The organism is Actibacterium sp. 188UL27-1 (assembly GCF_016901225.1).
Taxonomy (GTDB): Bacteria; Pseudomonadota; Alphaproteobacteria; order Rhodobacterales; family Rhodobacteraceae; genus 188UL27-1.
Genome location: NZ_JAFEUL010000002.1, coordinates 342,289 through 399,349, shown reverse-complemented (window position 1 = coordinate 399,349; position 57,061 = coordinate 342,289). Strand labels below are relative to the sequence as shown.

General features: G+C 60.8%; 57 protein-coding genes (2 of these 57 running past the window's edge). 27 read left to right on the top strand and 30 right to left on the bottom strand.

From position 1 onward, the window contains the following. Positions 1-203 carry the beginning of an amidohydrolase family protein gene (locus IU397_RS05040; protein WP_204411366.1) on the bottom strand. The gene continues 976 nt to the left of window position 1, outside the view, so 203 of the gene's 1,179 nt are visible here — the first part of the coding sequence; its start codon is at positions 201-203; its stop codon lies off the left edge, out of view. A gap of 139 nt (positions 204-342) precedes the next feature. Between IU397_RS05040 and IU397_RS05035 the strand changes: the two genes are divergently transcribed. From IU397_RS05035 to IU397_RS05005, 7 genes are all read left to right on the top strand, one after another. Further along, positions 343-1,167: a xanthine dehydrogenase family protein subunit M gene (locus IU397_RS05035; RefSeq protein WP_204411364.1), complete on the top strand. Its 825-nt coding sequence runs from the start codon at positions 343-345 to the stop codon at positions 1,165-1,167. Continuing rightward, positions 1,167-3,902 (top strand): molybdopterin cofactor-binding domain-containing protein, encoded by a 2,736-nt coding sequence (locus IU397_RS05030; protein ID WP_204411490.1) that lies wholly within the window; start codon positions 1,167-1,169, stop codon positions 3,900-3,902. The genes IU397_RS05035 and IU397_RS05030 overlap by 1 nt, the downstream gene beginning before the upstream one ends. Continuing rightward, a complete protein-coding gene (locus tag IU397_RS05025) occupies positions 3,895-5,370 on the top strand; it encodes a 6-hydroxynicotinate reductase (RefSeq protein ID WP_204411361.1) in 1,476 nt (491 codons plus the stop codon). Before IU397_RS05030 ends, IU397_RS05025 begins: the two co-directional genes overlap by 8 nt. Next, positions 5,370-6,224, top strand: a complete 855-nt coding sequence (locus IU397_RS05020; protein WP_204411359.1) for a UPF0280 family protein — start codon at positions 5,370-5,372, stop codon at positions 6,222-6,224. Before IU397_RS05025 ends, IU397_RS05020 begins: the two co-directional genes overlap by 1 nt. Continuing rightward, positions 6,217-6,801: an amino acid synthesis family protein gene (locus IU397_RS05015; protein WP_204411356.1), complete on the top strand. Its 585-nt coding sequence runs from the start codon at positions 6,217-6,219 to the stop codon at positions 6,799-6,801. The genes IU397_RS05020 and IU397_RS05015 overlap by 8 nt, the downstream gene beginning before the upstream one ends. After that, positions 6,798-7,382: an amino acid synthesis family protein gene (locus IU397_RS05010; protein ID WP_204411355.1), complete on the top strand. Its 585-nt coding sequence runs from the start codon at positions 6,798-6,800 to the stop codon at positions 7,380-7,382. Before IU397_RS05015 ends, IU397_RS05010 begins: the two co-directional genes overlap by 4 nt. A gap of 148 nt (positions 7,383-7,530) precedes the next feature. Then, a complete protein-coding gene (locus IU397_RS05005) occupies positions 7,531-8,043 on the top strand; it encodes a hypothetical protein (RefSeq protein WP_204411353.1) in 513 nt (170 codons plus the stop codon). 21 nt (positions 8,044-8,064) lie between these two features. On the opposite strand, the gene IU397_RS05000 is transcribed toward IU397_RS05005, so the two are convergent. Further along, positions 8,065-8,523, bottom strand: a complete 459-nt coding sequence (locus IU397_RS05000; RefSeq protein WP_204411351.1) for a MarR family winged helix-turn-helix transcriptional regulator — start codon at positions 8,521-8,523, stop codon at positions 8,065-8,067. Positions 8,524-8,666: 143 nt separating this feature from the next. On the opposite strand from IU397_RS05000, the gene IU397_RS04995 reads away from it, so the two are divergent. The 6 genes from IU397_RS04995 to IU397_RS04970 are packed head-to-tail and all read left to right on the top strand — an operon-like array spanning position 8,667 to position 14,982. Continuing rightward, positions 8,667-9,734, top strand: a complete 1,068-nt coding sequence (locus IU397_RS04995; RefSeq protein WP_204411349.1) for an aromatic ring-hydroxylating dioxygenase subunit alpha — start codon at positions 8,667-8,669, stop codon at positions 9,732-9,734. Between the two features lie 49 nt (positions 9,735-9,783). After that, entirely contained in the window at positions 9,784-10,989 is a 1,206-nt protein-coding gene (locus IU397_RS04990; RefSeq protein WP_204411347.1) for an ABC transporter substrate-binding protein, read from the top strand. Positions 10,990-11,040: 51 nt separating this feature from the next. Beyond that, the gene (locus tag IU397_RS04985) at positions 11,041-11,604 is read left to right on the top strand and encodes a pyridoxamine 5'-phosphate oxidase family protein (protein ID WP_204411345.1); all 564 of its coding nucleotides are present in this window, start codon (positions 11,041-11,043) and stop codon (positions 11,602-11,604) included. A gap of 37 nt (positions 11,605-11,641) precedes the next feature. Then, positions 11,642-13,504, top strand: coding sequence for an ABC transporter permease (locus tag IU397_RS04980; protein ID WP_204411342.1), 1,863 nt, complete (start codon positions 11,642-11,644; stop codon positions 13,502-13,504). A 22-nt stretch (positions 13,505-13,526) separates the two neighbouring features. After that, complete coding sequence (locus tag IU397_RS04975) at positions 13,527-14,288, top strand: ABC transporter ATP-binding protein (RefSeq protein WP_204411341.1); 762 nt, start codon at positions 13,527-13,529, stop codon at positions 14,286-14,288. Next, a complete protein-coding gene (locus IU397_RS04970) occupies positions 14,281-14,982 on the top strand; it encodes an ABC transporter ATP-binding protein (RefSeq protein WP_204411339.1) in 702 nt (233 codons plus the stop codon). The genes IU397_RS04975 and IU397_RS04970 overlap by 8 nt, the downstream gene beginning before the upstream one ends. Before the next feature lie 117 nt (positions 14,983-15,099). On the opposite strand, the gene IU397_RS04965 is transcribed toward IU397_RS04970, so the two are convergent. The 11 genes from IU397_RS04965 to IU397_RS04915 form a co-directional block, all read right to left on the bottom strand. Then, positions 15,100-16,533: a type IV pili methyl-accepting chemotaxis transducer N-terminal domain-containing protein gene (locus IU397_RS04965; protein WP_204411337.1), complete on the bottom strand. Its 1,434-nt coding sequence runs from the start codon at positions 16,531-16,533 to the stop codon at positions 15,100-15,102. Between the two features lie 149 nt (positions 16,534-16,682). After that, positions 16,683-18,272, bottom strand: coding sequence for a phosphate ABC transporter substrate-binding/OmpA family protein (locus IU397_RS04960; protein ID WP_204411334.1), 1,590 nt, complete (start codon positions 18,270-18,272; stop codon positions 16,683-16,685). Between the two features lie 342 nt (positions 18,273-18,614). Then, the gene (locus IU397_RS04955; RefSeq protein WP_239479594.1) at positions 18,615-18,941 is read right to left on the bottom strand and encodes a VOC family protein; all 327 of its coding nucleotides are present in this window, start codon (positions 18,939-18,941) and stop codon (positions 18,615-18,617) included. Positions 18,942-18,973: 32 nt separating this feature from the next. Further along, on the bottom strand, positions 18,974-19,714 hold the full coding sequence (locus tag IU397_RS04950; protein ID WP_204411330.1) for an ABC transporter ATP-binding protein: 741 nt from the start codon (positions 19,712-19,714) through the stop codon (positions 18,974-18,976). Then, positions 19,714-20,568, bottom strand: a complete 855-nt coding sequence (locus IU397_RS04945; protein ID WP_204411328.1) for an ABC transporter ATP-binding protein — start codon at positions 20,566-20,568, stop codon at positions 19,714-19,716. The genes IU397_RS04950 and IU397_RS04945 overlap by 1 nt, the downstream gene beginning before the upstream one ends. Then, positions 20,565-21,467 carry an ABC transporter permease gene (locus tag IU397_RS04940; protein ID WP_204411489.1) on the bottom strand — a complete coding sequence of 301 codons (903 nt, stop codon included), beginning with the start codon at positions 21,465-21,467 and terminating at the stop codon, positions 20,565-20,567. Before IU397_RS04940 ends, IU397_RS04945 begins: the two co-directional genes overlap by 4 nt. Positions 21,468-21,472: 5 nt before the next feature. Continuing rightward, positions 21,473-21,904, bottom strand: coding sequence for an L-alanine exporter AlaE (gene alaE, locus IU397_RS04935; protein WP_204411326.1), 432 nt, complete (start codon positions 21,902-21,904; stop codon positions 21,473-21,475). Continuing rightward, positions 21,901-22,914: an ABC transporter permease gene (locus tag IU397_RS04930; RefSeq protein ID WP_370541613.1), complete on the bottom strand. Its 1,014-nt coding sequence runs from the start codon at positions 22,912-22,914 to the stop codon at positions 21,901-21,903. Before IU397_RS04930 ends, alaE begins: the two co-directional genes overlap by 4 nt. Before the next feature lie 32 nt (positions 22,915-22,946). Next, positions 22,947-23,423, bottom strand: coding sequence for a hypothetical protein (locus IU397_RS04925; protein ID WP_204411324.1), 477 nt, complete (start codon positions 23,421-23,423; stop codon positions 22,947-22,949). Positions 23,424-23,484: 61 nt separating this feature from the next. Further along, a complete protein-coding gene (locus tag IU397_RS04920) occupies positions 23,485-25,083 on the bottom strand; it encodes an ABC transporter substrate-binding protein (RefSeq protein WP_204411322.1) in 1,599 nt (532 codons plus the stop codon). A 39-nt stretch (positions 25,084-25,122) separates the two neighbouring features. After that, complete coding sequence (locus IU397_RS04915) at positions 25,123-26,184, bottom strand: dipeptidase (protein ID WP_204411319.1); 1,062 nt, start codon at positions 26,182-26,184, stop codon at positions 25,123-25,125. A gap of 108 nt (positions 26,185-26,292) precedes the next feature. Here IU397_RS04915 and IU397_RS04910 point away from each other — a divergent pair, with 108 nt between their 5' ends. Then, positions 26,293-27,204, top strand: coding sequence for a LysR substrate-binding domain-containing protein (locus tag IU397_RS04910; RefSeq protein ID WP_204411317.1), 912 nt, complete (start codon positions 26,293-26,295; stop codon positions 27,202-27,204). A 302-nt stretch (positions 27,205-27,506) separates the two neighbouring features. Here IU397_RS04910 and IU397_RS04905 read toward each other — a convergent pair whose 3' ends face one another. The 11 genes from IU397_RS04905 to coxB all read right to left on the bottom strand — a co-directional run bounded on the left by IU397_RS04905 (position 27,507) and on the right by coxB (position 37,328). Further along, a complete protein-coding gene (locus IU397_RS04905) occupies positions 27,507-28,919 on the bottom strand; it encodes an FAD-binding oxidoreductase (protein WP_204411314.1) in 1,413 nt (470 codons plus the stop codon). Positions 28,920-28,963: 44 nt separating this feature from the next. Beyond that, complete coding sequence (locus IU397_RS04900) at positions 28,964-29,794, bottom strand: MBL fold metallo-hydrolase (RefSeq protein WP_204411312.1); 831 nt, start codon at positions 29,792-29,794, stop codon at positions 28,964-28,966. Between the two features lie 212 nt (positions 29,795-30,006). After that, entirely contained in the window at positions 30,007-30,591 is a 585-nt protein-coding gene (locus IU397_RS04895; RefSeq protein ID WP_204411310.1) for a GNAT family N-acetyltransferase, read from the bottom strand. After that, positions 30,591-31,853: a pitrilysin family protein gene (locus IU397_RS04890; RefSeq protein ID WP_204411308.1), complete on the bottom strand. Its 1,263-nt coding sequence runs from the start codon at positions 31,851-31,853 to the stop codon at positions 30,591-30,593. Before IU397_RS04890 ends, IU397_RS04895 begins: the two co-directional genes overlap by 1 nt. After that, entirely contained in the window at positions 31,850-33,238 is a 1,389-nt protein-coding gene (gene thrC, locus IU397_RS04885; RefSeq protein ID WP_204411305.1) for a threonine synthase, read from the bottom strand. The genes IU397_RS04890 and thrC overlap by 4 nt, the downstream gene beginning before the upstream one ends. Before the next feature lie 11 nt (positions 33,239-33,249). Next, positions 33,250-33,921 carry an SURF1 family protein gene (locus tag IU397_RS04880; protein ID WP_204411303.1) on the bottom strand — a complete coding sequence of 224 codons (672 nt, stop codon included), beginning with the start codon at positions 33,919-33,921 and terminating at the stop codon, positions 33,250-33,252. 68 nt (positions 33,922-33,989) lie between these two features. Further along, complete coding sequence (locus IU397_RS04875; RefSeq protein ID WP_204411301.1) at positions 33,990-34,793, bottom strand: cytochrome c oxidase subunit 3; 804 nt, start codon at positions 34,791-34,793, stop codon at positions 33,990-33,992. Positions 34,794-34,809: 16 nt separating this feature from the next. Then, positions 34,810-35,391, bottom strand: a complete 582-nt coding sequence (locus IU397_RS04870; protein WP_204411485.1) for a cytochrome c oxidase assembly protein — start codon at positions 35,389-35,391, stop codon at positions 34,810-34,812. Continuing rightward, positions 35,391-35,570: a hypothetical protein gene (locus IU397_RS04865; protein WP_204411299.1), complete on the bottom strand. Its 180-nt coding sequence runs from the start codon at positions 35,568-35,570 to the stop codon at positions 35,391-35,393. Before IU397_RS04865 ends, IU397_RS04870 begins: the two co-directional genes overlap by 1 nt. After that, on the bottom strand, positions 35,567-36,508 hold the full coding sequence (gene cyoE, locus IU397_RS04860; protein ID WP_204411297.1) for a heme o synthase: 942 nt from the start codon (positions 36,506-36,508) through the stop codon (positions 35,567-35,569). The genes IU397_RS04865 and cyoE overlap by 4 nt, the downstream gene beginning before the upstream one ends. Before the next feature lie 19 nt (positions 36,509-36,527). Then, positions 36,528-37,328: a cytochrome c oxidase subunit II gene (gene coxB, locus IU397_RS04855; RefSeq protein WP_239479620.1), complete on the bottom strand. Its 801-nt coding sequence runs from the start codon at positions 37,326-37,328 to the stop codon at positions 36,528-36,530. A gap of 227 nt (positions 37,329-37,555) precedes the next feature. On the opposite strand from coxB, the gene tldD reads away from it, so the two are divergent. The 3 genes from tldD (at position 37,556) to topA (ending at position 43,077) form a co-directional block, all read left to right on the top strand. Further along, a complete protein-coding gene (gene tldD / locus IU397_RS04850) occupies positions 37,556-38,974 on the top strand; it encodes a metalloprotease TldD (RefSeq protein WP_204411294.1) in 1,419 nt (472 codons plus the stop codon). Between the two features lie 116 nt (positions 38,975-39,090). Further along, positions 39,091-40,218, top strand: coding sequence for a DNA-processing protein DprA (gene dprA / locus IU397_RS04845; RefSeq protein ID WP_370541609.1), 1,128 nt, complete (start codon positions 39,091-39,093; stop codon positions 40,216-40,218). Between the two features lie 141 nt (positions 40,219-40,359). Further along, entirely contained in the window at positions 40,360-43,077 is a 2,718-nt protein-coding gene (gene topA / locus IU397_RS04840; RefSeq protein ID WP_204411289.1) for a type I DNA topoisomerase, read from the top strand. Positions 43,078-43,081: 4 nt separating this feature from the next. Here topA and IU397_RS04835 read toward each other — a convergent pair whose 3' ends face one another. Continuing rightward, positions 43,082-43,606, bottom strand: a complete 525-nt coding sequence (locus tag IU397_RS04835) for a hypothetical protein (protein WP_204411287.1) — start codon at positions 43,604-43,606, stop codon at positions 43,082-43,084. Next, positions 43,603-44,670, bottom strand: coding sequence for a DoxX family membrane protein (locus IU397_RS04830; protein WP_204411284.1), 1,068 nt, complete (start codon positions 44,668-44,670; stop codon positions 43,603-43,605). Before IU397_RS04830 ends, IU397_RS04835 begins: the two co-directional genes overlap by 4 nt. Before the next feature lie 304 nt (positions 44,671-44,974). Between IU397_RS04830 and IU397_RS04825 the strand changes: the two genes are divergently transcribed. Beyond that, positions 44,975-45,670: a CoA transferase subunit A gene (locus tag IU397_RS04825; RefSeq protein ID WP_204411282.1), complete on the top strand. Its 696-nt coding sequence runs from the start codon at positions 44,975-44,977 to the stop codon at positions 45,668-45,670. On the opposite strand, the gene IU397_RS04820 is transcribed toward IU397_RS04825, so the two are convergent. Continuing rightward, positions 45,667-46,401: a DUF2125 domain-containing protein gene (locus IU397_RS04820; protein ID WP_204411280.1), complete on the bottom strand. Its 735-nt coding sequence runs from the start codon at positions 46,399-46,401 to the stop codon at positions 45,667-45,669. The two genes, IU397_RS04825 and IU397_RS04820, sit on opposite strands and share 4 nt — an antisense overlap. Before the next feature lie 314 nt (positions 46,402-46,715). Here IU397_RS04820 and IU397_RS04815 point away from each other — a divergent pair, with 314 nt between their 5' ends. The 5 genes from IU397_RS04815 to IU397_RS04795 all read left to right on the top strand — a co-directional run bounded on the left by IU397_RS04815 (position 46,716) and on the right by IU397_RS04795 (position 51,986). Beyond that, entirely contained in the window at positions 46,716-49,574 is a 2,859-nt protein-coding gene (locus IU397_RS04815) for a glycoside hydrolase family 9 protein (RefSeq protein WP_204411277.1), read from the top strand. 140 nt (positions 49,575-49,714) lie between these two features. Next, positions 49,715-50,260: an RNA 2'-phosphotransferase gene (locus tag IU397_RS04810; protein ID WP_204411275.1), complete on the top strand. Its 546-nt coding sequence runs from the start codon at positions 49,715-49,717 to the stop codon at positions 50,258-50,260. Further along, positions 50,260-50,886: a 3-oxoacid CoA-transferase subunit B gene (locus tag IU397_RS04805; protein ID WP_204411273.1), complete on the top strand. Its 627-nt coding sequence runs from the start codon at positions 50,260-50,262 to the stop codon at positions 50,884-50,886. Before IU397_RS04810 ends, IU397_RS04805 begins: the two co-directional genes overlap by 1 nt. Next, a complete protein-coding gene (locus tag IU397_RS04800) occupies positions 50,883-51,173 on the top strand; it encodes a GNAT family N-acetyltransferase (protein ID WP_204411271.1) in 291 nt (96 codons plus the stop codon). The genes IU397_RS04805 and IU397_RS04800 overlap by 4 nt, the downstream gene beginning before the upstream one ends. A gap of 498 nt (positions 51,174-51,671) precedes the next feature. Then, a complete protein-coding gene (locus tag IU397_RS04795) occupies positions 51,672-51,986 on the top strand; it encodes a hypothetical protein (RefSeq protein ID WP_204411269.1) in 315 nt (104 codons plus the stop codon). A 67-nt stretch (positions 51,987-52,053) separates the two neighbouring features. On the opposite strand, the gene IU397_RS04790 is transcribed toward IU397_RS04795, so the two are convergent. Then, entirely contained in the window at positions 52,054-53,181 is a 1,128-nt protein-coding gene (locus IU397_RS04790) for an acetoin utilization protein AcuC (protein ID WP_239479593.1), read from the bottom strand. 168 nt (positions 53,182-53,349) lie between these two features. On the opposite strand from IU397_RS04790, the gene IU397_RS04785 reads away from it, so the two are divergent. The 3 genes from IU397_RS04785 to IU397_RS04775 all read left to right on the top strand — a co-directional run bounded on the left by IU397_RS04785 (position 53,350) and on the right by IU397_RS04775 (position 54,994). Then, entirely contained in the window at positions 53,350-53,841 is a 492-nt protein-coding gene (locus tag IU397_RS04785) for an NUDIX hydrolase (protein WP_204411268.1), read from the top strand. Between the two features lie 74 nt (positions 53,842-53,915). Beyond that, positions 53,916-54,329 carry a DUF1178 family protein gene (locus IU397_RS04780; RefSeq protein ID WP_204411266.1) on the top strand — a complete coding sequence of 138 codons (414 nt, stop codon included), beginning with the start codon at positions 53,916-53,918 and terminating at the stop codon, positions 54,327-54,329. Continuing rightward, a complete protein-coding gene (locus IU397_RS04775; protein WP_204411264.1) occupies positions 54,329-54,994 on the top strand; it encodes an SDR family NAD(P)-dependent oxidoreductase in 666 nt (221 codons plus the stop codon). Before IU397_RS04780 ends, IU397_RS04775 begins: the two co-directional genes overlap by 1 nt. Before the next feature lie 66 nt (positions 54,995-55,060). Here the strand turns inward: IU397_RS04775 and IU397_RS04770 are convergent, their stop codons facing one another. Next, the gene (locus IU397_RS04770) at positions 55,061-55,966 is read right to left on the bottom strand and encodes a DMT family transporter (protein WP_239479592.1); all 906 of its coding nucleotides are present in this window, start codon (positions 55,964-55,966) and stop codon (positions 55,061-55,063) included. A 42-nt stretch (positions 55,967-56,008) separates the two neighbouring features. Continuing rightward, on the bottom strand, positions 56,009-56,626 hold the full coding sequence (locus IU397_RS04765; protein ID WP_204411262.1) for a LysE/ArgO family amino acid transporter: 618 nt from the start codon (positions 56,624-56,626) through the stop codon (positions 56,009-56,011). A gap of 158 nt (positions 56,627-56,784) precedes the next feature. Here IU397_RS04765 and IU397_RS04760 point away from each other — a divergent pair, with 158 nt between their 5' ends. Continuing rightward, positions 56,785-57,061, top strand: partial view of a VPLPA-CTERM sorting domain-containing protein gene (locus IU397_RS04760; protein WP_204411259.1) — the 5' portion only. Its footprint extends 446 nt past the window's final position; 277 of the gene's 723 nt are visible here — the first part of the coding sequence; it begins with the start codon at positions 56,785-56,787; its stop codon lies beyond the right edge, outside the window.

The following is a 57,061-nucleotide window of genomic DNA, read 5'->3' as shown; positions in this document are numbered from 1 at the left end:
ATCAGACCGGGAGCGAGCGTCACGCCATGGGCATCAACCACCGTGGTCGCGCCTTCCGTGTCTAGATCGCGTTCCTTGCCAAAGGCCGCGATCTTGCCATCGACCGCAATCAGACAATCCGCGTCCAAAATCGGCGCCTCGATCTTGCCCGACAGCATCAGGCCAATATTGCGGATCACCAGTTTGGCGGACGGTTCTGACATGGGGCACCTCGTTTTCTTGTTTGCACGCTAACAGATCCGCGCCGTCAATCAAGAAACCCGCATTTACCGTTTGACAGAGCGGGGCTTGGTGATTTCTTATTTGTGTGCATATGAATTTCTTGCGCCACGGGGCCATTTGATGACCTATCACCGACCAACCTGCTTGGATGACGCCGTGGCCCTGCTGCAATGCGCACCGGTTGAGGTGATCGCCGGAGGCACGGATTGGTATCCCGCACGCGGGGACCGCCCGGTGACAAGCGACATTCTGGACATCACCCGGGTGGACGGGTTGCGCGGCATCCGGGCCGCGCCGGATGGCTGGTGGATCGGTGCTGCCACAACCTGGACCGATATCCTGCGCGCGCCCCTGCCCCCGGATTTCGACGCGTTGAAGGCTGCCGCATGCGAGGTCGGATCGATCCAGATCCAGAATGCGGGAACGGTCGCCGGGAACCTGTGCAATGCCTCCCCCGCCGCTGATGGTGTCCCGCCTTTGCTGGTGCTGGAGGCAGAGGTCGAACTGGCATCCGCCACGGGACAGCGGCGATTGCCGTTGGCCGCCTTCCTGACCGGCGTGCGACAGACCGCGCTGCAGCCGGGGGAGATGATGGCGGGGCTATGGATCCGGAAACCGGCCCCCGGACGCGCCGCCTTTGTCAAGTTGGGCGCGCGGCGATATCTCGTGATCTCCATCGCGATGGTCGCGGTCTGGCTGCGCCTGGACGGCAGCCTGATTGCCGAGATACGGATTGCCGTCGGGGCCTGTTCCCCCACATCCGTGCGGCTGACGGCCCTTGAAGCCGCATTGACCGGATGCCGTGTGGCAGACTGCGCCACACGGTTCCATGCGGATCACTTCGTACCACTGGCGCCCATCACCGATATGCGGGCCGACGCACCCTATCGAGCCGATGCGGTGCAGGCCTTGATCGCCCGTGCAATCACGGAGGCCGCACTATGATGGACAAAAACAGCCGCCTGTCGCTGACGGCCTTTACCCTGAACGGCCAAATGGTTGAAGTGGATGCCCCGCCCGGCGAACGGTTGTCCCACAGCCTACGGGAGCGATTGGGCGCCCGGGATGTCAAGATCGGCTGCAACGCCGGGGATTGCGGGGCCTGCACGGTTCTGGTCGATGGCGCACCGCTTTGCGCCTGTCTGATGGCGACGCAACAAGCCATGGGGAAGGTGGTTGAAACGGTATCGGGATTGGCCGCGGATGACCCCGATGCAAAGGCCCTGGCAGACAGCTTTCAGGCCCATCAAGCGGCCCAATGCGGGATTTGTACGCCGGGCATGATGGTGTCGGCCGTGGCCTTGCTGCGGGATAGCCCTCAGCCCGATGCCACCCAGGTTGCCGATGCGCTCAGTGGGGTTCTGTGCCGCTGTACCGGCTACCGCAAGATCATCGATGCGGTCGTCGCGGCCCACATTCCTGGCTTAGAGGCCCCGGCAGATGGATCCGTCGGCAGCCCCATCCCCCGCATCGACGGCGCGGCCAAGATCGCGGGGGCGGAGCGGTTTGGCGATGACATCGCCCCGCCCGATGCGCTGGTCTTGCGGGTCATTCGCGCCCCCCACGACCATGCCGATTTCACCTTTGGCGATCTGTCGGGCTTTGCCAGGAGCCACGGTTTGGCCACTATCTTGACGGCGCAGGACGTGCCCGGGCGCAACCGGTTCGGCGTGATCCCGGGCTTTGAGGATCAGCCCGTCTTTGCCGAAGGCCGCGCCCGGTTCCGGGGGGAGGCTGTCGCGGCGCTGATCGGCCCGGCAGAGGCTGTGACTGCGTTGGATATGACCGTGCTGCCGATCACCTGGGCCGCGCTTCCTGCCGCGATGACCTGCGATGCGGCAATGGCGGCCCTGCCACTCCATCCGGACCGGGGCGAGACAAATGAGATGTGTCGGGGATTCGTCCAATGCGGCCATGCCGAAAGCGCGCTGGCCGAGGCGGATGTTGTCGCAAAAGGCCTGTTCGAGACCGGATTTGTCGAACACGCCTATATCGAACCCGAGGCCGGTTTTGCCGAAGTCCACGACAGGCAAGTCGTGGTCCATGCCTGCACCCAAGCCCCCGGAATGGACCGGGAAGCATTGGCCGCTATTCTAGCCCAGCCTTTGGACCAGATCCGCATAGTGCCTACCGCGGTGGGCGGCGGGTTCGGGTCAAAGTTGGATCTGTCGGTGCAGCCTTTCCTGGCACTTGCCGCGCTTAAAACCAGGCGGGCGGTGCGGATAGCCTATGGCCGGGTCGAATCCATGCAATCCTCGACCAAACGTCATCCGGCGCGGATGCAGGTAAAAATTGGCGCGCGTAAAGATGGGCGGTTGTCGGGGATGGCGTTCGACGGGGATTTCAACACCGGCGCCTATGCCTCCTGGGGACCAACTGTGTCGAACCGGGTGCCGATCCACGCTTCCGGCCCCTACCGCATCAGCGATTACCGGGCCAAGGCACGCGGGATCTACACCAACGGCCCGCCTGCCGGGGCATTTCGGGGCTTTGGCGTGCCCCAGGCCGCCATCGCACAGGAAAGCCTGTTTGACGACCTGGCCGCCCAGCTGGGGATGGACCCCTTGGAATTCCGGATCCTCAATGCGTTGGACAACGACACACCGACCGTCACAGGCCAAGTTTTTGAAGGGGGTGTCGGGATCAAGGTCTGCCTGGAAGCGCTGCGCCCGGCCTGGCAAGCAGCCCATGCGGAAAGCGGCAGGACCGGTGATCCTGCGATCCGCCGGGGCGTCGGTGTTGCAGCGGGCTGGTATGGCTGTGGCAACACCTCCCTCCCCAACCCCTCAACCATCAAGGCGGGCATCCGGCCCGACGGGACAATCGTGCTGCATCAAGGGGCCATGGATATCGGCCAGGGGGCCAATACGGTCATCGCCCAGATCTTTGCCCAGGCGATGGGGGTCACGATGGCAGATCTGACGCTGATCGGCGGCGATACACAGGTGACACCGGATGCGGGCAAAACCTCGGCCTCCCGCCAGACCTTCGTGTCAGGCAACGCGGCGAAACTTTCCGGCGAAACTTTACGCGCGCAACTTTTGGCGCTGGTAAATGCCGGACCGGAGGCGCAGATCGTGGTGAGTGATGGCCAGATCTCGATCACCGATGGCGGACAGATGCACATGCCGGACCTGCGCGCGCTGCCGGTCGATGGGGAGGGCTACAGCCTTGCCGCCAGCGAGACCTACGATCCCCCCACCCTGCCCCTGGACGAAAACGGCCAAGGCAGCCCCTATGCCCAGTTTGGCTATGCTGCGCATCTGGCTGTGGTCGATGTCGATACGCGCCTTGGGACTGTGACGCCGGTGCGACTGGTGGCGGCCCATGATGTGGGTCGGGCCATCAACCCGCTGCTGGTCGAGGGGCAGGTCCATGGCGGTGTGGCCCAGGGTCTGGGCATGGCGCTGATGGAGGAATATATCCCGGGACGGACCGAAAACTTGCATGACTACCTGATCCCCACCATCGGGGATGTGCCGCCTATTGAGACGCTGATCATCGAAGAGCCCGACCCCCATGGCCCGTTTGGCGCGAAGGGGCTGGGGGAACATGCCCTGATCCCGACGGCCCCTGCCATCCTGAATGCGATCAGTCGAGCCACTGGGGTGCGGATCCGGCAGGTCCCGGCTACCCCCGCGCGGGTCCGCGCGGCATTGAAGGAGGCCGGATATGCCTGACGACCAGGCCGCCAAAGCCGAGAAGATCCGCTGCGATGCTTGCCCCGTGATGTGCTACATCGCGGATGGCAAATCCGGCGCCTGTGACCGCTATGCCAACCATGGCGGCGATTTGGTGCGGCTGGACCCGCTGACGGTGATCCAATCGGGCGCGCAGGCCGTTGCGTTTCTGGACCATGACCCGGCGGATTGGGACGGCGATCTGATCCAGGGGAACCGGACGTTTGTGACCGCCGTGGGCGCGGGCACGACCTATCCCGACTACAAACCGGCGCCGTTCATCGTGAGCCAGCAGATCGAAGACGTGGATATGGTCACGGTCGTGACCGAAGGCATCTTTAGCTATTGCGGCGTGAAGGTGAAGATCGACACGGACCGCTTTATCGGCCATGAGCGCGCCGTCGTCCGCGCGGGCGATGAGCCGGTGGGCCATGTGATGACCAGCGAATATGGCTCAAAAATGCTGTCGCTGGGCGGGGTGGAGCATCTGACCGGCGGGACCAAGGCAGAGGGCCGGGTCACCTGCGATGCGCTGCTGCGGCTATGCAATCGGGAGGCCGTGGAGCTGACCATTGATGATGGCGCAACGGTGGTCGTTCAGGCCGGACAGGCGCCCATCATCGACGGACAGCCCGAACGGCTGATGCGAGTTGGGTGCGGCTCTGCCGCCATCGGGATGTTCGCCAAACAGTGGCAGCCCCATGTGGATGAGGTCGTCGTCGTCGACGATCACATCACCGGCGTTTTGACCGAACACGAGGCGGGCAAGGGGCTGGATATGCGCCCCTCTGGCATCCGTGTGAACGGGCGGCGGTCGACGCCGGGCCGCTATTTCCAGGTGGCCGAACCGGGCACCGGCTGGGGCGGCACCGATGTGGAGGATCCGCTGAGCATCCTGAAATCCGCCGATCCCAAGAAGGCCTGGCCGGGTTTGCGGCTGCTGATGATCTCCACCACCGGTGAGCAATGGGCCTATTTCGTGTTGGATGCGGATCTGGTGCCGCAACCGGCAGAGACGCCCCCTGCCCTGCGCGCCACCGCGGACCGCGTGGCCGAAAACTGCGAGCCATCGATGTGTTCGGTCCTGTTCATGGGTGGTGCGGGGGGCAGCCTGCGCGCGGGCGTGACCGAGAACCCGGTACGTCTGACCCGGTCGGTGAAGGAGGCACTGACCTATGTTTCCTGCGGCGGGGCGGAGGCCTATGTCTGGCCCGGCGGCGGAATCACCGTGATGGTCGATGTGATGGACATGCCGACGGATGCCTTTGGCTACGTGCCGACCCCGGCCTTGGTGGCACCCATCGAATTCACCTTGCGGCGGGAAGACTACGCGGCGCTTGGCGGGCATCTGGACCATGTGCAGCCAGTGGACAGCGTCGTCTTACCCGGAACGCGCAGAGTTGCCGCCAAGGCTGGCCAACCCAACCCCCATGCCCGCGAAAACTATCGCTGGCCGGGGCGCACCTGATGGCCGGGCCGGTGGCGGCATTGCTGGAAGGCGGCGCGCGCCTGCACCTGCAGCACGGGCCGATTGACCTGATCATTGGGGCCGACGGCGAACGAGGGCGCGCCTTGCGCGCCGCCGCTGCGCGATTTGGGAGGGTTCTGGACGAATTGGTGCCTGAGCTTTCGCGCCTCCGCTCGGCAGATCCAACGCCTGTACAAGGCGAAATCGCTCGGTTGATGCAGCGGGCGGTGACACCGCACCAGGGTTTTGTCACACCGATGGCCGCCGTTGCCGGGGCCGTGGCCGACACCGTGTTGGCGGCTATGGTCAACGCGGCAGCGCTGAGCCGCGCCTATGTCAATAATGGTGGCGACATCGCGTTGCACCTGACGGGAGAAGCGAGCTTTTCCGTCGCGATGGCGGGACTGGCGGGCCAAGATCTGGGGCGCGTCAGTATCGACGCCACTGATCCCGTGCGCGGGATTGCCACCAGCGGGCGCGGCGGACGCAGCCTATCGATGGGGATCGCCGATAGTGTCACCGTCCTGGCCCCCACCGCCGCCATGGCCGATGTGGCGGCAACGCTGATCGGCAATGCCGTCGATTTGCCGGAGCATCCCGGGATTGCGCGTCAACCTGCCTGCGATCTGCAGCCCGACAGCGATTTGGGCCAACGCCTGGTCGTGACCAGTGTGCCGCAACTGACCACCCCCGCGGCGCTGACCGCATTGAGCCGGGGGGCTGCCCTGGCTGAGGACATGCGTAAAGCCGGTTTGATCACGGGGGCGGCCTTGTTTCTGCAAGGGCAATCGGTAACCCGTGGCGCCGTAGAGACCCAATTGATTACAGCGCGAAAGACCCTGGAAGATGCCTGAGTTGAAGATCCGCAAGATCGCCACCGCCTTGGAAGAGATCCACCACGAAGGCGGGCCACCCGCCGCAGTACCGCTGCGCCGCGCCGCGGCCCTAGCGGTGATCCATAACCCCTATGCCGGCGCTTATGTAGAGGAGATCCAGCCGTTTATGGAAGACCTCAAACCGCTGGGGCTGGACATGGCGAACCGGTTGGTTGCGATGCTGGGCGGTGATCCCACCGTGGTCGAGGGCTATGGCAAAGGGGCCATCGTCGGCACCAGCGGAGAGAATGAGCATGCCGCGCTGTGGCACGCGCCCGGCGGCTATGCCATGCGGGAGGTCCTGGGCGGGGCGAAGGCTATTGTGCCGTCGACCAAAAAGGTCGGTGGCCCGGGCACGCGGCTGGATGTGCCGGTGACCCACATCAACGCCTCCTACGTGCGCAGCCATTTCGACGCCATTGAGGTTGGTCTGAACGACGCACCCAAGGCTGATGAGATGGCAGTGGTGCTGGTCATGACAACCGGAGCGCGAATCCATAACCGGGCCGGTGGGTTGGATGCCGCAAATATTACCGGTGAGGATGGGTTGAGATGAGCGCAAAGATCAGAAAACTCACTGTTTGGGTTGAGGAAACGCATAGCGAAATGGGCTGCGATATCGCCCCGCCGACGCGCAAAGCGGTGGCGGCCGCCGTCATCGAAAACCCCTTTGCCGGACGCTATGCCGACGACCTGTCAGAGCTAATGGAGATCGGCGCCGAATTGGGCGGCCTGCTGGGGGGGAAATGCGTGGACGCGTTGGGCATCGAACCGGTCGCTACTGAGAGCTATGGCAAGGCCGCAATGGTGGGCGAAAACGGGGAGTTAGAGCATGCTGCGGCGATATTGCACCCCAAGCTCGGCGCCCCGCTACGGCAAGCGGTCGAGAAGGGCGCGGCCCTCGTCCCGTCCTCCAAGAAAATGGGGGGGCCTGGGCAGGCGTTGGACGTGCCATTGGGCCATAAGGATGCCGCCTATGTGCGCAGCCATTTCGACGGAATTGAGGTCCGCCTGAACGATGCTCCGCGTGCCAACGAGATCCTGATCGCCGTTGCCGTGACCGATAGCGGAAGACCCTTGCCACGCGTGGGCGGCTTGGCCCACCATGAGGCCGAGGGGAAAGACGGGCTGCGATAAGCAGCGCAGCACCTCCCCCAAATCGCGACCGTTAACAATCTGTTAACTATTTCGCGGGACGGTGATTGGGAGGGTTCGGTAACAATTACATGCACCAGCAACGATGAGCCGCCGGCCGTGGTCGCGCGGATCTAGCACGGGAGTTTTTATGAGTATTCTGCGACGCGCCCTTTCAGGCGCCACCCTTATAGCATTTGGCGGATGGGCGTGCGTTGGCATCACGCAATCCACGGCCTTGGTTACCCTGCAATCCGCGGGCGGCGACATTACTCTGACCGGGCAGCTGGTCTCCGCCATTGACGAAAAATTCACCATTGCCACACCGGACCTTGGCAACATTCGCGTGCAGGCCAAGGATTTCATCTGTCTTGGTCCTGCCTGCCCGTCAGATACCGATCAATTTGCCATCAATGATATGGCCCGGACGGCCCCAAAGTTGTTGACCGGTCTGTTGGAAGGATATGCATCGGCGATTGGCGTCGATTATAATAAAGTGACCACTGACCGTGAGGTGGCGGTTCACCTTGTCAATCCCGATGGCACGGTCCGAACGCGTGTGAACTTGACCTCCGGCGGCAATGGTCTGGACCCAGGGGTTGAAACATCCGCCGCGATCGGTCTGGCCGCTTGGCGCATTCACCCGGCCCCGTCCGCTTGGTGAATGCAATGGTAGAACCGAACCCTAGAGTTTATCCAGCAGCTTGAGCAATCGGTCGACGTCGCGCTGGGTCAGCGATGCCAGGGTCTGGCGCGACACATCTGCGGCGATTTCAATCGCCCGATCCGCAAAGGTTTGCCCCGCCTCAGTCAAGGAAATCTCCAGCCGCCGCAAATCGGTTTCGGACGCCGCGCTGCGGACAAAACCCTTGCGGCGCAGGCGGTCCACCACGCCCTTTGTGGTTGCGGCATCCATGCCGACCAGACGGCCCAAACGGTTCTGCGAAAGCGGGCCCACCTCCACCAGTTTTGCCAGGATCGCAAACTGCGTCGGGGTCACGTCGGGCATCAGCCGGTTAAAGATCTCTAGGTGTTTCTGGTTGGCCAGCCGTAGCTTAAACCCGATCTGATCGGCGAGGCGATAGGGCTGTTCGGGCTCGTCGATCTCGCCGACGCCGCTATCTTCGGGATCTGTCCCAATCATTGTGCACCTTGCTGGCAAACCGGGCTGGTGCGCCACCATCCGGATCATTTTTTGTTTGACAACAAACAATACTCTGTTGCCGTATTAACGTGCAATACAGGCTGACGGCAATGGCCAAGGTCTAGTGTCACAGGGGGAAGACAATGCCTTTTGTCAAAAACGCATGGTATGTCGCCGGATGGTCGACCGCGTTTGGCGAGGCGTTGACGCCGGTCACGATCACCGGCGAGGCTTTGGTGATGTTCCGCGCGTCGGACGGCCGGGTTGTCGCATTGGAGGATCGCTGCCCCCACCGCCTGCTGCCCTTGTCCAAGGGCAAGCGGATCGGCGACACGATCCAATGCGGCTATCACGGCATGACATTTGATGGGTCGGGGAAATGTGTGCGTGTGCCGGGCCAGCAGAACCTGCCTGCCTCTGCCTATGTCACGGCCTTCCCTGTGGAGGAGCGGCATGGCATTGTCTGGATCTGGATGGGCGATCCTGAGGGAGCAAACCCTGACGATGTGTTCGACCTGCCGGAATTCAGCGACCCGGGCTGGCATGCCCATCACGGCGATGCGTTGCACCTGCATGCGCATTACCTGAATGTGGCCGAAAACCTAATGGACCCGGCCCATGTGAGCTTTGTCCACCCGACCACGCTGGGCAATGCCGCCAGTGAGAATGTGCCCGTCCATGTCAGCACCAGCGGCGCGACGATCACGGCCTGGCGCTGGATCCGCGATAGCGCCCCCATCGGTTTTTTTAAAAAGTTCGGCGGTTTCACCGGCAATGTGGACCGCTGGCATTACTACCATCTGCACCTGCCCAGCATCGCGGTGATCGATTTTGGCAGTGCCGATACCACGCTTGCCCTACCCGAAGACGACCGGGATCAAGGTGTGCGCATCTTTGCCCTGCATTTCGTCACTCCGGTGACCGAGGATTACACGATTGACCACTGGATGCACCTGCGGAACCGGGCGCAAGGAGATGACGCCGCTTCGGCCCAGATGGACGCAATGTTCCGCATCGCGTTTGACGAGGACAAGGCGATCCTTGAGGCGATCCACCAGGCCGAACAACGCCCGCAACGGCGCAAGCCGATCCGCATCGCCATCGACAAGGGTCCAAATGTCTACCGCAAGCGGATCCGCGACCTGATCGAGGCGGAAACGACCGAGGATTTGGGCGCGCCCGTCGCGCCAAGTTTCGTGCAGGTTGACTAACCATGGCGCAGCGCGAACCATCGAGAGAAGGGTAACAGGGGGAATAGTGATGAGACGAAGGAATTTTCTACGCGGCCTGATCGCCGCCACCGCGGCTGGCCTGACGGTAACCGGCGCTTTGGCGCAGGACACAATCAAGATCGGTGAGATCAACCATTACAAACGCATGGCTGCTTTTGCAGGCCCCTATAAACAGGGGATCGAATTGGCGCTCGACGAGGTCAACGCGGCCGGTGGCGTGCTGGGCAAGCCGCTTGAATTCATATTCCGCGACGATCAAGGGGACCCGGGCGAAGCCGTAAAAATCGCTGAGGAATTGATGACCCGGGATGGTGCGGTCATGCTGACCGGCACGATCCTGTCGAATGTCGGCCTCGCGATCTCGTCCCTGGCAGCGGAAAAGAAATACGTCTATCTCGCGTCTGAGCCCCTGGCCGATGCCATCGTCTGGGCCAAGGGCAATCCCTACACGTTCCGCCTGCGCGCCTCCACCCATATGCAAGCCAGCATGCTGGCGGAGGAAGCTGCCAAGACAGACGCGAAGACCTTTGCCACCATCGCGCCGAACTACGCCTATGGCAAAGATGCCGTGGCCGCCTTTAAGGCTGCGCTTCTGAAACTGAAACCGGATGCGGAGTTCGTGGCCGAGCAATGGCCCGCACTTTTCAAGATTGATGCCGGTGCGGAGGTTCAGGCCATCGAACGCGCCAAGCCCGACGCCATCTACAACGTAACCTTTGGCACGGATCTGGCCAAATTCGTGCGCGAGGGCACAGATCGCGGCCTGTTCGATGGCCGCGTCGTCATGGGCCTACTGTCTGGGGAGCCGGAATATCTGGACCCCCTGCGCGACGAAGCACCCGAGGGTTGGATCGTCACCGGCTATCCCTGGTATGGTGTCGAGGACGACGCCAACAAAGCCTTTGTGGACGCCTACATGGCCACCTATAAGGACCATCCCCGCATTGGTTCGCTCGTGGGCTACATGACTGTCCAATCCATCGTTGCGGTCCTTGAAAAGGCAGGCTCGACCGAGACAGAGGCAATCCGCGAAGCTTTTGCCGATCTGCACGTCGACACGCCGGTGGGCCAGATTACCTTCCGCGCGGCAGACCACCAGGCCACGATGGGGGCTTTCGTCGGTAAGACAACCTTGCGGGACGGGCGCGGTGTCATGGTCGACTGGACCTACAAGGATGGCGCCGATTACCTGCCCTCCCCTGAGGAGGCCAAGGCCTTGCGCCCTGGCAATTGACCAAACGCGGCCTGCTTTGCGGGCCGCGCCACTGTAACTGGGAGCCTGCATATGGGTTTGGGCACGCGCCTTAACGATACGCTGATCGATTTCATCCGCGGCCAGCACATGTTTTTCGTGGCCACGGCGGGGCGCGACGGCAGGGTCAATGTCAGTCCCAAGGGACTGGACAGTCTTCAGGTTGTCGCCGCTGACCGGATCGTTTGGCTGAATGTCTCGGGCTCCGGCAACGAAACCGCAGCCCATGTGCGCGAAACCGGCCGGATGACCCTCATGTTCTGCGCGTTCGAAGGTGATGCTATGATTTTGCGGGCCTATGGAACCGCAACCGTGCTGCACCCCCATGATGAAGAGTGGGCCGAGGCGGCTGGGGCTTTCCCGAATTATGCGGGGGCGCGCAACGTCTTTGACCTGACGATTGAGGCGGTCCAAACCTCCTGCGGCACTGGCGTGCCCTTGATGGACTTCAAGGCCAGCCGCGCCGAAACAGAACTGCTGCCGTTTTTCGAAGATATGGGCGCGGATGGCGTCGCCGCTTATTGGGCCAAAAAGAACGCGAAATCGCTGGACGGCGCACCCACGGGTCTGATCCCCGATAAAGCCAAAGCGCCATGATCGCTCGCCACCAAGCCGCTAAGCCAAGCCCCCCCTGATGGCGTTTTTCATTGCGCAAATCCTCACGGGCCTCGCCAATGCCTCGGCCCTGTTCATGGTCGCGGCTGGTCTGTCGCTAATCTTTGGCGTGACCCGGATCGTGAATTTCGCCCATGGCTCCTTTTACATGCTGGGCGCCTATATCGGCTATTCATTGATGCAGATCCTGCCCGGCGCGGTCGGTTTTTGGGGCGCCATCCTGCTGGCCGGGGTCGCCGTTGGCCTGATCGGAGTCATCGTGGAGATCTGCGTTTTGCGCCCCGTCTACCGCGCGCCTGAGCTGTTCCAACTGGTGGCCACGTTCGGCGTGATCCTGGTGATCCAGGACCTGACACTGATGGTCTGGGGGCCGGAGGATGTGCTGGGCCCGCGCGCCCCCGGCCTGCGCGGCGTGATCCGCATCATGGGCGAGCCGGTCCCGAAATACGACCTTGCCCTGATCGCCATCACCCCCTTTGTTGCCTTGGCCCTGTGGTATCTGATCGCCCGCACGCGTATGGGCGTTCTGGTGCGCGCCGCCACGCAAGACCGTGAAATGGTTGGCGCCTTGGGCGTCAACCAGGCCTGGCTCTTCACGGGCGTTTTCTTCCTGGGCACCGCTTTGGCGGGCCTGGGTGGCGCGATCCAACTGCCTAAAGGTGGGGCCGATTTGCTGATGGATTTCAACATCTTGACCGCCATCTTTGTGGTGGTCGTGATCGGCGGCATGGGGTCCCTGCCCGGCGCTTATCTAGCCGCTGTCCTGATCTCGGTCCTCAACGTGTTTGGCGTAGCCTACTTGCCGCAAAGCACGCTGGTCCTGATGTTCGTGGTTATGGTCATCGTGCTGATGGTCCGGCCCTACGGCTTGTTTGGCCGCGAAGAAGTCGCCGGAGAACATGGCCAGATCGGCGAGCCCGAACGCCCGATCAAACCTGCGGGCCTGACGACCCGCCTGGTCGTCCTGGCGGGCCTGGCCGTGCTGGCATTCCTGCCGCTCTTTGGATCCAGCTTCGCCCAGGTCCTGGTAACCGATATCCTGATATTCTGCCTCTTTGCCGCGTCGCTACATTTCCTGCTGGGCATGGGCGGCCTCGTCTCCTTCGGTCATGCTGCTTATTTCGGCGGCGGCGCCTATGCCGCGGCGCTCCTGGTCACCTATGCGGGCACGCCAATGGAACTGGTTCTCTTGCTCGCCCCGATCGCGGCCGGGCTGGCGGCTGTCATCATTGGCTGGGTCTGTCTGCGACTGACCGGCGTCTATTTCGCCATGCTCACCCTCGCCTTCGCGCAACTCCTCTGGTCGCTGGTGTTTCAATGGGGGGAGGTCACGGGCGGGGACGATGGCATGGTCGACATCTGGCCATCCGACTGGGCCTCCGACACGACCGCCTTTTTCTACCTGACCCTCCTCCTCAGCGTCGGCGGCATCCTGATGCTGCGCCACACCGCGCATTCCCCTTTCGGCTACGCCTTGCGCGCCGCCCGGGATAGCGCCCGCCAGGCCGAGGCGACGGGCATCGACACCAAACGCATCCAATGGGTTGCCTTCGCCTTTGCCGGAGCCATGGCCGGTCTCGCAGGCGGGCTATTCGTCTTCTCCAAAGGCAGCGTCTTCCCAAACGAGCTTGAGATCGCCAAAAGCTTTGACGCCTTGATCGTTGTCTTCCTGGGCGGCGTCAAAACCCTAGCAGGCGGCGTGGTCGGCGGTGCGGCCTTGAAAGGGGCCGAAGACTACATCACCCGGTTCGAATATTGGCGTCTGGTCCTTGGCATCACCATCATCCTGGTCGTCATCATGGCCCCCGACGGTATCGTCGGATCCCTGCGCCGCGCGGGCGAACGCATCGGCCTGATCCGCGACCCCGAGGCGCGGTCATGAACCTCATGCCAGAGGCCCGGCAATGACGCCCGTTTTGGACGTCCGCAACCTGTCCCGTGCGTTCGGGGCCATCCAAGCCGTCGACAATGTCAGCTTTACCTTGGCCAAGGGCGAGCTTCTGGCCCTGATCGGCCCTAATGGCGCGGGCAAAAGCACCTGTTTCAACATGCTGATGGGGCAGTTGAAACCCAGCAGCGGGGCAGTCTTTTTGAACGGCGCGCCGCTGGCCGGGCTGGGCCCCCGCCGGATCTGGCGCAAGGGTGTGGGCCGCACCTTTCAGATCACCGCGACATATCCATCGATGACCGTGGTCGAGAATGTGCAGATGGCCCTGATCTCCTACCACAATCGCACCTATTCCGTGTTGCCCTATGCCCATCGCCTTTATCGCGATCAGGCGCTGAACCTGCTTGCCCTTGTCGGCATGGCGGACCAAGCCGACCGCCACAGCGCCGTCCTGGCCTACGGTGACCTCAAGCGCCTGGAACTGGCCACGGCTCTCGCCGGTGATCCGGGCGTGCTGCTGATGGACGAACCCACCGCCGGCATGGCCCCGCGCGAACGCATCGCGTTGATGCAACTCACCGCCGATATCGTGTCTGAACGGGGCGTGAGCGTCCTGTTTACCGAGCATGACATGGATGTCGTCTTTGCCCATGCCCATCGGATCATGGTCCTCAACCGCGGCCAGTTGATCGCCGATGGCAGTGTCGAGACGATCCGCAACGACGCAAGGGTGCAAGAGGTTTACCTTGGCGGCGGCACCGTCTTTGCCGATGCTTGACCTAAGCGGCGTTAACGCCTTCTACGGCAAGGCGCAGGTCCTGAACGACCTTAGCTTTTCAGTGGCCGCCGGTCAGGTCACCGCCCTGCTGGGCCGCAACGGCGCGGGCAAGACCACCACGATGAAGTCGATCATGCAGCTTGTGGTCGCGGCCCAGGGTCAGGTCCAGTTCGCGGGTCAGAACCTCGTCGGCAAACCGCCTCACCGCGTCGCAAAGCTGGGGCTGGGATACGTGCCAGAGGAACGCCGCATTTTCACCGATCTTACAGTGTTGGAGAACCTGGAAGTTGGCCGCCAACCGCCTCGCGATGGCGCCGTCACCTGGACCCAAGACATGCTTTTTGAGCTCTTCCCCAACCTGGCTGAGCGGCGCAGCAATCGCGGCCGCGAAATGTCAGGTGGTGAGCAGCAGATGCTCACCATCGCGCGCACACTGATGGGCAATCCGCGCTTCCTATTGCTGGACGAACCGTCCGAAGGCATCGCACCGGTTATCGTCGAACAAATGGTGCGTGTGATCAAACAACTCAAAACCGAAGGGCTGACGGTGCTGTTGTCCGAGCAAAATCTCCACTTCGCCCAAGCCGTCGCCGACACGGTGGTGATCATTGAAGGCGGCACCGAAAAATATGCAGGCACCCTCACCGATCTCGCACAACATCCTGAAATCCGGGACGCCTATCTCGCCGTGTGACAGGCCCCGACACTCCCGATTTCTTGTCAGCAAAAATATATCTGCCGAGGTATAAAACAAAGAAGGCCCCGCTGACCGAATGGATCAGCGGGGCCGATACTTCTTTACGTCAAAGGCTTACAACAGGCTCTGAACGTTAATGCCGAACGTGATTGCACCGATCAACTTGCCCGTGGCTGGGTCGCTGATAGGAAGCGACACCTGACTTTGGAAGAACTGCGTGCTGTCGTCAAACTCGACCTCGCTGATATGCATCTCACCGGAGCCGTTGCCGTAGGTCTGCTTCCACTTGGCTTCGTCGCCCTGCCAATAGTCGGAGGTCTCAACACTTTGCGCAACGTTCAGCCCACGATTGTCCATCACGAAGACCTCGGTAACGAAACCGGCAGTCGCAGTCTGCTGGCCGCGCAACCATTCAGAAGACGGATGTGACAGCAACCGCGTGATCAGCTCACCACCGCCAGACTTTGCCTCGGCCCGCCAATCCTGGTCCAACGCGTCGATCTGGTCCAGCGAAAGTGCCGCATGCTCCGCATTCTGCGCATTGATCGCGGCGATCAGTTCGGGGTTCGACAGCCACTTTGACAATTCGCGCTTTGCGTAATTCTGCAGCGGCACCCGGTAAACGTCTTCCTGACCGGGCGTCGACAGCATGTAAAGCGTCACGGCGTTGTTCATGTCCTTGAACAGCGCGTCACTGTCCTCGACGACAGCTGCGACAACCGTCGCGTCAGGTTGCGAACCATCCGACATGTAAGGGGCCACACGGTCCTTCCGCTCGGTCCATTCGTCATAGGATTGGGACAACTGACCGGCAACGGCATCGCTTGGCGGTGGTGCGATACCAACAGACGGCTCCCCATCACGGAGGGCGATCAGTGACCGATCAAAGCTGGCAACGGTCTCCGACAGGGAGGCTGACGTTCCAAAGCTTTCCTGACCCGAAGCGATACCGCAGACTTCCATCGCCATTTTCTGGCTGAACAGGCGCTGACGACCGGCAATACCGATCGACATGGCATCACCTTGCAGCAATTCGGCCGGGTTGGTGTAGCGGGCCGTCACCTCAGCCGCCAGATTCACTGTGGCCTCCAGCAATGCCTCATCGGTTGTTGCAATATTCGCAGCGGCTTCGGCCACGTTTTCCCCGGCGAGCAATTGGGCGCTGGCCGCCTCAACCGGTTCCCAGGCCGTCTCGACCTTATCAAGAGAATTCAGCACACGGCTGAAATCTTCGGCTGTGGGGATCCCCAAGGCCGGATCGCCATTGCGCAGGGCGTTCATGATATTGCTGAAGTCGCTACGGGCGGCGGTCAAATCGGCCTTGGCGGTTTCAACATCGTAGCCAGCGGCGATCCGGCAACTGCCCGATCCGATCCGCTGCGTGATGCTACCCAAAAGGCCGCTGACATTCACGCGGGCCTTACTTCCGTCAAAGACGGCATCTTGTTGCGCAACGCCCAGAGACGGAGAAACAGCGCCAACCATAAGGGCCAAGGTGGCCGACGCGATACGAGTTTTTAAAGGGAGCTTCGTGGTGATCTGAAACATCCGTGAACCCTTTCAATATGAGTGGGATGCAAAGGAGCAGCGACATTGCGGACGTTCGACCGTATGGCGCGCCGGGACCCCTTGCAATGGAAGAGATGGGATATCCAGGATATGAAACCTCCCGGATATCCATGCTGTTTTCACGGGCCTTAAGCCGGGTTACGCACCCAGATTTCCACGCGCCGGTTGATCGACTTACCCTGGGCCGTGGTGTTGCACGCCGCGGGCGCCAACTCACCAAACCCTTTCGAGACGAAAGACACATTCTCAAGCTCGCCCTGTGCCAGCGCAGAAATCTCCTGTGCAACACTTTCGGCGCGGCCATATGCCAGACGCTCGTTGGACTCGAACTCACCGTCACTATCGGTAAAGCCCACAACGGCGACCTCGGTATTGCCGGGCTGCGATTTGAGGAACGTGATCAAGCGATCCATGTCGCGCTGCGCCTTTGCATCCAAACGGCTGGAGCCAGATGCAAACCGGAACGTGCTCGACAGGCGATCCCATTCATCCAGATCCCCCACAAGGCGGGTCATCAGGCTGCGCTCATAGGGATCCGGGGTCTGTCCGATCTCGGCCGAGAGACGATCGCGCACGACTTCCTGTTGTTGACGCTCGACTGCCAGGTTGATGAAACCGGATTTGGCCACAACACCATCAGCACCTTCAGAGATCGCGAAATCCAGGAAATTGCGGGCGTCTTCGCTCAGATTGTCCTGACGGCTGTAGAGATACAGACGACGGTTCAACGGATATTCCTCGGTCTTGGCCGAGAACGCGTTTGGCAAAGTCTTGATACCGCAGCTATTGGCGACCGACAAAGGCTTGGCGCCCCGCTGGAAAGCATAACCGACATAGCCGATAGCGGTTTCATCGGCATTTACGGCCGCGGCCATTTCGGTATTGCCGGCCACAACGGTCAAACCTGCCGGGCTGTCGATGTTGATACTGCCAAAAACGCCAAGGTTGAACTCGGACCGCGTGCCGGAGCCTTCGCCGCGGGCATAGATCTTGATTGGGGCATCAAGGCCACCCAGTTCAGACCAATTGGTTATGCGACCGGCATAGATGCCAGAAAGCTGTTCCAGCGACACCGTATCAACCGGGTTCGACGGGTGCGTGATGATCACGATGCTGTCAACGGCGACCACACGTTCGCTGTTGATGCTGACCATGCTGCCTGCACCGGCATCGCGCAGGGCGCGAGCCTCTTCCCGAGTGATCCGGCGTGACGACATGCCAATTTCGGCAGATTGATCGGCAAGCGATTCAAAGCTGTTCGCGGCAGAGGTACTTTCGATCATGATCGAACCGATCTCATCGCCAAAGCCACCATCGGCAACCATTTCGGCAATGACCTGGCCATCGCCGTTACCAGTGATCAGCTGGGCTTCACCCCCCTGTTCGGCCGCATATCCGGTCACGATCAGCGGCAACAACTGGTCACCCAGTGTGTCAGAGCCCGCGATACGGAATGTGACGTCTGCATCCACCTCGTCAGCGGGGCAACCGGGGCCCGAACATTGAACGCGGCTTTCAGAGATACGAATGTCACCCAGTACTGTGCGAACGACATAAAGCCCATCCACAAAGTCGATCAGGTCACCTTCCACCTTCAGCGAGCCATCGCTGGACAGCAATGTCACAGCTTTGTCCTGGGCGTAAGTTGGCAGCGAAAAGCACATCAATGCTGCCAGGGAGCATGCGGCGGAATTCAGCAGCGTGCGTTTCATCTTCATTTTCTCATGTTCCTTCTCGGCTTGTCTGGGGGCAGAACAAAAAGATTTGTCACCAGCTACATACGAACACGCAGTTCTTTACCCGCACCTAACACAACTCCGGTCAAGATACTGAGACAATCAGGCGGAATTTTGATCAATTGTGGCGGCAGACGCTCAAATATAGGGTTAATTCTGAAGAACTTAGGCTGACTTTGCGTCAAACCACGCTGGGTTGCGTTGCAGGTTCGGAAACAATTCTAGGGTAAATTGTCAGCAAATATACTTGGTTAACGCGCGTTTTTACCCAATTCGACCCCGATCGGTTTCACGGCTGAAATGAGGCAGGCGGGAATGGTGCTGTCATCTCGTTTCAAGAATCTCGATCCGATTGCCAAACGGGTCCGCGACGTAAATTCGGCGAATGTCCGAAATGTCGACATCCTGACTCCAGGAATGACCCATTGAATCAAGATGCGCCTTGGCCGCATCCAGATTTTCAACCTCGATTCCGGGATGCGCCTTGCGCGCCGGAACAAAGGGCATCTCAACCCCCAGATGCAGGCGCAGGGGCCCTGCCCGAAACCAGACCCCGCCGCGACCTTGCAGGATCTCTGGCTTGGTTTCTTCATCAAATCCCAGAATGTCGGCATAAAAGGCACGCGCCTCATCCTCACGCCTCTCTGGCATAGCAAGCTGGACATGATGCAGGCCAACCACCTTCATCCCGCGACCGAGGCCTGGAGCAATGATTGCGCGTAGGGATGGCGGGCCTCCATCCGGCGCAGGGCCGCGACCTCCATTACCTCTACAATCTCGCCATCCTTCATCACGGCCAGTCGTTCGCACATGTGCCCGACAACCGGCAAATCGTGGGAGACCATCAGATAGGTGAGCCCCCGCTCCGCCCGAAGATCCGTCAGCAGGTTCAGGATCTCGGCCTGGACCGACACGTCCAGCGCTGAGGTGGGCTCATCCAGCAACAGCAGCCGCGGCTCCCCCGCCAACGCCCGCGCGATGGCAACCCGCTGCCGCTGCCCGCCGGACAATTGATGCGGATACCGAAACCGAAACCGCGGCCCCAGCCCCACATCATCCAACAGCTTGGCCACGCGCCGGTCGATCTCGCCCAACCCATGCAGATGTAGCGTCTCACTCAGCACTTGATCGACGGAATGGCGCGGGTGCAGTGACGCATAGGGATCCTGAAACACCATCTGCACCGACTTATAGAATGCTCGGTCGCGCCGCCGCCCGAGATCTGTGCCATCCACGGTGATCCGGCCCGACCAGTCCGGAGCTAAGCCGGTGATCGCCCGCAAGATCGTCGACTTGCCTGACCCGCTCTCCCCGACAAGACCGAAACTCTCCCCCTGCTCGACGGCAAGACTGGCGGCTTTCACAGCATCAACCCGGTCGCGGCCCTGGCCGAACCAGACGTTCAGATCCGTAATATCCAGCATCAGACCCGCCCCGACACGCTCGGCGCCTCAGCCCAAGCCGCATCGCGCTGCAACACTTCAAGGCGCGCGCGGGGCTGATCCAACCGCGGCAGCGAATTCAACAGTCCGCGCGTGTAGGGGTGTTGCGCCGCATGCAGCTTATCGGCATCGCAAACCTCAACGATCCGCCCTGCATACATGATCAATACCCGGTCACAGAATTCTGCCACCAGGTTCAGATCGTGACTGATGAAAATCAGGCCCATCCCACGATCTGTCACCAGCCGGTCCATGATATCCAGCACCTGCCGCTGGACCGACACATCCAGGGCCGAGGTCGGCTCATCCGCGATCAGGATCTGCGGGTTCGGGATCAGCATCATCGCGATCATGATCCGCTGGCCCATGCCCCCCGACATCTCGTGCGGATAGGCGCGCATCACGCGCTCCGGGTCGCGTATTGATACGGCCTCCAGCATCTCCACCGCCTTGGCGCGCGCCTCCGACCGGCTGGCCTTGGCGTGGAGCAAATAGGCCTCCATGATCTGCGCCCCGATGGTCATCACCGGGTTCAGCGAAAACTTTGGGTCCTGCATCACCATCGAGATCTGCTCGCCCCGCACCTGGCGCATCTGAATCTCTGTCAGGCGCATCAAATCGGTGCCCTCCAGCGCGATCCGATCCGCCTCAACAATGCCGGGCTTGCGGATCAACCGCAGAATCGCGCGACCAGTCATTGACTTGCCTGACCCGCTTTCGCCCACAATCCCCAACCGCTCCTTCTTCAGCGAGAACGAGACACCGCGCACCGCCTCAAACATTCCCTGCCGGGTCGGGAACTTCACCCACAGGTTTCCAACGTCCAGCAGGGTCATGTCTCGCTATCCTTAGGGTCCAACACATCGCGCAGCCCATCACCCAGCAGGTTGAATGCCAGCGACACCGTGAAAATCGCGAGCCCCGGCATCGTGGCCACCCACCAGTAGTCCAGGATGAACCGCCGCCCTTCGGAAATCATGGCCCCCCATTCCGGGCTGGGCGGTTGCGCCCCAAGGCCCAGGAACCCCAAACCGGCCGCCGCCAGGATGATCCCCGCCATATCCAGCGTCACCCGCACGATCAGGGACGAGATACAAAGCGGCCAGATATGCTTGGTGATGATTCGGATAGGCCCCGCCCCCTGCAACCGGATCGCGCTGATATAGTCCGACGACCTTATCGTCAGCGTTTCGGCCCGGGCAATCCGGGCATAGGGCGGCCAGGCCGTCAGTGAGATGGCCAGTACCGCATTCTCGATCCCCGCGCCCAAGGCAGCAACAAAGGCGAGGGCCAGGACCAGCCGCGGGAAGGCCAAAAAGATGTCCGTGATCCGCATCAGCACCAGATCGACCCAACCGCCGACATAGCCCGCGACGGTCCCAACCAGCAAGCCCGCTACCGGGGCGATCAGTGCTACGAGCGCCACGATGTATAATGTGATGCGGCTGCCATAGATCAGGCGGCTCAGGATATCGCGGCCCAGACTGTCAGTGCCCAGCAGATGCCCCTCCGTCCCCAAAGGTTGCAACCTGTTGCCCAGGTTCTGCGTCGTCCAATCATAAGGCGCCAGCAGCGGCGCAAAAAGCGCGATCAGCCCCAGTGCCACCAGAATACCCAGCCCGAACATCGCCATCGTGTTGCCGCGCAGCGTCAGCCACCCCTTGTAGAAACTCGCCATCTTCGCGTGGCGGCGCGAGGTTGGCGTATCTGTCAGCAGCCACTGGCGCAGGGTCATCCCGCTCACAACACATACCTCACGCCAAAAGCCCGCCGCGCCATATCCAAAAACAGGCCAAAAGGACGGCTCAACAACACCATAAAAACAATCGCCGCCGACACAGCCGCCCAAACTTGGGGGACCGTGGCCCCGGCGATCAGCAGAATCGCCACATAGACCGGGACCTGAAAGGACAGAAACGCCAGGATATCCAGCACGCCCCGCCACACCCATGTCGGTGCCGGACCGGACAATCTGCGAAACACCCAGTCACGCCACATCCCATAGGGCCGCCCCGTCATGATCATTGCTGGCACCGCAAACAAGCGCGACCACAGGACCTGGCTCCACGACATCTTGGCAATGAACGCCTCTGACAGTGTCGCCGCGATGGTGAAAAAGAACACGGCCGCCAGCGTATCGATCCAAAACACTTTCGACGCCCAACCGGTCATTTCGCCCTCGGGTCGAAGACGCGGTACAAAAGGTCGGACAGGATATTCAGCAGGATGAAGATCAGGCCAACCACCACCGTCCCGCCCAGCACAGCATTCATATCGGCAGACAGAAGCGCGGTGGTAATATAGCTGCCTATGCCGGGCCAGCTAAAGATGATCTCGGTCAGGACCGACCCCTCCAACAGGTTCGCATAGCTCAGCGCGATAACCGTGACCAACTGCACCCGGATATTGCGGAAGGCATGGCGCCAGATCACGGCACGCTCGCTCATCCCCTTGACCCGGGCGGTGGTGATGTATTCCGCGCTCAACTGCTCCAGCATGAACGACCGGGTCATCCGGCTGATATAGGCCAAGCTGTAATATCCCAGCAGCGAGGCGGGCAGGATGATATGGCTGAACGCGTTGCGAAAGACGCTCCAATCCCCGGCAATGGCGCTGTCGATCAGGATCATCCCGGTGCGCGTGGGCACGATATCCTCATAAAAGATGTCCAGCCGCCCCGGTCCGCCGACCCAACCGAGGATCCCGTAAAAGATCAGGAGCCCCATCAGGCCCAGCCAGAAGATCGGCATCGAATAGCCCACCAAGGCCACGACCCGCGCCACCTGATCAATCCACGACCCCCGGCGCACCGCCGCAACGACACCCAGGGGCACCCCCAGCACGATGCCAAAGATCACGCCCAGCGTCGCCAGTTCCAGCGTGGCCGGGAAGACCCGCGCAATATCCTCTGACACGGGCCGGGCGTTGAGCAGCGAGGTGCCAAAATCGCCCCGCACCACATCCCAGATATAATAAAGGAACTGCACGAGCAGCGGCTGATCCAGACCAAGCTCCCGGTAGACCGCATCATAGGTGGCCTGTGACGCGCGTTCGCCCACGATGGCCAGGACCGGATCGATCGGCATCACCCGCCCGATGATGAACGTGATGAACAACAGACCCAGCATCGTCACAGCGATGGAGCCAAGCGTCAGCACCGTGGCCTTCACCCAATTCGGAATGGCGAAGCCCGGGCCAGGATCGGGGGCGGTGGTCACTGCTGCACCTCCGGTATGGCGATGCAACCCAGCTCTCGCATCAGATCCGCCCCGTCTTGTGTGCCCACCAGATCAGCCTCCAACACGCCCGATACAAGACGGGTCAATGTCAAACCGCCGGGGCTAGAAGTCCACACCAAGTAGCCGCATTCGGCCACATCAGCGTCATAAAAGGCCATGTAATCCAGCACAAATTGCGGCGGCACCTCGTCATGCCGCATCGCGCGCAACGGCGTGAACCGCGCCAGCGGGCCGGTTTGCGCGCGGCGCTGCCCTTCGGTTTGACGGTATTTGTCCAGGTCCAGCTGGTCCCGCATCGCCGCCCCGAACATGCCATGGGCTTTTTCCAGATCACCGGATTCCCGCGCACGCAGGTAGTCATCCACGGCGATCATCACCTCTGCCCGTTCGGCATCGGTAACCTCCACCTGCGCATGGGCCATGCCAACCAGAAGGGTAAAGCAAAGGATCATGAAATGTCTCAATCGGGCCTCCGGTTGAAGGGAGGCGCTGGCTGGCAGCGCCCCACCGGTGTTACTTCGTCACCTGCCAGTAAGACGCATTGGTGATCGCCTGCCCGGTTGAGAAATTGGTTACGTTGTCACGCAGCGCCGATTGCTCGATCTGCTGGAACATGATGATAAAGGGCGAGGTCTCCTGAAACTGCGCCTGAATATCAGCATACATCGTGGCCCGCGCCTCGGTATCGGATTCGATCACAGCCGCCTCAACCTTTTCGGTCAGACCGCCTGTATCCCACCCATTGCGCCACGCCAGCAAACCAGTGGCCTGTGCCGCGTCGGAATTGTCAGGGTTATAGGCGAACGTGCCCGCATTGGTCTGTGGATCGGGGTAATCCGGCCCCCAGGCGCCCAGATACATGTCCAGTTCCCGCGCGCGGTAGCGGCCCAAGATCTGCTTGGCCGTACCTACGGTGATGTTCAGGGTGATCCCCGCCTGGGCAAAGGTGTTCTGCAGGGATTGCGCAATCTCGATCCGTTCCTGCGCCTCACGCACACCCACCTCGATCTCCATGCCCTCGACACCGGCTTCAGCCAGCAATGCCTTGGCCTTTTCGACATCCAGGCTGAACGGGTTCTGATCGACCGCCCCCAGATAGGTCTGCGGCAGGAAATTCTGGTGAATTGTATACTGACCATTCAGAAACGCGTTTTGCATCCCCTCATAGTCGACCAGGTACTTCATCGCCTGGCGCACTTCGGGTTTGGAGAGTTCTGGATGCGATTGGTTGAACGAGGCATACATCAACCGCCCCTTCAGCTCCTCCGCGATCACCACGCCCTCGGCCTCGCGCGCACCGGCCACATCCTCGGGGTTCAGGTTGCGGGCAATATCAATATCGCCACGTTCCAAAAGAAGCCTTTGCGACGCACTTTCTAATACGTGCCGGACCACAACCCGCTCCATCGCAGGCGCACCCAAATAGAAATCCGGGTTCGAGGTCAGCGTCACACTCTCGTTCGGCTTCCAACTGGTCAGCTGATAGGCGCCCGACCCAGCCGAGTTGGTCTTCAACCACTCATTGCCCAGATCGCCGTCCTTCTCATTGGCCATTACCAGCTCTTTGTCGACGATCCCACCAATGGTCGCCGTCAGGCAATTCAGCACAAACGACGTGGCATAACGCTTGTCCGTAGTGATCGTCAGCGTGTTGCCATCCGCAACAATCGTTTCCTCCACATTCTCCGGCGTGAACCCGAACTGCGTCAGAATGAATGCGGGTGTCTTGTTCAAGATCACCGCGCGACGCAGGGAGAACTCCGCATCCTCTGCCCGCACCGGATTGCCCGAATGAAAGGTCACGCCTTCGCGCATGGTGAATGTGATGGTCCTGCCATCCTCGCTCACCGTCCAACTTTCGGCGAGATCGGGCTGGTACCCCGCTTCCAGATCCATCGGGTCAAAATTGACCAACTTGCCATAGACATTGCGGCTCACATCCGAACCCGCAAATTCAAACGACTCCGCCGGATCCAGCGTCGTGATGTCATCAATCCGGTTTGCAATCACCAGCATATTGGGCGGTGTCTCGGCCCATGTCGCGGGTGCCGCCATGGCAAGCACCGTCAGCCCAAAGGCCGCGCTGGTCAGCAGTTTATTGAACGCATTCATATCTTACCCTCTCCTGTTGCATGTCAGTCTTTGGCGGGTTCACGCCCCCCATGTTTTCTCCAGCACGCGCATCCAGTTGCCGTGGCAGAGCTTGGTTATCAAGGCCTCGTCATAGCCGTGGCGCACCATCGCCGCCCGCAGGTTCGGCAAATCGCCAATCGTCGTCAGATCGCCGGGCACCACCGCCCCGTCATAGTCCGAGCCAAAACCAACCCGATCTTCACCCACCTGCCCCATCAGATAGTCCAGATGGCGCATCACCTGCTCCAACGGCACATCCGCAATCATCCTGCCATCCTCGCGCAAAAACGCCACGGCAAAGTTCACGCCGACCATCCCATCGCTTTCGCGGATCGCAGCCAGTTGTTTGTCTGTCAGGTTGCGCGAATGCGGGCAAATCGCATGGGCGTTGGAATGGGTCGCAACCAGCGGTTTGGTCGAATGCCGGGCAACATCCCAGAACCCTGCCGCGTTCAGATGCGACAAATCAAGCAGGATGCCCAGATCGTCACAGCGTTTGACCAGCCGCAGCCCGAAATCCGTCAGCCCCTCACCAATATCCGGGTCCGACGGGTAGCGAAACGGCACCCCATGGCCAAAAATCGTACTGCGCGACCATACCGGCCCCAATGACCGCAACCCGGCGCGATAGAATACGTCCAGCGCGTGCAGGTCCGGATCAATCGCCTCCGCCCCCTCCATGTGAAAGATCGCCGCCACCTTGCCCGCGCCCATGGCGGCGCGAATGTCGGCCACTGTCCGGCACACGGTCAAAGCGCCGCGCGCTTCCAGACCGAACAGGATCGCCGCCTGCGACAGCGCCACGGGCATGGCGTCGTCCCACAGGACTGGCTCCGGCAGCGGCAGGTCATAGGCAGGCTTGGTCATCTCTTCGAACTTGAAATCCAGATCAACGGGCGACGGGATGTAGACGGCAAAGAACCCACCGGCAAAGCCGCCCGCCTGCGCCTTGGGCAAGTCAACCGCCCCGTCACGCCCGGTGACAAATCTCTCCGCCGCTGCCAGCCCCCCGGTGCGGTGCAGTTTTGACAGCACATCATTATGCCCGTCAAAGATCAGCGGATATCGACTATCTACCATCATGCCCCCAGCACAATTATTGAGACAGCCTAGCCAAAGCCTTTGTCATATCAGAGCGAAAAAGCTATGCATAAACCTCATACAGCTAGTCAGAGTTTCGCCCGCAAAATGAGCAAACCCAAATCCTGGCATTCCATTCCAGAATATCAGGCCCTGCGCGCGCTGATGCAGGCGGGCACGACCACCGGTGCCGCCCGCCAACTGGGACTGTCGCAATCCGCCGTCAGCCGCTCGGTCGCCAACCTGGAAAATCGGACCGGCTTGATCCTCTTTGAACGCGACAGTGGCCGTCTGCGCCCCACGCAAGAGGCCGTGCGCCTGAACCTCCGCCTCGATCCCTTGTTCGAGGCGCTGGACCGTATCGACGGGCCAACGGAACCGGTGCGCGAAACCCTTCGCCTGATCGCGCCGCCGACCTATGCCCACCGCTTCCTCGTCCCACAGATCGCAAGTTTCCTGAACGCCAACCCCCATTTCTTCGTCAGCCTGGAGGTCAACACGTCAGACGAGGTCGTCCGTGGCATTCTGGATGACCGTTTCGACCTGGGCCTGATCGGGGTGGAATTATCCCGCGCCGGGGTCAAGATGCTGCCTTACCGCACAGCTGACGCGGTCTGCGCCATGGCCCCGGGTCACCCGTTGGCTCAGCACACCACGATCACCCCCGCCGATCTCGATGGCCAGACCATGGTGGCGCTGACCCACCGCCATGCCCGCCGCACCCAGCTTGACCGGCTCCTGCACGAAGCCCGCGCGACCCCCCATGTCGTGGCCGAGGTCTCGACCACCGTCGCCGCCGCCGATCTTGCCGTCCAGGGGCTGGGCCTGGCTCTGATCAACCCCTTTCCGCTGGTCCACCACCACCGCAATGATCTGGCCTTCATCCCGTTCGACGCACCAATCCGATATCAAACCTATTTCGCCGTCTCCGATCAGCGGCCAGAACCCCGCATCGCCCGCGCCTTCATGCGCCACCTGCGTCTGCACACCCCGGCCGATCCCTTCACCGCTGCCGCCTGAAAGCTCCACGTGAGTCGGGCGCGTCTCACGTCACCCTCGGATGGGTGCTTTGACGTTAAACCTGTCCCGCACACGCCTCTCAGCAAAATTTGCCACATAGCATCACGTGATCCACCGGTTCGTCGCGCCGCGCGGCCCCGACCGCGCCCGATCCGGGGGGGCTCGATGCCCCGGCGGATCGGCCATACCACCCAACGAAAATACAGTCCGTTTGTTAACGCACCGACCGGACCGTATGTATGGCGTATGTAGGGAATGTGCATCGGTTCTGCATGGGATGTGCCTCCCCAAAACCGCCCCGGTCAGACCCGCACAACCGCGCCCGGATTCATGATGCCGACAGGGTCAATCGCCCCCTTTACCGCCCGCATCGCTGCCAGCTTTGCCGGATCGCCATACCGCTCCAGATCATCCACCTTCAACCGTCCAATCCCATGCTCCGCACTGACCGAACCGCCAAAAGAATGCGCCAGATCATGGACCGCCCGCTTGATCGCGGACCGCTCATTTTCATGATCCGCCCGGCTCCGTCCCGTTTGGGGAAACACGTTATAATGCAGGTTCCCATCGCCGACATGACCAAAGCAATTTATCCGAAAATCTCCTATCTTTTCAATAACTTTCGGACCTTTTTTGATGAAATCCGGGATCGCCCCCAGCGGGACCGAGATATCGTGCGACGACACGGAACCCACCGCCCGATTGGCCGCCGGAATGCTCTCCCGCACGGCCCAGAACGCGGCCCGATCGGCTTCCGACCGCGCGATCAGCCCATCACTCACCAATCCCTCTTGGGATGCCGCCATAAACAGCTCTTCCAAGGCCGCATCGGCCTGCATACCAGCCCCCAGCCCGACATCGACCAAAACCATCCATTCCGGTTTTGTTTCAAAAGGTTGGCGGACATTCTGTTTGGTCTCCACCAGAAATTCCAACCCCATCCGACCGATCAATTCAAAGGCTGAAATCCCCTGGCCCAACCGGCTTTGCGCCAACGCTAATAACCGCAACGCTGCCTCAGGGTCGGCCACCACCATCAGCGCCACCCCCTCGGATTGCGGCTGCGGATAAAGCCGTAGAGATGCCGCGGTAATTACACCTAACGTCCCCTCTGCCCCGATCAACAAATGACGCAAGTCATAGCCCGTATTATCCTTGCGCAACCTCTTGAGACCATTGAGGATTTTGCCGTTGGGCAATACCGCCTCAATCCCAAGACACAGGTCCCGCGCATTTCCATAGCGCAGCACATTCACCCCACCCGCATTGGTCGCCAGCAAGCCGCCAATCCGCGCAGACCCTTCCGAGGCGAGCGACAATGGAAACAACCGGTCGACATCCGAAGCCGCCTCCTGGACATTGGCCAAGATGGCACCTGCTTCAACAACCATAATATTTTCAAGGGGATAGGTCTCGCGAATGGCCGTCATCCGCTCTAATGAAAGGATGATCGGACGCTGCCCCTCCTCAGCGATCTGCCCCCCAACCAAACCTGTACCACCGCCATAGGGCACGATCGACACCCGCGCTTCACATGCCGCTTTGACGACCGCCGACACCTCTGCGGTCGAACCCGGCGCGATCAATAGCCCGTCACTGCCCGAATACCGCCCGCGCGGCTCTTCCAGATACCGCGGCTCCAGATCCCGGAAGGCCGCCTCCGGTAGGATCGCTCTCAGATTTTCTTCGATTTTCTCAGTGACTGGGTTCAGCATGACGTGCCTCCTCGGCGTCCATGAACCACACAGAACTGCCCGTGTCACGGGTCATCAAGGCGCAGGTATTCCGGTTCCAGGATCATCAGGGTGGGGCGTCCGGGAAGACGCTGCAACGACACTTCAAGAAAGCTTGCACCGACCGGCACGACCTCAAACTCCGCACGCATCTCCTCCACAAACAGGTCAAGGTTACTGCGACCGAACCAGTGCATCGGGATCACGATCGAGGAGCGGAGGCGTTGCAGCATCTTGATCAAAGTCGGTCGTGGCAAAGTCAGCCCACCATCCACCGGCGCCATCACCACATCCAACCGCCCCAAAGCCGCATATTGCTCCGCACTGGGTTCATGGTGCAAATGGCCCAGATGACCAATGCATAACCCCGAGATCTCAAACACAAAAATCGAGTTCCCGTTCTCCTCGACCCCCGTCCCGAAACGGGACCGGATATCGGTGGATACGGAACGGATTAGCATCTCTCCTAGGTCAAGCCGATGATTGGCAGGGCTGCCATCCCCCTCCCCCCAACCTTTCAGCACATTTGGAATGCGAGGATCCGGAAAAGCGGTCCAATGGCTGTCATGGGCGTGGTTCATCGTGACGACGTCCGGCACAAAATCCACCACCCCCAGAAAACCAGTATAATCTGTGGCAACCGATAGCCCCCCGGCCGTCTCAATCAAAAAGGTCGCGTGGTCGACATAGCTAAGCCGCACCGTCTCATCCGGCAGTGGCTGTGCAAAGCGTGCCTGATGGACGTATGACACCCCCGGAACATCCGCCACAGCAATACAATGGGACGGGGTCCGTTCTTGGGCCGGCAGGGCCTGGGCAAAGCAGATCAAAAGGACAGACAGGATCAAACGAGTCATGGCGCGCTCCTTTCGCAACAGCTTAGCGCAGTCGGTGCCTCCGTCATCCCTTCTATCGGTAGTACTCCAGAAATTCACTCAGGATGGGACACTCCTGCCTGTCATCATGTGTCTCTAAATATCCCCGCCGGAGGCACAGAAGTCTTCTGGTGCGCGGCCAGACTTTAGGCCTCCGGCGGGGATATTTAGAGACACATGATGAGACGGTCGGTTCAGCCCAACAGTGCTTTGCCCCGGCGGTCATTGCGCAAATTGGCGTAAAGCACATGATTGCGCCAACGGCCTGCTATTTGCAGGTAGCTTTGCGCGACACCTTCATATTTGAAACCACAGGCTTCCAGCACGCCGCGGGAGGCGGCATTTTCGGGCAGGCAGGCCGCCTCGATCCGGCTGAGGTCAAGCTGGGTGAAAGCGTGGTGGGTCACGCCCTCGATAGCCTCGCGCATGTAACCGTGTCGGGCAAAAGGCGCGCCGATCCAATAGCCAAGCGTGCCAGCCTGGGCAGGACCGCGGCGAATATTGTCCAGCGTGATGGCACCCAGCAGCACGTCATCGTCGCGCCGGATGAGGAAAAGAGGCACAGTGGTCATCTGCGACAGGGCGCGTTGAGCCCAGTAAACGCGGTTAGTGAATGCCTTGCGGGTCAGGTGGTCATCGGCCCAGCTTGGTTCCCACTGGCGCAAGAAGGATTCACTGTCGCGGCGCAGGGCTGTCCAAGGGCGGAAGTCGCCATGTGCCGGGGCCCTCAGGACCATCCGCTCCGTGACAATTCGAACCCGCCGTCGGCCCAGTCGCATCAGGCCGCCAGCCTCTCCCGCAGCTTCTCCAGGGTCGGCGCCCGCTCGGCCGGACCATATAGCGCCAAGGCCGGTTGGGTATGGACCGCCAGGCGCTCTGCAAAGGCTGCCACATCGGCACCGCCCACCGCATCGACCTTGGCGATGGTTTCAGCCAAAGGCGGCACGCGGTCCCAGATGGACACGACCCGGGCCAAACGTTCAGCACGCGAGGAAGGGCTTTCGAGGCCCATCAGAAGTCCGGCCTTCATTTGAGCGCGCGCGCGCGCAACTTCAGCCTCATTCAGATCTTCGGTAGCGCGGCGCAGCTCATCCACGGTCAGATTGACAAGCCCGCCGATATCATCGGCCGAGGTGCCCGCATATATCGTCATCATGCCGGTATCGGCATAGGCCCCGGCCTGGGCAAAGATCGAATAACACAAACCGCGTTTTTCGCGAATTTCCTGGAACAGGCGCGAGGACATGCCGCCCCCCAACAGCGTGGCATAGATCTGGGCCGTGTAGATGTCATCCTCGCAGTAGCCCGGACTCTCGAAGGCAAGTGCAAAATGGACCTGCTCCAGCCCTTTGATCTCGCGCCGTTCACCCCCGGTGAACTGCGCGGCATCGGCGGTGAACGCAGATGTTGGCACAAGGTGACCAAACAGCTCTTCGGCCATCCGCATGATCTGGTCGTGGTCCACCGCACCAGCGGCAGAGATGATCATCTGGCCCGGCCCGTAATGCTCCGCGACAAACCCCGACAGGTCGCCCCGGTTGAACGTACTGACCCGTTCGGACGGGCCAAGGATCGTGCGGCCCATGGGTTGCTCCGGGTAGGCCGCTTCTTGCAGCCAGTCAAAGATAATGTCGTCGGGGGTGTCGAGGGATTGGCCAATTTCCTGCAGGATAACGCCGCGTTCAACTTCGATCTCGTTCTCATCAAAGGCCGGGTTGAGCACGATGTCAGCGATCACATCAAGCGCCAGCGGCACATCGGCCTCCAATACGCGGGCGTAATAAGCGGTGGTTTCGCGGCTGGTATAGGCGTTGATATAGCCGCCCACATCCTCGATCTCTTCGGCGATCTGCAATGCGCTGCGTCGGGCCGTCCCCTTGAAAGCCATATGCTCCAGGAAATGCGCGACACCATTCTGTTCGATCCGCTCGTGGCGACCGCCAGCATCGATCCAAAGCCCGACCGAGGCGGATTGCAGCCCCGGCATATGTTCCGTCACGACCCGCAGCCCGTTTCCGAGCCTGTCCAGTTTTACGCTCAAGCTGCGCGCCTTTCTCTGATCAGATCTTCAAGCGTGGTAAGGTTGTTATCAACCTGTGTCACGCGTTCCGACCGCTCATACAGGTCAGACATGCGAATGGGAAGGGTCGGTCTTTGCCCCGTCGCGGTTTCGACCGCATCCGGGAATTTGGCCGGGTGAGCGGTTGCAAGGGTGACCATGGGTGCGGCGCCAAGGTGCTGTTCGGCGACATGAACACCCACAGCGGAATGGGGGCAGAGCAGCTCTCCGGTGGTGTTCAGAGCATGGGTGATAGCAGCGCTCGTCTCCTTTTCGGAGGCGCGGCCCGAGGCATAGCCCTCCCGCAGGGTTTCCAACGCGCCTTGGCTGATCTTGAAGGCGCCGGTGGATTTCAGATCGTCCATTTGCGCGGCGACCGCGGCGCCATCGCGGCCATAGGCATCGAACAAGGCGCGTTCGAAATTGCTGCTGACCTGGATATCCATCGAGGGGCTGATCGTCGGGCTGACCCCATCGGTTTGGTAAAGTCCCGTCGTCAGCGCGCGGTGCAGGATATCGTTGCGGTTGGTGGCGACGACCAGCTTTTCGATCGGCAGGCCCATGGCGCGAGCGATGTGGCCGGCAAAGATATCGCCAAAATTGCCGGTAGGCACGGTGAAGCTGACGGGACGGTGGGGCGCACCAAGGCTGGTCGCGGCACTGAAGTAATAGACGACCTGCGCGAGAACCCGCGCCCAGTTGATGGAGTTGACACCCGCCAAGGCGACCTCATCGCGGAAGTCGAAATGGTTGAACATGTCCTTCAGCCGCGCTTGGCAATCGTCAAAATGCCCATCCAGCGCCAGCGCGTGGACGTTGTGATCGGGCGGTGTGGTCATCTGGCGGCGCTGCACTTCCGATATGCGGCCATGGGGGTAGAGGATGAACAGATCCACGGCGGCGAGGCCCCGAAACGCCTCCATCGCCGCGGCACCCGTATCACCGCTGGTGGCGCCAACGATGGTGACACGTTTGCCCTGGCGCCCGAGGGAGACCTGGAACATCTGGCCGATCAGCTGCATGGCGAAGTCTTTGAATGCCAGGGTGGGGCCGTGGAACAGTTCCAGCAGGTGGTGGTTCGGGCCAAGCTGCACTAGGGGCGCGCGGGCCGGATGATTGAACGGGGCGTAGGCCTTGGTGATAATCTCTGCAAAGTCATCGTCGCTGAACGTGTCGCCGATGAAGGGGCGCATGATGCGAAAGGCGACCTCTTCGTACGGCAACCCGGACAAGGCCGCGATATCGCCGTGGCTGAGTTGTGGGATCGTTTCTGACACATAAAGACCGCCATCACGGGCCAGGCCGGTCAGCATCGCCTCTTCAAAGGTCAGGACAGGGGCCGCGCCCCTTGTGGAAACGTAACGCATCAGGCGCTCCTTCAGGCGGTTCGACGCCTCATACGCCAGAGCCAGAGCAGTGTCATCCCCGCCCAAACCGCCGCCAGACCAAACCAGGTTACGGCGTAGCCAAAATGATCATTTGGAATGCCGGCACTTGATACGGGCAGTGGCGTGACTGTCTGATCCGCTTCGCCGGTTTCGGCCACAATGATTAGGACCGGATCGGTGTTGAGGTGGCGGGCCAGTTTGGTCACGTCGCGCGCAAACCAGATATTGCCAGTGACATCGTCGTCGGGGGTGAAGCTGTCGCGCTCCTCCGGCCAATGCAGGTTGCCGACAATCGTGGTTTCGATCTTGGGGCGCTGCACGTCCTTGCCCGTGGTCGGGATATACCCGCGATCCACCAACACCCGGCGATTATAGCTGGTAACGAAAGGAGAGATCACACGATAACCCGCGCCCCGCTGTTTGGTCGAGACCAGAACATGGACCTCTTCGGGCAGAACGGTCCCCGTTGCGCGGATGGCCAGAAAGCGATCAGCCTCCGGGTCGGGTTTGGCCGGGATCGCCTGGGGAGGCGCCACAATCCGCTGTTCGATCTCTGCCAGGATGCCTTCTTTCCAGGCGAGCCGGTCCAGTTGCCACTGCCCCAGCCAGCCCAAGACGCCAACACCGGCCAGACCAATCAGAAGGGGGATCACGAACCGCATGATATGTTCTCCAATGGAAAAGGGCGCGTCGCCGCGCCCTTCTTTTCTATGGAACTGCCGGACGGCGGTTACGATCCCCAGATGTAGATCGCACCAAACAGGAACAGCCAAACCACGTCGACAAAGTGCCAATACCAAGCAGCCGCTTCGAACCCCATATGGTTGGTCGGGCTGAAATGACCCTGGCGCAAGCGCAGGTAACATATGAACAGAAAGATGGTGCCAACGATCACATGGAAGCCGTGAAAACCGGTCGCCATGAAAAAGTTCGCGCCATAGATGTTCCCGCCAAAACCGAACGCGGCATGGGTGTATTCATAGGCCTGAAAGAAGGTGAAGATCACGCCCAGAACAACGGCAAGGATCAAACCATTTGCCATATCTTTGCGGTTGTTTTCGTGGACCAGTGCGTGGTGCGCCCATGTGGCGGCGCAGCCAGAACAGAGCAGGATCAACGTGTTGATCAGCGGCAGATGCCAGGGATCGAAAACTTCGATCGAAGGGGGTGGCCACTGCCCTTCGGAGAAAGTGTCCATCGGATAGAGCGCGTGTTTGAAGAAGCTCCAGAACCAGGCCGCAAAGAACATGACCTCGGACATGATGAACAGGATGAAGCCGTAGCGCAGGCCAATCAACACAACCGGTGTATGGTCACCCACCCGGTTTTCAACGACCGTTTCGGCCCACCAGCCGTACATCACGTACAGAACCAGCGCGAGGCCGATCAGGAAAACGAACGGCTGGTTGTTCGACACGTTGGGCGACATCCACAAGACGGCGCCAAACAGCATGATGAACCCGCCGAGCGCGCCCAGAAAGGGCCACAGGGACGGCGGCAGAATATGGTAATCGTGGTTCTTCTCGTGTGCCATCGGCGTCCCTTTCGGCTTATCGTAGCTGCGTGCCATCGCCATCTTCGGCGAGGGCGGCCTGCTCTTCCGGCAGGTCAATCTGGTAGAACGTGTAGGACAGGGTCACTGCCTTTGCGAATTTCGCGTCCGGATCATCGACCAGTTCGGGGTCGATGAAAAAGGTCACCGGCATCTGCACCCGCTCGCCGGGCTGCAAAATCTGCTCCTCAAAGCAGAAGCAGTCAATCTTCACGAAATAGGAACCCGCATCAAAGGGCGCCACATTATAGCTGGCCGATCCGGCGACGGGTTCATCGGTTGGATTGTAGGCTTCGTAAAAGGCCAGGCCGGTTTCGCCGATGCGCAGATCCATCGACCGCTGCATGGGTTTGAAATGCCACGGCATGTCGCGTTCCTTGGATGCATCGAAGCGCACCTTGATCACGCGGTCCAGCACGATGTCGGATCCGGCATCAGCGGTATTGGTCGTGCCGCCATATCCCGTTACCCGACAAAACCAATCGTAAAAGGGGACGGAAGCCCAGGCGAGCCCCCCCATGACCAAGACCAAACTGGCGGCCTGCATCACTGTTTTCGTCTTGGGATCAAGATGTGCCATCATTCCGTCTGCTCCAGCATCGGGCGGCGCACGTGGTCAAACTTTTCCACGTTATGGCCCAAGGTGACCTTCACCACCGACAAGCCAAAGACAATGCCGATCAGCCCGACAAGCAACAGACCCACACCCAAATTGCGACCGCGGCGGCGTTGATGCATTTCATGTTCGACCTGGATCATATCCACCCTCCCCAAAGGCCTAGCGATTTCAACAACGTATCCGTAAACAGAGCTCCGAAATGCAGGAACAGATAGATCAGCGACAGCTTGAACACTTTTTTCTCGATGGCATAGTCATCTGCCAAGGCCATCTCAGTGTCCCGCGCCATGATCCGCCAAGCGCCCTGCAGGAACAGGCCATTCAGCACCAGCGCAGTCAGCAGGTAGATCGGCCCACCGATCGAGGTGAATGCCATACCCACGGCAAAGATCGCCAGAACAACCGAATAGGCAAAGATATGACGGCGTGTCGACGGATGACCGTGGGTGACGGTCAGCATCGGAACGCCTGCATTGGAGAAGTCGTCTTTCATGAACAGGGCCAGGGCCCAGAAATGTGGGGGCGTCCACAGGAAGATAAGCATGAACATGCAGATCGCCTCTACAGAAACGCTGCCAGTAGCCACGACCCAACCGATCATTGGCGGGAATGCTCCCGCGGCACCACCGATCACGATGTTCTGTGGCGTCCAGCGTTTCAGGCCCATCGTGTAAATCACGACATAAAAAAAGATGGTAAAGGCCAGCAGGCCGGCCGCCAACAGGTTGGAGGCCAGCGCCACCATGATGACTGCCAGGCCGCTTAACGCGAGGCCAAAGCCAAGAGCCTCTCCCGGCGTGACTTTACCGGCAGGGATGGGCCGTTTCGCCGTCCGGCGCATAACCGCGTCAATATCGGCGTCCCACCACATGTTCAGCGCGCCTGAGGCTCCGGCGCCGATGGCGATGAACAAAATGGCCGTGAACCCCACCATCGGATGCACGCCCACAGGCGCAACCAGCAACCCGATCAAGGCTGTAAATACGACCAGTGACATCACCCGGGGCTTTAGGAGATTGAAGTAATCCTTCAGCTCTGGATCGTCGGTGCGGACTGTGTAAAGGCTGGCATCGGTCATCTATTCAGGTCCAGCCCGCTTAGTCAGCCGAGGCAACGGTGACGTTCGGCGATGTGCCCGCGTATTCCTCAACCGCGCCTTCCAACCATTTGGCATAGGCCTCTTCGCTGACCACTTTGACCGTGATGGGCATGTAGGCGTGCTGTATGCCGCAGAGCTCAGAGCATTGTCCGAAATAAACGCCTTCTTTCTCGGCCTTGAACCACAATTCGGCAATCCGGCCGGGAATGCCGTCTTGCTTCACGCCAAAGGCCGGGATTGTCCAGCTGTGGATCACGTCACCGCCGGTAACCTGCACGACAACCGTTTTGTTGACAGGCACCACCATGGCCGTGTCAGTCGCCAACAGATAGGTATCGTCGGTATAGCCGTAGTCAGCCAGTTCTTCGCGCTGCAGCATGATGCTGTCAAAGGCAAATTCATGTTCGGGATATTCGTAACCCCAGTACCATTGATACCCCGTCGCCTTGATCACAACGTCGGCTTCGGGAATTTCCTGCTGTTTGAACAGCACCGGCAAAGAGAACGCCCCAATGAAAACAAGGATGAGGATCGGAACGACTGTCCACGTAATCTCTAGCGGGGAATTGTGCGTGAAGGTGGCCGGCTCTTTGTTCTTGGATGAGTTGAACGCCCAGGCAGCATAGGCCAGCAACCCGGTCACGAACAACGAGATGATAGTGATGATCACCAGGACCATGCCATCCAGCCATTGCAGATCGCGCGCCAATTCGGTGACGGCTTCCTGAAATCCGATTCCGGCGGGTGCGGGTTTGCCGATCACCTCAAGGTCGTTGGGGGTTTCCTGCGCAAAAACCATCCCACCCACGCTGATGGTGGTCAGCGCGGCGGCTCCGCGGGCGATCATCCTGGAAAGGTGCATACTCACGTCCTGTTCGATGGGGCCATGTTGGCCCACTCCCATGGATCCGTTCACGCAAGCATGCCGAACCCGTTGTTCCCTGTCGGGCACAAACCATATTAGGATGAATAAGTTCAAGCACACCCTTTGCGGCATTCAGCCGCGACGCCACCAAAGGACCCCAAATGACCCAGTCTTTCCGCCCATTTGAGACCAAAGTCGATGAGGCCACCGCGTTAAAAGTGTTGCGCGATGCCACCGCGGGCGCCGATGACGGGGAGTTATTCCTGGAACGCAGTCGGTCCGAAGTCGTCTCGTTCGACGACGGTCGGGTCAAAACGGCCAGCTATAACGCATCGGAGGGCTTTGGCTTGCGGGCCGTTCGCGGGGAAACCGCAGGCTACGCCCATTCGACCGATATCAGCGAGACGGCCCTGCGCCGCGCTGCTGAAACTGCCCGTCTGGCCGTGGGTGAGGGCGGCGGCACATTGGCCGAAGCGCCGCAAGCCACCAATCGCAAGCTCTACGGCGACGACGATCCGATCGCGGGCGCGACTTTCCCGGTCAAGATCGAGACATTGCGAGAGATCGATGCATTCGCCCGTGAACTGGACAGCCGCGTGGTTCAGGTCTCCGCCACCCTGGCAGCAAGCCTGCAGGAGGTGACGATCCTGCGCCCCGATGGCGTCCGCGTCGCGGATACACGCCCCATGAGCCGTCTGAATGTAAGCGTCATCGTCGAAGAAGATGGCCGCCGCGAACAAGGTGGCACAGGCGGCGGAGGACGGCTGGGCGTCGATGGTCTGATCGCCCGCGACGGCTGGGAAAAGATGACGCGCGAGGCGCTGCGCATCGCATTGGTGAACCTTAAGGCAGAGCCTGCCCCGGCCGGCGTGATGGATGTTGTGCTTGGCCCCGGATGGCCCGGCATCCTGCTGCACGAAGCAATCGGCCATGGGCTGGAAGGTGATTTCAACCGCAAGAGAACCTCTGCCTTTTCCGGGTTGATGGGGGAGCGGATCGCCTCAAAGGGCGTGACGGTGCTAGACGATGGCACCATCCCCGACCGACGTGGCAGCATCACCGTCGATGACGAAGGCACGCCGTCTGGCAAGAACGTTTTGATCGAAGATGGCGTTCTGGTCAATTACATGCAGGATCGGCAAAATGCCCGGCTGATGGGGGTCGCCGCAACGGGCAATGGCCGCCGTCAAAGCTTTGCCCATATCCCGATGCCGCGCATGACGAACACCTACATGTTGAGCGGTGACAGCGCACCTGCCGATATCTTGGCCGATCTCAAGGATGGCATCTACGCAGTGGGCTTTGGTGGCGGGCAAGTCGATATCACGAACGGCAAGTTCGTCTTCAGTTGCACCGAGGCCTACCGCGTTGAAAATGGCAAGGTCGGTGCACCGGTCAAAGGCGCCACCCTGATCGGCGACGGGGCCACGGCGCTCAAGCAGATCCGCGCCATCGGCAACGACATGGCGCTGGATCCCGGCATCGGGAATTGCGGCAAGAACGGTCAATGGGTGCCGGTGGGTGTGGGTCAGCCGACCCTCATGATCGGCGGTCTGACCGTGGGCGGTTCGGCCGCCTGACCCGGTGCGGGGCGCCAGAGTTTTCAAACGCGCACGCCCCGCGCCCCGTAAATTTACCCGCCGTTAACCAGTCCTGCTTAAACACGATTCTTGTAAGCGGACGGAGCGACGACGGCGTGGATTTGTTTTCTTCCCCACCCCCCCTCGCACCACCCACCTCGGAAGAAGATAAGCTGTCGTGGCTCCGTCTCTTACGCTCCCGCCGGGTTGGCCCGGCCACCTTCCACCGATTGATGGCAGAGACGGGGTTTGACCCGCAGGCAGCATTGGATCTGTTACCGGGCATTGCCGCCAATGCTGGTGTCGACCGCTACACGATCTGCCCGCTCCCCGTCGTGGCCAAGGAATTGTCGATGGGACGCAAGGCGGGCGCACAGCCGCTGTTCCACGGATGTGCAGGCTACCCCACCACATTGATGGATTTGCCCGATGCCCCGCCGGTCCTTTGGGCCCTGGGGCGGGTTGAGATGTTGACCCGCCCTGCCCTCGCTCTGGTCGGTGCGCGCAATGCCTCCTCTTCCGGTGGGCGCATGGCACGGCAGATTGCGCGGAATCTGGGCGCGGCGGGCTTCATCACCGTTTCGGGCCTGGCGCGCGGGATCGACCGCGCCGTTCATGAAGCGTCGCTGGACACCGGCACAATCGCTGTCGTCGCAGGTGGCATCGACATCATATACCCTGCCGAAAACGCGGATCTAACGGCCAAGATCGCAGAGACCGGTCTGGTCCTGTCAGAGCAGCCACCGGGCCTGCAACCGATGGCCCGTCATTTCCCGAAACGGAACCGCATTATTTCGGGCCTGTCACAAGCCGTGATCGTGGTGGAGGCGGCGACCAAATCGGGCAGCCTGATCACCGCCCGCAACGCGCTGGATCAAGGGCGGGAGGTCCTGGCCGTGCCCGGCCACCCCTTGGATGCGCGGGCTTCGGGGTGCAACCTGCTGATCCGTGACGGCGCAACCTTGGTTCGGGATGCAAAGGATATCATCGCGTCCCTCGGCCCGATCGCGCAACCGACCGTTCCGTCGCCTATACCTGCGCCTGTCGCCCCAAAAATCACCCAGACAGATGGCCCCATCCGCGACCACATCCTGCAAATGGTCGGCCACGCCCCCGTCGCCGAAGATCAATTGGCCCGTGATCTGAAGTTGCCCCCTCAGGCCTTGGCAAGCGCGCTTTTGGCGCTGGAACTTGACGGCACAATCGGGCGTCAACCAGGCGGGCTGCTGGCCCGGCTGAATTGAAAACCAACCTGCCCATTGCAGCGTCAGCCCAGCCAAAAACGGCCCGCCCCGACCCCGGATCGCATGTCGGCGGTTGACAAGCCGCCATGGGCGCTCACATCTATCGCGGCTTGAGGCCCTTTTGTCCAAGGAAGAAGTTCCATGCCCGTCGTCGTCGTCGAGTCGCCTGCTAAGGCCAAGACAATCAACAAATATCTCGGCAGCGATTTCACCGTTCTGGCGTCATACGGCCATGTCCGCGACTTGCCGCCCAAGGACGGATCAGTCGATACCGACCATGATTTCGCGATGAAATGGGAGATCGCGATCGACAGCCGCAAGCATGTCAAAGCCATCGCCGATGCGCTGAAAGATGATAACGCCCTGATCCTCGCCACCGACCCGGATCGCGAGGGAGAGGCGATCAGTTGGCACCTTGAGGAGGCGCTGCGGAACCGCAAGGCGATCAAGAAGGACACCCCCGTCAGCCGCGTGGTGTTCAACGCGATTACCAAGACCGCCGTGACCGAGGCGATGAAAAATCCCCGCCAGGTCGATATGGAACTGGTGGAAGCTTATCTGGCCCGCCGGGCACTGGACTATCTGGTCGGCTTCAACCTGTCGCCGGTCCTGTGGCGCAAGCTGCCGGGCGCGAAATCGGCGGGTCGGGTACAATCGGTTTGCCTGCGTCTGATCGTCGAGCGGGAGATGGAGATTGAGGCGTTCAAGCCGCGCGAATACTGGCAGGTGCGCGCGATGCTCGACACGCCGCGCGGTCAAAGCGTCGAGGCCCGCCTGACTGTGCTGGGTGGCCAGAAGCTGGACCGCTACGACATCCCGACCCAGGCCGCCGCCGAGTTGGCGGTGCAGGCCATCACCTCGCGCGCGCTCAGCATCAAATCGGTCGAGGCCAAACCCGCCAATCGCAACCCCTCTGCCCCGTTCATGACCTCGACCCTCCAGCAGGAGGCCAGCCGCAAGTTTGGCATGGGCGCGCGCCAGACGATGAGCGTTGCGCAGCGCCTGTATGAAGCCGGTCACATAACCTACATGCGGACCGACGGAATCGATATGGCGCCCGAGGCCGTGACGGATGCCCGCGACGCGATCACCGCGCGATTTGGCGACAAATACGTCCCCGAAAAGCCCCGCATCTACAAAAACAAGGCCAAGAACGCACAAGAGGCCCATGAATGCATCCGCCCCACAGATATGACCAGCGATGCCGATGCGCTCAAACTGACGGATCCCGATCAACGCAAGCTCTATGACCTGATCTGGAAGCGAACCCTGGCCAGCCAGATGTCGGCGGCCCGACTGGAACGCACGACGGTCGATATTGGGTCTGCGGACGGTCAGGTCGAATTGCGCGCCACGGGTCAGGTCGTGATGTTTGATGGGTTCCTCAAGATCTATGAAGAAGGCCGCGACGACGATAGCGCCGATGACGATGACCGCCGCCTGCCCCAGATGGCCCAAGGCGACGCGATGAAACCGGCTGCGGGCGCCTACACTGCCGATTTCGCCAAATCAGAGGGCACGCCCACCGGCGATGACATTCGCAAAACCGGCAGCGCCGTTATGTCTGCCGATGCCACCACCTTGGGCAGTCAGTCCTTCACTCAGCCCCCGCCCCGCTATACCGAGGCAACCTTGGTCAAGCGGATGGAAGAGTTGGGCATCGGTCGCCCCTCCACCTATGCCAGCATCGTCACCACGATCCAGGACCGCGAATATGTTCGCAAGGACAAGAACCGCCTGATCCCAGAGGATAAGGGCCGCTTGGTCACGGCCTTCCTGATGAACTACTTCAGGCAATATGTGGGCTATGACTTCACCGCCGGGCTGGAGGAGGAGCTTGACCATGTCTCGGCTGGCGATGCCGACTATAAGGAAGTGCTGTCCAAGTTCTGGCGCGATTTTTCAGCCGCCATCGCCGAAACCGCCGAACTTCGTATCACCGAGGTGCTGGAAAAGATCAACGAGGTCTTAGAACCGCATCTCTTCCCGCCCAAGGAGAATGGCAGCGACCCGCGCCTCTGCCCCAATTGCGAGGTTGGGCGGCTTTCCATGCGCACGGCACGGTCAGGCGGGGCGTTTATCGGTTGTTCGAACTACCCCGAATGTCGCTACACCCGCGCTTTTGGCCCGCCGGTGGAGGGCGAAGATGCCAAAGGCGGCATCCCCCCCGAAGGCAAGCATTTGGGCGATGATGCAGGCGACAAAATCTATGCCTTCAAGGGCCGGTTCGGGCCTTACGTCCAGCGCGGCGATGTGACGGAGGAAAACAAGAAACCACCCCGTCAGTCGATCCCCAAAGGATGGACGCCGGAAGAGGTTGAGCTGGAAGGTGCGCTGAAACTGCTGGCTCTGCCCCGCGAGATCGGACCCCATCCCGAAGATGGTGTGATGATCTGGTCCAATATCGGGCGCTATGGCCCCTACCTGAAACATGCAGAGACGATCAGCCACAAGGGCGGCACCAATGCCAATCTTGAGGAGGTCGAGGATGTCTTTACCATCGGGATGAACCGCGCGGTGGAGGTTCTGGCCTCCAAACCCAAGCGCGGCAAACCCGCCCCCGCCACGCCGTTGCGCGAATTGGGCGAACATCCAGAGCTCGGCGGGCCGGTCAACGTCATGAAAGGCCGGTATGGTCCTTACGTCAAATGGGACAAAATCAACGCGACCCTGCCGAAAGAAACCGAACCGGACCAGGTGACCATGGCACAGGCGGTGGAGTTAATCGACGCAAAGGCCGCCACCAAGGGCACCCGCAAGAAGGCCGCACCAAAGAAGAAGGCCGCGGCCAAGAAACCTGCCGCGAAAAAGGCGGCCGCCAGGAAAACCTCGAAAAGCCCGCCTGCAGCCGCCGAATAGCGTATCAGGCGGCGGGCACGGCAATCGTGACCTTTGCCTGAACCAACGCGCCATCCGCGATCAATGCCCGGTGATCTTGCCCCCGCAGGATTACCGTGATCCGGTGCCGGCCCGGCGGTAGCCAACCCAGATCGACGATCGGATGATAAGCTGACGCGACCTTGACCCCGTTGCGCACGATGTGGGCATGACCCACGGCCAGCGCCTGCGCGTCGGCCACGCAAAGGGTGGTGAACCGGAAGTCACGCGCGCGGATCTGGAGCTGCCACCGGCCCGAGGGCAGGCGATAGGGCATCAGCATGATCTCGGGCACAGCTTCCCCGGTGGGGAGTTCAAGAAATACAGACCGCGGTGGCCCTGCATCCGCGTTGATCCCAGGCAAGACGCCTGCCACCCCGAGAAGCATGGCGAAGATGATAGCACCCGCGCCACAACGCAGCCCCTCCTGATGCCGAGGGCGCTCATTGGCCCAAAGGTTTTGACCCGCTGATAGGATGCGATAGGCGGCAAAGCTCAGGCCCCGGCTCATGCCACCGCCCCCCGCATGGATCGCAGGCGCCTCCGACTGGGAAAGGGCAAGGCCCGCCCCGACAAAGCCAGAAGGATCATAGCGCCATAAAGGTTAGCGTGGAAAAGCGGAGTCTCTGACAATGCGACGGCAAAGATCGAGAATGCCGCGATGAGCAACACAGCGACGGGTCGGACCAACCGCCCCAGGATCAGCAGGATACCGCACACAATCTCGATCCCCGTCATGATCAGGGCCACAACCGGCAATGGCAGTCCGAATGTGGGCAGGCTGCTATGCTTGACGATGGCAATCAGCAATGTCGGTTGCGTCAGCTTGTGTACCACGGCCAGATAAACGAACCCGGCCCCGATCAGGATCTGAGCCAACCGCCACAGGCCTTGCTCCCGCCCCGGGGACAGATCCACCCAACCGTCGCATCCCAGCATCCGATCACAGGACAGCGCGCCCCCACCGGCAAGTATCAACATCAGCCCGGGTGCCGCGAAATGGGGCGCATAGGACAGAAAAATATAGCCAAAGACGACGATGCCCAGGCCCGACAGGAGGATCAACAGACAGCCCGCCCAGCGCGTGAAGGCCCCTGACAGCAAAAACAGCGCAAGCGCGACCTGCACTACCGCCAGCCAACCCCATCCCGGGACAAGGCCCAGCTGCATGTCTGGTACAAGGAATGTGGGCTCCGTCCACGGCGCGGTTCCATGTCGGGGCAAGCCGCCCAACGCTGCCAGGATCAACATCAAGGCGAGACCAATGCGCAGCACCAATGGCCCCACCGACAAGGCGCAGCGCACCAGGGGCGCCGTCCAACGCGCCTCGGCCGCGGCCAACATGTGCTCAACGCGCAGGGCTGCCCATGTAATGGCGCCGCCAGCCAGGGCGGCGAGGCCCAGCCACAGATGGCTCGCAAACAGATTGGGCATGGGTGCGGCGACCAGCGCCTCAATCTCCGCCGGTGTGAGCAGCCACGCCTCGTGGGCTGGCGCTCGCGCGACAAGGATGGGAATAATGAATACGGATAAAAATCCGGCCCGAACCGTCGGGCCATTGGGTAGAATAGGCATCGGTTCAATCCAAAACGTTAAAAATGAAGAGCCCGAAATGGGCGTGTTCAAACAAGGTCACTCAAAATTCGCGGGCACAGCACCACCGGTCGAAAATTGACCGGCTTTGGTGCGATGACCTGCATACCGCCACATGATACCCCAAAATGCTGCCCTGCAGCGGGAAAAAAGCGCCAGTGAAACGTTAATAAAGGCAAGGCCGGGTCAGAAATCGGCGGTAATCGCGGCCATTGCCAGCCGATTGACCTTTGCATGGGCCTGCGGCACAACGCGGTCGACGCAAGGAAACAACGGGGATGACGCAATGAAAAAGGTCTGTAGCAATGCGGCTGAAGCGCTAAATGGCGTTCTGTTTGACGGCATGTTCATCGCCGCCGGTGGATTTGGCCTGTGCGGCATCCCCGAACTGCTGATCGACGCCATCAAGGAGGCCGGGACAAGGGACCTGACCATCGCCTCGAACAATGCGGGCGTCGATGATTTCGGCCTTGGCGTTTTGCTGAAAACCCGGCAGGTCAAGAAAATGCTCAGTTCCTACGTGGGCGAGAATGACACCTTCATGCAGCAATACCTGTCGGGCGATCTGGAGTTGGAGTTCAATCCCCAAGGCACCCTGGCCGAACGGATGCGCGCAGGCGGCGCGGGCATTCCCGGTTTCTACACTCAAACCGGCGTTGGCACTGTGATCGCCGAAGGAAAAGAGCACAAGGATTTCGACGGCAAGACCTACATCCTGGAACGCGGCCTCATCGCGGATCTGGCCATCGTGAAGGCGTGGAAAGCCGATGAGCAAGGCAATTTGATCTACCGCAAGACCGCGCGCAACTTTAACCCCTCTGCCGCGACCTGCGGTAAGGTCTGCGTGGCCGAGGTCGAAGAGATTGTGCCAACAGGCAGCCTTGACCCCGACCTGATCCACACCCCAGGCATCTATGTGACCCGTCTGATCAAGGGCACTCATGAAAAGCGGATTGAACAGCGCACCGTGCGGGCCGCCTAGGGCAGCTTTAGGGGCGGCAGCGTTGTCAACGTGATGCCAAGGATGCTGACGCGGCCATTGCGGATCGTCACATCCAGGTTGACGTCCTGCCCTAGACCAACGCCGACCAACCCGCTGACAAAATTCCGTGCCGATGTATGGGCACCATCCGGATCCAGCACCGCCAAAGCCCCCTCCAGATCCGGCGTCGTGACGGTCAGGGTGCCATTGGCGCGCCCCAGACTATCGACTTTGGCCCCGCCGGTAACGCCCAATTGCAGGGAACCCCAGTCCAGATCGGCAGCCGTGATGTTGATCTGGCCCGGGATTGCGCCGCTTTGCGAAAGGCCCAGCGGACGATCCATCACCACCGTTGCACTGAATGCCACTGACCCGATCTTGCCAGGCAAACCCAACCCGGCCAGATCAGCCAACATTCCATCGGGCAGGACCAGATCCTGGGTTTCCAGCGCCAGATCATAGGATTTGCCGCCATCATGGGTGACCCGCGCCCCCGCCTCCGTCAAAAGGATGCGTAGGCTGTCATCCTCCACCAGTGCCAGGGCCTGTTCGGTCACCACCGCAGATCGATCCGAACGCATGACGCGGTTGGGTTCGTTCGTCTTGGGCGGCTTCATCCATTTTCCCGCAGTCCGGTCCAATGGTGAAGCACCCCCGGCCACCGGGTCTGCCGCTCCGGATCCACTGGCAAAAACCGCCGCAATAACGACCGCACATCGCAGCAAACGCATCTTTATCCGCCCAAATGGCGCCCCCTCGGCCAAGCTGCAGCTATCGCCAAGCCAAATCAAGCCGATCAGTTCGGGACAATCTCCGCCAACTGAGCCGATTGTCCCCGCGATCTGGTCATACATACACCGACAAACGGCCTGTTGAGCAGGTTTTGGCCCCAACCTGTCCGCGGACACGGGCGTGGTTTCGCCGACCATCTGACCGCCAAGTCAGTGTTATTGATTTGTCAACCAGTGGTGATGACGCTTCCAGCCAACACCCATGCGCAATTACAGCGCAACAAGATCGCCAAACAAAATCCGGGACAGCCGCCATGGACAACACCACCTACGACGTTTCATTCGTCAGCCCGACAACGATCCAGATCCGGTTCGAACTCGGCACCGTCAAGGATGCGGTGCAAACGACCGATATCCCCGACGGTGTCACGCCCAACCCAGATAACGGCATGGTCTGGCAGGATGGCCGCCATCTTGGTCGGGTGGCAGGGCCCAATGGCGAATATTGGATGCCGTTTGATGATTACTTGGCCTCCCCCATAGACGATCTGTTCGACATCACCGAACAGCGTGGGACGCGACAGGCCGAGGTGGACAAGGTTGGCAAATGGACGGTTACAGTTGATGGCACTGAGGTCGGGATCGACGGCATTTCCCGCAAGGCTAACATCCTGGAGACCGCGGAATACGACTGGTACAAATTTAAGTTCGCGACCGCCCAGCACGTCTTCATCGAACTCGATGCGCCGCTGGATACCGGCGACAAGCTGAACATCACCTTTGATGATCCGGATTTTGAGGCGGTAAAGGCCACTTATGCGCGCAACACCATCTCGGAAGCAATCCATGTCAACCTGACCGGGTTTGACCCCGATGATCTGGTCAAGAAAGCCTATCTGAGCAGTTGGAACGGATGGGAGGTCGACGGGACGGTCAAGGAAGGCGGCACAGCCATCGCCGCCGAATTCACGCCGGGCACCAAGTTCCGGGTCGTCGATGCCAACTCAGGCAAGGTCGTCCTGACTGACACGATCAAAATGGCACAAGCGGCGGAAACCAGAACGGATTTCGAACGCAACTACCAAGGCACTGATGTGTGGTCGATGGACTTTTCCCGCCTCGATATGACTGGCGACTATTACGTACGGGTCGATGGTGTGGGCCGGTCGCAGACCTTTTCAGTCGGCGAAAGCCACTGGGACGATCTGTTCGATGTGTCCTTTTCCGGGTTCTACCACCAACGATCCGGCATTGAACTGACCGAGGAGTTTACCGAATGGACGCGCCCCCGGTCGCTCCACCCCGATGACGGGGTCAGGATACAGGCAACCACCGTCGACATCTATGACACGACCGAAGGAAAGGGTGGAACGGACCCCTTCCCCCTCTTTCCAGAAAACACGACCGGCGAGATTCTGGAAAACGCATGGGGCGGCTGGCATGATGCAGGCGACTGGGATCGCCGCACCCAGCACCTGGAAGCTGCGCGTAAACTGGTCGAACTGGTCGAGATCCAGCCGGACTGGGCGGCCAAGACCGATGGCCGGATCCCCGAAACAGGCGGCAGGATTCCCGACCTGCTGGACGAGGCGATATGGGGCGCCGAGGTCTTTCGCCGCCTACAAACCGATGAAGGGGGCGTGCGCGGCGGAATCGAAAGCGCGGGCCATCCGCTTTATGGCGACGGATCCTGGGGCGAAAGTCAGGAGATGTATGCCTATGCCCCTGATATCTGGACCAGTTGGGAATATGCGGCAACCGCGGCCAAGATCGGCCATGCCCTGAACACCTATGATCCGGGTCAGGCCCAGGGTTGGATCGACAGCGCCATCGCCGCCATGACTTGGGCCGATGCCCGCATCCCCGCCGATATGGACTATACCCAAACCGAATCGCGCAATATCGCAGCCCTTGAACTTTACCGCGCCACAGGTGCCGAAACATGGCACGACATCTTTCTTCAGACGACCAGCTATGACAGCGCGTCCGTTGATTGGCGTGAGCATCAATACGAGGCTGCATTCCTTTATGCCCGCATGGACCTGCCCACCGTGGATAAGGCGATCCAGGCCAATGGCGTGGCCGATATGCAAAGGGAAATCGATCTGCTGGACAACATCGGCAGCAAGAGCGGTTTTGACTATCTGACCAACCCTTACGGCAATTACGGATGGGGCAACACGGCGCAGCAGCCCAACTATTCCGCTGATATGGTCTTGCGGATGTACCACCTGACCGGCGACAAGGCCCTGCTGGAAACGGTGCAAAAGGACGTGCAGTACACGCTGGGCGCCAATCCGCAGAACATGGTTTTCATGACGGGCATCGACGGCGTGCGTGGCCCCGAAGAGATCCTGAACGTCGATGCCGAAACCTTGGGTAAGGCCCCGCCCCCCGGCATCACAGTTTACGGCGACTATAACATCTTTGACTATGGCAAGGGGTTTTACCACGACGTCATGTATAACGATGTCTGGCCCAATTTCTGGCAAAGCCCGGTTTCCGAAAGCTTCAATGCCTATTCGATCTTTGTCCCATCGACGGAATATACCGTGCAGCAAGGCATCACTGACATGACCTATGTCACAGGCTACCTTGCCGCGCTGGATGATGATGCGACCCCTCCGCCACCGCCGCCTCCCCCACCCTCTGAGGAAGGGCAGATCTTCAACGGCACGAACGGTAACAATCGGGTCACCGGCACCGATGGTGACGACACGTTCAGGATGCGCAACGGTCGCGATATCGTCGATGCCGGCGCGGGTAATGACGTCATCAAACTGGGCAAGGGCAATGACACGGCCAATGGCGGCGCGGGCAATGACACGATCTATGGCGCCCGAGGCAATGACTACCTGCGCGGCGATGGTGGGGATGACACCCTGATCGGCGGCGTCGGCAACGAGTTTCTGACAGGCGGCGCCGGGCGCGACACCTATGTTTTCCGCCGCGGCGATGATCGGGACGTGATCAATGATTTCGAGGCCGGGCTGGACATCATCGCCCTAACGGGCTTTGGTGCCAATGCCGCAACGCTGATTGACGATTTTGGCCAGCTGAACGCTGCCGGAACCCAGCTTAAGATCGATTTCGGCCAGGGTGACATCCTCATGGTCCGCAATGCCGATGGTCTGACCGCGGCCCAGGTCGAAGCGGCCATCGATATAGCCTAAACACTTGGGCGGTTGCACCTTCCCCCTCCCCGGGGAAGGCGCTAAGACAGGCCCATGTCATTGGGAAATACACTGGCGAATGCGTGCAGCTGCACCGCAGCACCGATACGGGGCCTCGGCCTAGCGGGCTGTGCTTTGCAATGACCAGCACCGCCCAAAGTAAACTTCTGAGCCTCATCCTGCGGCATGAGCCGGCCAAAGCTGGCCTGACGCTCGAACCCGGCGGATGGGTCGTGATCGATGACCTGCTGGATGGCCTGAACAGGCTGCACAAGCCCATGACCCGCGCCGAACTGGATCTGGTCGTGGCCGAAAGCGCCAAGAAACGTTTAACAATCTCCGACGACGGCAGCCGCATTCGCGCAGCGCAGGGCCATTCCGTGCCCATCACGCTCGACCTGCCCGCCGTGGTATCACCGAACCAGCTATATCACGGGACAGCGACCCGCTTTCTGCCTGCCATCCAGAACGACGGCCTAAAGCGCATGTCCCGCCCGCACGTGCATCTCAGCCGTCCCGCTGACACAGCCACCAAGGTGGGCCGGCGGCACGGGACACCGACCATCCTACGCGTCCAATCGGCCCGCATGGCCACGGACGGACACGAATTCTTCCAAGCGGATAATGGCGTCTGGCTCACCGCCCAGGTGCCACCTACCTACCTGATCTTTGAAGGGAGCCCCTAATGCCTTGGGACCGCAATCAGATGGCCGCGCGCGCCGCGGCAGAGCTCGAAGACGGGATGTATGTCAATCTCGGCATCGGCATCCCGACCTTGGTGTCAAATTACATCCCAGATGGCATCGACGTCACCCTGCAATCCGAAAACGGGATGCTGGGCATGGGCCCCTTCCCGACCGAGGATGACATCGACCCCGACCTGATCAATGCAGGCAAGCAGACCATCACCGAACTGGACCGGACCTCCTATTTCAGCTCTGACCAAAGCTTTGCCATGATCCGCGGCGGCAAGATCGCCATGGCGATCCTGGGTGCCATGGAAGTGGCCGAAAACGGCGATCTGGCCAACTGGATGATCCCTGGCAAACTGGTCAAGGGGATGGGCGGCGCCATGGATCTGGTCGCCGGTGTGGGCCGCGTTGTCGTGGTGATGGATCACGCCAACAAGCGCGGCGAAAGCAAGATCCTGAAGGCCTGCACCCTGCCTCTGACCGGCACCGGCGTCGTGGACCGGATTATCACCAATCTGGGCGTCTTTGATGTGGTCGAAGGCGGGCTGAAACTGGTGGAGCTGGCCGATGGCGTGACAGAGGATGAAGTCCGCGCACAAACCGAAGCCACCCTAATATGACCGACGCGCCCCAGATCACCCGGGAACATGGAGAGGCCAAAGGCCGCTACACCCTGGTGATCGACGGGCACGAGGCGGAACTGACCTATTCAATAACCTCACCTACCCTGATCATCGCCGACCATACCGGTGTGCCCGATGCCCTGCGCGGCACCGGCGCCGGTTTGATGCTGGTCAAGCGGCTGGTGGAGGATGCCCGCGCCGAGGGTGTCAAAATCGTCCCCCTCTGCCCCTTCGTCAATGCCCAGCGCCGCCGCCACCCCGACTGGGCCGATGTCTTTCAATAAGATAGTCTGCCATACCATTTCCGCAAAAAGGGGATCGTCCACTTGAAACGATCATGTGTTCATTTGCTCTGCGCGTTCGCGGTATTGGTCAGCCTTGTGCCTGACGCTGTTGCCCGTGACATCAAATGGCGAAACAGCGCGGGCGGCAATCTCTACTTTCCGTATACCCAGAAACTCAGATTATCGAGCCAACTTGGCACCGCCCAAGTTGCCCCGGAAAATGGAACCCTGTCTGGCTGCCCGAGACCGGGAAACGCCCTCCGCGTTGACCTGGCTGTAACCGATCCATTTGGTGTCTGGGGACGTTATCGGGAGTTGGAAAAGCGCGGGGCGTCAACATTCGTGCGGGTTCGGCGCGGTGCTGATGTGAAACAGGAACAGACCGCAACATCCGATCAGGCTCGACATTTCCGACGCGGTGCGGGACGGCCAACCTTTGGCCCCTTGACTCTTTCCGGACAGATTTCGATCTGCGCCACGGGCCTCAAACTCGATGTGATGGGAGGATGGATCCAGGCAACCGGTCAGGTCGGAGCCTACGATTTTGATATAAAAGAAGATCTAACCGACCTTCATGCAGACCATGATGCAGAGATCTGGCTGGCTTTTGATACGCAAGCTCAGTTGCCGGTTACGATGCGGCCTCGCCGTGCGCTTACACCGGAATCGGCGACAAGCTATGGCAACTTGCAGGTTCACATCGACGCATTTCCGGTCGAGCTAACGTCTGATCGCGATGGCATCGAGCAGATTACCGAGAATACGCGTCTCAACATCGCCTTTACCGTGGTGGAGCCGGCCGCTCTGCAATAACCAGCCTGGTTTTGCAGGATCAGGTCATGATCATCATGAACAAGATCTCTGAGAACGCGTCTTCCACCTATGCTGTCATCTTGGCAGATCGGATCAAGCTGGCAATGTCGCCGGCCACATCCTTGCGCATCTCTCCCTCCCTCGGGGTGTCCCGCAACGTCGTGAACCAGTTTTTCGGCGGGATACGGCCCCGGCGGTGATCGGCCCAGGTCAAAGCGCGCAGCACATGCTCGGCTTCACCAGGCAGCCGGTCCGGCAACTCAAAACCGTTGAGCGTGGCCCAAACGCCGGTCCAAAGGCGGCCAACGGACCACGGGTTGTAGCCGCCACCGCCCAACACCAAGTAGCGGGGTGCAATGTATTTCAGCGCTGCGACAATGGCCCAGTGCGCGTTGTTTGACAGGGCGAGGCGTGACAAAGGGTCCTCCTCCACCGCATCGGCGCCGCATTGCAGCACCACGGCCTCGGGCGCGAACCCTTCGACCAGCGGGACGATCAACGCGTCCCGGATCAATGCCATCTCGGTATCGTTCAACCCGCGCGGCACCGGCAGGTTCACGGTCGTTCCTCGCCCTGTCACACCTAACGGGCCCGTCCGGGGCCACCGCCCAACCTCGTGGATCGAGATCATCAAAACGTCTTCATCCTCGGCAAAGGCATGTTCCACCCCATCGGCATGGTGCGCGTCGATGTCGACATAGGCCACGCGCCGCACGCCTTGCCGCCGCAAGCTGAGGATCGCCAACACGGGATCGTTCAGATAGCAAAACCCGTTGGCCCGCCCTGGCATCCCGTGATGGGTCCCGCCTGCCGGGTGATAGACAACGCCCCCTTCTGCCAGCAACTCTCCCGCCAGCAGCGACCCACCGGCAGAGGTTGCAGGCCGACGGTACACCTCGGGGTAAACCGGGTTTGACGGCGTACCGATATTGAACCGCTCCCGCTCGGCCCGGGTGACGACGCCTTGGACCTCGGCCCTCTGGAGCGCTTCCAGATAGTCCGGGTGATGCCAGACCCGTAGCGCCGCCGGTTTCGCCCGCGGGCTGACCCGGTACTGCGTGGCGGGCAACCACCCCAACGCCCGAGACAGATCCATGACGGTCGAAACTCGCGGCACCCGCAACGGATGCCAATCACCGTAACTCGACCCGCGATAAATCTCATGACCCAGAAAAAGCGGTTGTTTCTGCGTCAAATACCTCGCCTCCGGTCACTCAAACCACATTTTACAGAAAATAGCGGACGACTCAGGGTTTCAACGGGACAACCGTCCGTAATCCCGTCATACTTGTGATTTACAAGTGTATTGGGCCTATATAGCCCACTTTGAATGGTCAATCGCACCCTTCGGGAGGTGTGCAACATGTTGGGGAAAAGCGCGGTGAACCTTTACCGGGTCGCACAAACACCAATCACCGTGACAAAGGGCGGAAAGCGGGACATCCGCACCCAGTTTGGCGCGATCTGCTACCGCCTGGTTCAAGGCAAACCGCAGATCCTGCTTGTGACCAGCCGCACCCGCAAAAGATGGATCATTCCCAAGGGTTGGCCCGCGGACGGGTTGACCCCGGCACAAGCGGCATCGCAGGAGGCATGGGAAGAAGGCGGCGTCAAAGGAAAAAGCCACGGCCTGTGCCTGGGCATATATGGCTATGTCAAGGAACTGGGCCCCAGCGACACCCTGCCTTGCATTGTCGCGGTCTATCCGCTGCGGGTCAAAACGATGTCAGATACCTACCCCGAAAGCGGCCAGCGCCGCCGCAAATGGTTCTCCCAGCGCAAGGCGGCGCGCAAGGTCGACAGCCCGGAACTGCGGGAGATCATAGATCATTTCGACCCGCGTTTCCTGCGCTGATCCCGCATCACCGAACGCAGTGTCGTGACAGCAGGGCCATTGATTTTCCGGGCGGCACGCTTAGTGTCCCAGCGATGATTAAGTACCGCCTTAAATGTTCCGCCGACCACGCATTTGACAGCTGGTTCGCCTCCGCCAATGCCTTTGACAAGCTACGCGCGGCGGGTCACCTTTCCTGCACCATCTGTGGAGATACCGATGTCACCAAGGCCATCATGGCCCCCCAGGTTCGGGCCGCCAAAGTCACCGATCTGGCCAAACCCGACACGGATGCAGAACGCGCCTTGCAGGATCTGCGCCGCAAGGTTGAAGAAAACAGCGAATATGTCGGCACCTCCTTTGCGACAGAGGCGCGCGCGATCCATGACGGGGACGCGCCAGAACGCGCGATCTATGGGGAGGCCAAACCGGCTGAGGCCATGAAACTTGTCAAGGAAGGCGTGCCCATAGCCCCCCTGCCCTTCATCCCCGAACGAAAGACCAACTGATGACCGTCCTGATTACCGGCGCCAATCGCGGCATCGGCCATGCCTTAGCAACCCGCTATGCCCAACGCGGCCTGGTCATTGGCACCTATCGCACCGCGCCGCCGGATGACACGCCCGAGACGCTGAGCTGGCACCAGCTTGACGTGGCACAGCCCCAAAGCCAGGCCGCCTTATGCCACAAACTGGACGGCCATCCGATTGAATTGCTGATCTGCAATGCCGGCATCTATCTGGATAAGGGCGAAAACCTGGCCGATGGCTACCCCGTTGATCAGTGGGAGCAATCCTTTGCCAGCAACGTGACCGGTGTCTTTCTGACCGTCCAAAACCTGCTGCCCAATCTGCAGGTTGCAGGAACGGCCAAGATCGCAATCATCTCGTCTCAAATGGCGTCCTCCACGCGTGCGCCGGGGGGCAGTTATATCTACCGCGCCTCCAAGGCCGCGGCCCTCAATCTTGGCCGGAACCTGGCCACCGACCTCAAGGGGCTGGATATCGCCGTGGGGATCTATCACCCCGGCTGGGTCCGCACCGATATGGGCGGCGACAGCGCGGCGATATCAACGGATGAGGCAGCGGATGGTCTGGTGAACCGCTTTGATGCCTTGTCGCTGGGCACAACGGGATGCTTTGAAACCTGGGATGGCCGACCCCACGACTATTGATAGCGGGCAAGACCCGGGTCATCAGCTACCGGTTAGGGATCCAAACCTGCCACCCAGACGCCGCGTTCATACTTTGGTGGCCAGATCCGTCGGCGTGACCTGCCGCCGCTTCACCCTCGCCTCCCGCCAAGTGATGAAGCTGACCGCCCCCAGGATCAGCACCCCACCGGATACGACCCAGGCATCGGGGGGTTCATTGAAAAACAGCATGCCCAGCAGGGTCGCCCACACCAGCTGCAGAAACGTGACCGGTTGGCTGACCGCGACCGGGGCCGCTTGAAAGGCCAGCGTCATGGTGTAGTGCCCCGCCGTCGCAAAGGCCGCGACCAGGAACAGCAACCCCAGATCACCCCATGTGACTGGCACCCAGACCGCCCAGGCAAAGGGGGCCAACCCGATCGTGACCGTAACCGAAAGATAGCCCACCACCACGGCAGGAGAGACGAGGCCCGACATCCGCTTGGCAATCAGATATGACCCGCCCATCGCAACAGCCGCGACGATCATGGCGATATGGCCGGGATCCAATTCCCGGAACCCGGGTCGCAAGATCAACAGCGCCCCGCCCAATGCCACCGCAATCGCGGCGATCCGGCGGACGGCCAACCGCTCTCCCAAAAACAGAGCTGCCCCCACCGTGACATAGACCGGCGCCATGTAGTTTAGCGCCGTGACCTCAGCGATCGTGATCTGCGTCATTGAAAAAAACCACAGCATCACGCCCAGCGTGTGGGCGGCACCGCGCAACCCAAACAGGGCCCAACCCGTTCGCCCGATCTGCGCACGCCACATGGGCCGCAGCATCGGTATCAAAAAGACCAATCCCAAGGCATAGCGCAGGAAAGCGGCCTCCGCCGCCGGGACCCGGTCGCCAAGCGATTTCACAATGGCCGTAACGGCCACGAAATTCAGCCCTGTGACCAGCATCCAGCCGACGGCCACGACCGGACGGTTCGATTTGGGAAGATCCATGGCGCCACAGAACCCCATGCAGCGTCGGGCTGCAAGCCGCGCTCAGCCAATCAAAAGCTTTGCGGCGATGGCCCACATGATCAGCGCCACCACCACATCCAGCACGCGCCAGGCCGACGGGCGTGCAAAAGCAGGCCGCAGCAATCTTGCCCCATAGGCCAGGCTGAAAAAGAAAACGAACGAGGCGGACATGGCCCCAAAGGCAAAGGCCAATCGCGCACCCTCATATTTGCTGGAAATGCTGCCCACCAAGACCACCGTGTCCAGATAGACATGGGGGTTCAGCCAGGTCAGAGCCAGGCAAGTCGCCAGGACCGGGCCCAACCGTTCAGCCCCATCTTCAGCCGCCGTCAAAACACCGCCGCCGCGCCACGCCGATCTTAACGCCAACGCACCATAGGCGATGAGAAAGGCAGCCCCGCCATAGGTCAGTACCGGCACAAGGCCCGGCACCGCCGAAACGATGCTCGCAAATCCCGCCACGCCCACGGCGATCAGCAGCGCATCCGATACCGCACAGGTCAGCGCCACCGCCAGAACATGGCTCCGCCGCAAACCCTGCCGCAAGACAAAGGCGTTCTGCGCTCCGATAGCAAGAATCAGGCTAAATCCAAGCCCAAAACCATGTAGGGCTGCAACGGCCGGATTGGCAAATACCATAGGTTGTTTCCAGGTTTCCGGTTACGAAACGATATTCATGAATGCATTAAATTGAACGCCGAAACCATCGTCTAATTGATTCATTTTGGCCACTAACTTGACTCATTTTCGGCGGCGGCGTTAATTCGCCGACAATAGAATAATTAAGGGGTAACGAAATGCTTAAAAAGTTGGTTTTGACCGCGGCGATAGCCTTGTGTGCAGGCCATGCTGGCGCCGCAACGGTGACGGTTGATGCACAGACAAATATTTTTCTCGCAGGCGATGGCGCTGGCAGTTCCGGCACCGGGTTGGGTATTGCACCAACTGTCGAAAACGGAGCGGTATTTTCCTTCACTCCGGGCGCTGGTCTTATTCTGACCTTCGCATCGGTCACCGGTCAGACGTCAACAAGTGGCACGTCCGGCTTTTTTGGTGCCGATGGCAATGGCGGTG

Coding starts and splice junctions, on each gene's coding strand:
- IU397_RS05035 (WP_204411364.1), top strand. CDS start 343: ATGACCTATCACCGACCAACCTGCTTGGATGACGCCGTGGCCCTGCTG.
- IU397_RS05030 (WP_204411490.1), top strand. CDS start 1,167: ATGGACAAAAACAGCCGCCTGTCGCTGACGGCCTTTACCCTGAACGGC.
- IU397_RS05025 (WP_204411361.1), top strand. CDS start 3,895: ATGCCTGACGACCAGGCCGCCAAAGCCGAGAAGATCCGCTGCGATGCT.
- IU397_RS05020 (WP_204411359.1), top strand. CDS start 5,370: ATGGCCGGGCCGGTGGCGGCATTGCTGGAAGGCGGCGCGCGCCTGCAC.
- IU397_RS05015 (WP_204411356.1), top strand. CDS start 6,217: ATGCCTGAGTTGAAGATCCGCAAGATCGCCACCGCCTTGGAAGAGATC.
- IU397_RS05010 (WP_204411355.1), top strand. CDS start 6,798: ATGAGCGCAAAGATCAGAAAACTCACTGTTTGGGTTGAGGAAACGCAT.
- IU397_RS05005 (WP_204411353.1), top strand. CDS start 7,531: ATGAGTATTCTGCGACGCGCCCTTTCAGGCGCCACCCTTATAGCATTT.
- IU397_RS05000 (WP_204411351.1), bottom strand. CDS start 8,523: ATGATTGGGACAGATCCCGAAGATAGCGGCGTCGGCGAGATCGACGAG.
- IU397_RS04995 (WP_204411349.1), top strand. CDS start 8,667: ATGCCTTTTGTCAAAAACGCATGGTATGTCGCCGGATGGTCGACCGCG.
- IU397_RS04990 (WP_204411347.1), top strand. CDS start 9,784: ATGAGACGAAGGAATTTTCTACGCGGCCTGATCGCCGCCACCGCGGCT.
- IU397_RS04985 (WP_204411345.1), top strand. CDS start 11,041: ATGGGTTTGGGCACGCGCCTTAACGATACGCTGATCGATTTCATCCGC.
- IU397_RS04980 (WP_204411342.1), top strand. CDS start 11,642: ATGGCGTTTTTCATTGCGCAAATCCTCACGGGCCTCGCCAATGCCTCG.
- IU397_RS04975 (WP_204411341.1), top strand. CDS start 13,527: ATGACGCCCGTTTTGGACGTCCGCAACCTGTCCCGTGCGTTCGGGGCC.
- IU397_RS04970 (WP_204411339.1), top strand. CDS start 14,281: ATGCTTGACCTAAGCGGCGTTAACGCCTTCTACGGCAAGGCGCAGGTC.
- IU397_RS04965 (WP_204411337.1), bottom strand. CDS start 16,533: ATGTTTCAGATCACCACGAAGCTCCCTTTAAAAACTCGTATCGCGTCG.
- IU397_RS04960 (WP_204411334.1), bottom strand. CDS start 18,272: ATGAAGATGAAACGCACGCTGCTGAATTCCGCCGCATGCTCCCTGGCA.
- IU397_RS04955 (WP_239479594.1), bottom strand. CDS start 18,941: ATGCCAGAGAGGCGTGAGGATGAGGCGCGTGCCTTTTATGCCGACATT.
- IU397_RS04950 (WP_204411330.1), bottom strand. CDS start 19,714: ATGCTGGATATTACGGATCTGAACGTCTGGTTCGGCCAGGGCCGCGAC.
- IU397_RS04945 (WP_204411328.1), bottom strand. CDS start 20,568: ATGACCCTGCTGGACGTTGGAAACCTGTGGGTGAAGTTCCCGACCCGG.
- IU397_RS04940 (WP_204411489.1), bottom strand. CDS start 21,467: ATGACCCTGCGCCAGTGGCTGCTGACAGATACGCCAACCTCGCGCCGC.
- alaE (WP_204411326.1), bottom strand. CDS start 21,904: ATGACCGGTTGGGCGTCGAAAGTGTTTTGGATCGATACGCTGGCGGCC.
- IU397_RS04925 (WP_204411324.1), bottom strand. CDS start 23,423: ATGATCCTTTGCTTTACCCTTCTGGTTGGCATGGCCCATGCGCAGGTG.
- IU397_RS04920 (WP_204411322.1), bottom strand. CDS start 25,083: ATGAATGCGTTCAATAAACTGCTGACCAGCGCGGCCTTTGGGCTGACG.
- IU397_RS04915 (WP_204411319.1), bottom strand. CDS start 26,184: ATGGTAGATAGTCGATATCCGCTGATCTTTGACGGGCATAATGATGTG.
- IU397_RS04910 (WP_204411317.1), top strand. CDS start 26,293: ATGAGCAAACCCAAATCCTGGCATTCCATTCCAGAATATCAGGCCCTG.
- IU397_RS04905 (WP_204411314.1), bottom strand. CDS start 28,919: ATGCTGAACCCAGTCACTGAGAAAATCGAAGAAAATCTGAGAGCGATC.
- IU397_RS04900 (WP_204411312.1), bottom strand. CDS start 29,794: ATGACTCGTTTGATCCTGTCTGTCCTTTTGATCTGCTTTGCCCAGGCC.
- IU397_RS04895 (WP_204411310.1), bottom strand. CDS start 30,591: ATGCGACTGGGCCGACGGCGGGTTCGAATTGTCACGGAGCGGATGGTC.
- thrC (WP_204411305.1), bottom strand. CDS start 33,238: ATGCGTTACGTTTCCACAAGGGGCGCGGCCCCTGTCCTGACCTTTGAA.
- IU397_RS04880 (WP_204411303.1), bottom strand. CDS start 33,921: ATGCGGTTCGTGATCCCCCTTCTGATTGGTCTGGCCGGTGTTGGCGTC.
- IU397_RS04875 (WP_204411301.1), bottom strand. CDS start 34,793: ATGGCACACGAGAAGAACCACGATTACCATATTCTGCCGCCGTCCCTG.
- IU397_RS04870 (WP_204411485.1), bottom strand. CDS start 35,391: ATGGCACATCTTGATCCCAAGACGAAAACAGTGATGCAGGCCGCCAGT.
- IU397_RS04865 (WP_204411299.1), bottom strand. CDS start 35,570: ATGATCCAGGTCGAACATGAAATGCATCAACGCCGCCGCGGTCGCAAT.
- cyoE (WP_204411297.1), bottom strand. CDS start 36,508: ATGACCGATGCCAGCCTTTACACAGTCCGCACCGACGATCCAGAGCTG.
- coxB (WP_239479620.1), bottom strand. CDS start 37,328: ATGGTTTTTGCGCAGGAAACCCCCAACGACCTTGAGGTGATCGGCAAA.
- tldD (WP_204411294.1), top strand. CDS start 37,556: ATGACCCAGTCTTTCCGCCCATTTGAGACCAAAGTCGATGAGGCCACC.
- topA (WP_204411289.1), top strand. CDS start 40,360: ATGCCCGTCGTCGTCGTCGAGTCGCCTGCTAAGGCCAAGACAATCAAC.
- IU397_RS04835 (WP_204411287.1), bottom strand. CDS start 43,606: ATGAGCCGGGGCCTGAGCTTTGCCGCCTATCGCATCCTATCAGCGGGT.
- IU397_RS04830 (WP_204411284.1), bottom strand. CDS start 44,670: ATGCCTATTCTACCCAATGGCCCGACGGTTCGGGCCGGATTTTTATCC.
- IU397_RS04825 (WP_204411282.1), top strand. CDS start 44,975: ATGAAAAAGGTCTGTAGCAATGCGGCTGAAGCGCTAAATGGCGTTCTG.
- IU397_RS04820 (WP_204411280.1), bottom strand. CDS start 46,401: ATGCGTTTGCTGCGATGTGCGGTCGTTATTGCGGCGGTTTTTGCCAGT.
- IU397_RS04815 (WP_204411277.1), top strand. CDS start 46,716: ATGGACAACACCACCTACGACGTTTCATTCGTCAGCCCGACAACGATC.
- IU397_RS04810 (WP_204411275.1), top strand. CDS start 49,715: ATGACCAGCACCGCCCAAAGTAAACTTCTGAGCCTCATCCTGCGGCAT.
- IU397_RS04805 (WP_204411273.1), top strand. CDS start 50,260: ATGCCTTGGGACCGCAATCAGATGGCCGCGCGCGCCGCGGCAGAGCTC.
- IU397_RS04800 (WP_204411271.1), top strand. CDS start 50,883: ATGACCGACGCGCCCCAGATCACCCGGGAACATGGAGAGGCCAAAGGC.
- IU397_RS04795 (WP_204411269.1), top strand. CDS start 51,672: ATGGGAGGATGGATCCAGGCAACCGGTCAGGTCGGAGCCTACGATTTT.
- IU397_RS04785 (WP_204411268.1), top strand. CDS start 53,350: ATGTTGGGGAAAAGCGCGGTGAACCTTTACCGGGTCGCACAAACACCA.
- IU397_RS04780 (WP_204411266.1), top strand. CDS start 53,916: ATGATTAAGTACCGCCTTAAATGTTCCGCCGACCACGCATTTGACAGC.
- IU397_RS04775 (WP_204411264.1), top strand. CDS start 54,329: ATGACCGTCCTGATTACCGGCGCCAATCGCGGCATCGGCCATGCCTTA.
- IU397_RS04770 (WP_239479592.1), bottom strand. CDS start 55,966: ATGGATCTTCCCAAATCGAACCGTCCGGTCGTGGCCGTCGGCTGGATG.
- IU397_RS04765 (WP_204411262.1), bottom strand. CDS start 56,626: ATGGTATTTGCCAATCCGGCCGTTGCAGCCCTACATGGTTTTGGGCTT.